Raw genomic sequence first — 57,671 nt, 5'->3', positions numbered from 1 at the left:
ATCGGGATAAATAGCATGATTTATCAGCTATTTCGGCTGATATTTCAGATACCACATAGTATCCCTCCTATAGCTTTGCTACCTATTGCCCTAATCACGTTTCAAGAGAGCGACTCGGCTGCTATTGTAGTAGTTTTTCTGGGGACTCTCTGGACAATGATTATTAATACAGCAATAGGTATGCAGCATTTTAAGAGACAGAATAATAACTTTCGAGTAGCTATTTTTCATATATTTCATGCCTTGAAAGTTAGTATTTGGGTAGCCTGGTTTATCGTTATTGCCATAGAAATGTTAACAGGCCCAAAAGGACTTGGCTTTACCCTCTGGGATGCTTATAAAGCTGGCAATGCTGATTACATAATCCAGGTAATCTTATACATCGGTATCATTGGTTTTTTGCTGGATCAGTTACTAGATTTCGCAGCCTATATTCTCTCGCAAATGGTTTCAGATGGGAAAAAATCTTCTTAAACTTTATCTAGGCTTGCAGATTGCACCCTGCCAGCTAATAGTTTGCTTGGCAGAACGTATTCCCAAAGAACGAGTTGCTGCGACTTCAATATCAACGTTGACACCAGAGCGTAAAGCTTCCTCAGGAATTTTTAGTTTGCCCCAAGCTAGAGTAAAATGATTGTAGTCACGAGTCACAAGTTCGGTGGGAATATCCCCTTCATATTCAGTTTTGTAGCCAGAAAAACCGTGCAAGCTATCTTGGGCGCGAAATTTTACGCGAAACTGAGTATTAATAGCATTAGACTTGGCTGCTAAATCAACTATTTTTAAGTTGAGGTTTTGTCCGGCATCGGCAAACTCTGCCACAGCTAACCGGGTGACATCTTTTTTGGGAATCGCATGGTTAACGGTAAATATTGTGAAGTTAGCCTCACTTTTACTGTTACCTTCAACCCATAATTCCTTAGAAAAACTAATTTCTACTTGTTTGTTATCAGTTAAATTTAGTGTTACAGCTTGATTGCCAAAGCTAGTAATGGGTTGTCTTTCATGCCAAACTATTTGAAAAGTTTCTTCTCTTCGCTGTTCAAACTCTCGATAATCATCAGCGATCGCAGAACCAGGCGCAAGTAAAGAAGCTGCTCCCACGCGTTGATTCCACTTATTTTTCGAGAGGTGGGACTGTTTGTTTATCAGTTCCGAAATTGCTAGCTGCACAGTTGGAGTATCAGATGCCAAAGGTTCCTTGCTATTGACGATACTCAAAGTTCCTAAGCGCCCTTGGCTGCCATCTCGCCCATCGCTACCATCGCTACATCTATAAACCTTGTCAGTACACTTATAATTAGGGCTACCAGGAGTTCCCTTGCAGGTTTTTACTTCCTATCTCCGTCTGTGACAGTTACAACCCTCCGTACCATTGTCACCTCTACCGCCGCGTCCGCCTTCCCCACCAGTCGAGCGTTCCTGCTGGCAGAAATAGTAAACTACCAAAGATAGCAATGCTCCAAACAATTGCGATAAGTACCTTTAAAATAAACATCGCTGATTTACCTAATAACTAGGCTTTTACCTTCTATTTTTAGCAATCGGATTTGCGATCGCTACAGTCACCCACAAAAGCGATCGCCCATAAGAGTAACTGGCAACTTGGGTTAAACTTGTGCATCTTCAAGTGAGGTAGTGAGTGTCGAAGTGTGACACACTTATGAAAAAGGATTAGCTTCTGTTACCACTTCTGGGAGTGGAATAAACTCTGTTTCATCTGGCACGCTAGCAAAGCGAGAGTCGCGCCAATCAACTTTAGCTTGCTCTATTCGCTCTGGTCGGCTAGAGACAAAATTCCACCATTTGTAGCGTGTACCTAACGGCTCACCGCCAATAACAATACATTGAGCAGCAGCTGTAGCAGAAACCTCAATCTGATCACCTGGCTCTAGAATAGCGAGACGATATTGCTCCATCGGTTCATCATTAATCCTCAATCTCTCTGTGACACTGTATACTGCCCTTTGTGAATAATCTGTAGGGATAGTGAAGTGGGTATTTGCAGACAACACTGCATCTAAATAGAGGATAGGTGAGAGAACTTTCACAGGTGAGGTATAGCCAAATGCTTGTCCAGCAATAAGTTTGATGATAACGCCATTCTCTTCCCAGGTGGGAAGAATTTCAGCCGGATAGTGAATGAACGTTGGCTCGGTTTCTTCGTGTTCAACAGGTAGAACAACCCAGGTTTGAATGCCATGAATAGTAGTTTCTTGGTGACGGTCAAAGTCAGGTGAGCGTTCTGAATGGACAATCCCCTTTCCCGCTGTCATCCAGTTGACTGCACCTGGTTGGATTTCCTGCACAGTGCCCAAACTATCACGATGTATCAAAGCACCGTCAAATAAATAAGTTACCGTTGCCAGATTAATATGAGGATGTGGCCGGACATCAATGCCTTGATTGGCGGGCATAACGGACGGGCCAAGATGATCGAAAAAGATAAACGGTCCAACCATTTGGCGATTAGAATATGGCAAACTGCGGCGGGCAGAAAAACCACCCAGATTTTTAACTTCGGGTTCAATCAGTTGAAGAATTGCCATAAATCATCGCAGGTGATTAGTAAATGCTGTAATTATTATAAGTATATTTACTTGCAAATAAGCTAATCTTGATGAGTTATCTGTTTGTTTTGGAGAGTTGATGCCAATGTGATCGCCTGTTCTGTGATCGTTCTTTACTATTAGACATCAGACACAGCCCCCGTCAGTATTGTTTGCCAACCAGAGAGTCTTTTGACAAGTGCAATCACTCACGTTTAACTTTATTAAAGTTCTGATCAGATTTCAGTTTCCTACTGTTGAGGAAATTAATTGTAAGCAATTAGCTCAATTACTATCAGATTCTGCAAAGCCCCGTCCATTAGTGCTAGATGCACGAAGTCCAACTGAGTATGCAGTTAGTCATATCGAAACAGCAGTACGCATAGATCCTCTCACAGATGACTTAACAGCAATTTCAACAGTTTCCCAAGATAGACCAATTGTTGTGTACTGTGCTGTTGGCTACCGGAGCGCAAAATTAGCCCAACAGCTTGATAAAGCCGGGATGAAGTGCATTTATAACTTAAGTGGTGGAATTTTTCAGTGGGCGAACGAAGGCAGGCCGATCTTTCAGGAGGATCATCCGACACAGCTTGTACATCCTTACAATGCAATATGGGGAAAACTGCTAAAAGCTACTTACCATGCTCAAAAGTGTTGAGCTTTGGATTAAGAGCTTGTCAACATTGAGCAAGTAGAATAAAAGCAACGATAAAACTACTTAAGCTGCATGTCTCAAGTTTCGATTGTCATTCCTACTTTAAACGAAGCAGTTAGCTTAGAGCGTACATTGCGCCAATTAACTTTACTTAATCCGCCTGCTTTTGAAGTGATAGTAGTAGATGGTGGCAGCGATGATGAGACAGTGGCAGTTGCAAAGCAATGCTTTGAGTTATTCAATCAGTTGCTATGCGTACAAGTTCTCTCATCTGAACAGCGTGGGCGTTCTATTCAGATGAATTACGGAGCATCAGCTGCAACTGGAGATATTCTTTGCTTTCTTCATGCAGATACTTGGGTGCCAGATGACTTAATCACTGTAATCGAGCAAACCCTAGTAGAGCCAACCATTGCCTGTGGAGGGTTCATTTCTCTAATGAGTGGATCTCAAACGACTCGCTGGGGCATCTCTCTACATAACTATCTAAAAACCTACTACGCACCACTGCTATTTAAGCCTCACCTGTTTTTTCGAGGATTGCGCTTGTTGTTTGGAGATCAGGTAATGTTTTGTCGTCGCACTGATTTTTGGGATTGTGATGGATTTGATGAGGCATTGCCGATTATGGAAGATGGAGATTTATGCCTGAGATTGGTTAAAAAAGGACGTATTTATCTGGTGAACCGCATTGTTCACTCTTCAGATCGCCGTGTAGCAAAATGGGGTAGCTGCAAAGCAAACGCAATCTACCTTTATATCGGTTTTTTGTGGGGGATTGGCGTTGATGCAAATTATCTCAAACAATTTTATCAAGATATACGCTGATTCAGGCTCCAGTCATAGTGGAGATAGGAAATCGGCGTTGAGGCATTCATTGGCAAGTCTGTTTCTAGGTAAGAGCGGATATATTCTGGAATAGAGGATTTGACCTTAAGAAAGTCTTGACGATACCATTTAAAGATTTTGCTACAGTAGAGCGTTTTACTATCTGAGTCATAACGGACTTTTTCAGGATTGTTAATGAAGCGACGGGTATCTTCATCTAACTGCTGAGTAACTTGTTGAGGAAAATAAGCTCCAGCACGTAGTAACGGGCAACCAACCGAAGCGCAGACAATTGCAAAATGAATTCGTGGCTCCTGTAATTTATTCCGCAGAATTTGGTTTTCTATTTGGGCTAAACTGTAATGCTTGTCAAATATATAATAAGCACGACGTTGGAAGAACCACAAAAAAGCCAGCCAGTTGGGAATGCCTAAGATTCGCGGACGAATTGACTCAAGCGGGTATCTTTCCAAAATTACCGAAATGGTGAACGCATTGTAAAGGTTGATCCACAATGCCAATTGCTCAAAAGTATTGCTATTAGATGTAAAGTCCAGATTTTTTTGACTCGACAACCAATCTGCGATCGCTTGAGGTTGCTCAGTTTTCCAAGCAATATAGTTTACACGACCCTGTGGATCGACATACTGACGCAACAACCTGTCCCAAGGTTCAAAATCAATCATTATTGCTGTGTTTATATGTTGTCCGTTGTTTTTACTTATACATATCCTCAAAATAAAATGAAATAGCCCTGATTTAGAGCTAAGGGAATTCTTTGGTTTCGCGATCACAACGTAGAGTTGAATTTGTACAAGTATTTATTTAACGAATTATAACAATACTATCTTTGGCAACTTGAAATCAGCGATACACTGAGGAAAATTCCTTGAGGAAGCGTTGATGGCACGGTCAAATGGGGTTACAAGTGAAACGTCTGTAGAGGAATTGCCTACAGTTTCAGACAAAGATACGATCACAATTGAAAATCCGCCTGAGTCAGTGGAGGATGCCCAGGATATTGATGACATATTGAACTCACTAAAAACCTTACTGAGTTCTCTAGAAAAACTCCAAAAAGTCCGGCAGGAAGTGGGCGATATCAAACCGTTGATTGGGCGGATGCTTGATGGAGAACTAGTTGCTGGTGAAGAACTTGAGCAACTCAAGACAGGTGTGAGCAGTCTTTCTCGCCTTGTTCGTGCTTATAATGACCATCAAGTAGCGTTGGCTAAAGCACAACCTGCTAGAAACTTACTAGATCAAGTACTGAAAGAACGTAAAGCTAATTGAGTTGAGACTGGGGATTGGGGAAGAAATTCTTTCGAGATTTGGTTGGAGTCCCAATCTCCAATTTAACAAGTGATCGCACTTTTTTAAGAGAATGCGATCGCCTCTCCATCACTTCAAATCAAAGCTTCTTGGCGTTGACAATCAAAAACCACCACAAAACAAGCATCAAGTAAGTATCAGCTAACTTAACACTAGCAAATCACCCTCTACATCATATAGACTGCCTAATCGTGCGACAATCACCTGTTGCAGGCAAGTTAACGCCCTATAGCTCAATGCACAGAAGAAGAACTAGTGCAAGCAGTCAAAAGGTCTATGCTAATTTAAGAAACAAAGTCTTAACCTCAATTTTTAATGGACTTCTACCCTAGAATATTAATCAATAATAAATATTCAAATGAATCAACAATTAGAGTTGCCATTTCATAAATTTACTTCTAGCATTTCTAAATCTTTTGACAGTTCGTCTACATTCATCGATAACATGAAATTGCCAGTTCATCGATGGTTTAGATTTAGTGCAGGTTTCTCTGCACAATGGGTCGAAACTATAATTACTCAATTCCAAGAAAGAGGAGAAATTACTGTCTTAGATCCATTCGCTGGTTCTGGTACAACCTTACTTGCATCTGAAAAACTTGGAGTTGAATGTTTTGGAATTGAAGCTCATCCTTTTGTTGCGCGTATAGCAAGAGCTAAACTTTTATATCATACTAACTCTGACGCCTATCTTGAACATATAAAAAAGGTTATAAAATATGCTGAAGATTTGCAACCATGTGTAGATACATACCCAAAACTGATTCATGAATGCTTTAGTATATCTTCACTTGAATCTCTAGATAGATTGCGTCAAGCTTGGGAAAAACTTGCTGATGATTCATCTCAATCTCAGTTAGTTTGGTTAACACTTGTATCAATTCTTCGCCATGTTTCTCATGCCGGAACTGCACCTTGGCAATACATTTTACCAAATAAAAAGAAACAATCTTTCTTAGAGCCAATATCTGCTTTTGAGCTAATGGCAGAGAATATGGCTACAGATATGAGAATTGCAGTAAAAACAGCAGCTTCTAGTTCGACACTCATTCAATCTGATGCTCGGACTTGCCAGGGTATACCTGATAATTTTACCAACTTGGTAATCACCTCACCGCCATACGCTAACAACTATGATTATGCCGATGCTACACGTCTCGAAATGTGTTTCATGAAAGAAATTTCCGGTTGGACTGATTTGCAAACTGCGGTGAGGCAATACTTAATTCGTTCATGTTCACAGCACGTCACAAATAAGAATGTAAACATCGACGAAGTTCTAGGATCTCATGAATTATATCCAATTAAAGCTAGTATTATTGAAATCTGTTATCAATTGTCCCAAGAGCGACATTTGCATGGAGGTAAAAAGAATTATCATTTGATGATTGCCTGCTATTTTCTTGACATGGCTAGAGTTTGGATAGCACTTCGTAGAGTATGTAAAAGTCCTGCAATAGTTTGCTTTCTGATTGGTGATTCTGCTCCCTATGGAATTTATATTCCGGTAATTGAATGGATGGGTTTATTAGCACAAGCAGCAGGATTTGAATCTTTTAAGTTTGAAAAAATTCGCGATCGTAATGTCAAATGGAAAAATCGCAAGCACAGAGTTCCTCTTTGCGAAGGGTGTTTGTGGGTTTATGGATAGGTTAATCACAACAAAAATTATTTTGTACAACTGTAATGGCAGAGTCATTGTCACATAAATGGGGTCAGATTTTAGGGAATCTCATCCAAGAATTTATTTGTGAAACACTTCAGCAACTGGCCGATGAGCATGGTTTTTACTTAGACTATCAGAAGAAGCGCAAGGCACGAATTAGTAAAAAGGTATCATGGCAGGATCGTTATGGTAATTATCATGACCTTGACTATGTGCTGGAGCGGGGAGGTACAGAAGACACTCTTGGTCTTCCTGTGGCATTTATTGAGACTGCATGGCGGCGTTACACCAAACATTCCAGAAATAAAGTTCAAGAAATTGAAGGAGCGCTTATTCCTCTGGCAGACACCTATAGTCAACTTAATCCATTTTTAGGTGCTATTCTCGCAGGTGTATTTACCCAAGGAGCGCTTAACCAATTAGAATCTAAGGGCTTTAAAATTCTGTATCTTAAGTATGAAAATATCGTAAAATCATTTACATCAGTTGGGATAAATGCATCTTTCAATGAAAGTACATTAGAATCAGAGTTTCAAAATAAAATTGAACAATGGAAAAATTTATCAACGCCAGATATTAATAATATAAAAAATCAAATACTCAGTCTAGAGAAATATCAAATAGATAAATTTATCAATATTTTAGAGCAATCGTTTGCTAGACTAGTCCAACAGGTGAATATCATTGTCCTACACGGTCTATCTCAGCAAGCAGAAACTATTAATAATGCTATTGAATATATTCAGAATTATTCAGAAAATCAACCTAAGTTTGCTCCAGCAATAAAGTACGAGATTGACATTCGTTATAATAACGGCGATATAATTCACGCGATGTTTAAAAATAAAACTGAAGCACTCAAATTTTTGAGAACATTTGTTTAAAGGCTAATTAAATAATTCGTAATTAAGTAATGATTAACATTGCACCTGCCATTGTAATACTGGGTCAAAATAGCGTGACAGTAGCACGTAAAATAATCAGCGTCTTACCAGGGGCAACGCTATACGGTTTAGAGGGTCGCACATCGGGAGTTGATGTCAGCTTTACGAATTTTGGCGAGACGCTGCGCGAGTTATTTATGCAGGGAAAGCCGCTGATTGGCATTTGTGCCGCCGGCATTTTAATTAGGACGTTAGCTCCGGTAATCTCGGATAAACGACAGGAACCACCAGTGCTAGCTGTGGCTGAAGATGGTAGTGCTGTTGTCCCTCTCTTGGGTGGACTTGGTGGAGTAAACGATTTGGCTCGCCGCATTGCTGAAGCCCTTGATGTCAAAGCTGCAATTACGACTACAGGCGATTTACGTTTGGGCACAACGCTGTTATCTCCTCCCCCTGGATACCATTTAGCCAACCCAGATGATGCGAAAAAATTTATCTCAGATTTGCTAGCTGGGGCGCAAGTCAAGCTAGAAGGAATAGCGCCTTGGTTGAGTGATAGTAAATTACTGATAGATCCAAAGGGAGATTTGACCATCCAAGTTACGGAACGTTTGGTAACTCCCACAGCTAATTGTCTTATTTATCACCCAGCAACGATCGCGATCGCAATTAGTGGCATGATTGATGATGCAGTAGCTTTAGTACAACAGTTACTAGCTGATGCCAAACTAGAAAAAGCATCAGTCGCCGGGATATTTGCACCGATCGCCGCCGCAGCCGATCCCGCAATCCACGCGCTAGCTAGCGCTTTGAAAGTGCCTGCCCGCTTTTTTACCCAAAATCAGTTAGAAAGTCTACTTTCACAAGGTTATAGCCCTGCCCAAGCAGCAGCGATCGCCGCCACAGGCACATCCCCCATTACTTCTTCAACTCCCCAGATTGCGATCGCTATTGCCCCTAAAGTAATTGACCCCAACACCATCGGTCAGCCACGCGGACGGTTAGCGATTATTGGGACAGGGCCTGGTGGTTCGCTGTGGATGTCTCCCGAAGTGAAAGAGATACTCAAGTCGGCAACTGACCTAGTGGGTTATAAAACTTATTTAGATTTAGTTGGTTCTCTGGCTGATGGCAAGCAACGGCATGAGTCTGACAACCGCGAAGAAGAGGCACGGGCAAAGATGGCCCTGGATTTGGCTGCATCTGGGCGATATGTAGCTGTAGTTTCATCTGGCGACCCTGGTATCTATGCAATGGCAACAGCAGTTTTTGAGGTATGCGATCGCTATGCTAAACCTGAATGGGATAGTATCGATATTCATGTGGCCCCAGGCATCTCTGCAATGCAGGCAGCAGCAGCAGCCATTGGTGCGCCCCTTGGACATGATTTCTGTGCTATTTCCCTCTCTGATATCTTGAAACCTTGGTCTGCGATCGCCCAACGAATTGCTGCTGCTGCTGAGGCTGATTTTGTCATTGCTTTCTACAATCCTGTTTCCAAAGAGCGTACCTGGCAACTGGCAGAAGCGAGAAATATTTTGCTGCGACATCGAACACCAGATACACCAGTAGTATTGGCCCGGAATCTCGGTCGGCCAGGACAAACGGTGAAAGCGATCGCACTTGACCAGTTAACACCAGCAAGCGCTGATATGCGGACAATTATTCTCGTTGGTTCTACAAAAACCCGAACCATCAAACGCAGCGATGGTAATCTCTGGGTTTATACGCCGCGCCGCTATACCGATGTGTAATAAGTGCCAGAGCATCGTGATATTAGACTTCTTCCAAAAGTTGGGAAAAGGGGAAAAGGTTTTGTATTTTTCCCTTTCCCATAAGAGTACAAAAAGCACTTTTGCAAGAGGTCTAATAACCACTGTCAGGTTGGGAATGGCATCTTATGGGTACTAAGAACCGGGGCAGGTGGCGGGATCTACCAGAACGTTACCGAAAGTGGGAAAGCGTAGCAACAGGTTTTATCGGTGGCAAAAAGCCGCAGTCTGGAACAAACTCTTAGAACACCTGCAAGCGATCGCCTCAAGCTTGCGGGCGCGTAACGCCTACAGCGCCACAGAGCCATACTACATATATATGAATGCGTGTTTACCACGTTGCCGCCCATTTTTACGAATGTTAAGTTAATGCACATCTTGGACATTTCATACAGTGTGCCCAACTGCGGTGTAGGTCAAACAGCACTCCCGCTACATCAAAGGTGGGATAGCACTTGTATTTTTAACAAAAATTCCATACTTGCTACAACTGGTCAAAATTTAAATTGATTGCTCAAAAATTTGAAGACAGATGCTCCTAAGATGACTTTATAATATCAGCTAAAAATATCATTTGTTCATAAAGAATTTAAGCAGAATTTAGGAATTCTTTTTAAATCTCATACTAGACTGGTTGTTAATTATTTGAGATTATTAAAAATGGTGTCACAACCCCAAAAATCCTTAGAAAAAGCTAGTTCCCCGTCTGTAGAACTATTACAAATAGAAGCACGAGTCAAAGCAGCGGAATCCCACAAAATTGTCGCTATCACCGTCGAGAAAATTCGTCAATCTCTTGACTTAGAATATATTTTCCAGACAACCACTCAAGAAATCAAGCAATTGTTAAACTCTGACCGCGTGGTTTTATATCGTTTCAATCCCGATTGGAGCGGAACATTTGTGGCTGAATCCTTAGCACAAGGGTGGTTACCTCTGATTCAGCAGCAGGTGCATCAACCAGAATTAGTAGAAAATGTCAGTGAATGTAGCTTGAAAAATTTATCTATTCCTCCAATTGTGGATACTTACTTACAAGATACACAGGGAGGACGCTTTTCTAAAAATGAAACGTATCGCGTTTGTTACGATATTTATAGTGCTGGCTTCAGTAAGTGCTACCTCAAAATTCTAGAGCAATGTCAGGCAAGAGCTTATGTAATTACCGCTATTTATCAAAGTCAACAACTTTGGGGACTGCTGGCGGTTTACCAGAACGATGGCCCTCGAGAATGGCAAACAGATGAAGTATATATACTGACCCAAATTGCTTCTCAGCTAGGTGTAGGATTACAGCAGGCAGAATTACTCAAACAAACTCGAAGTCAAAAGGAAGAACTCGCCACAACTCTCAAAGACTTACAGCAGGCTCAAGCTCAGTTAGTTCAAAGTGAGAAAATGGCTAGTTTGGGGCAACTAGTAGCTGGAATTGCCCATGAAATTAACAACCCAGTTAGCTTTATTTATGGCAACCTGAAACCGGCTGATGAATACACCCAAAATTTATTTTCACTGTTAGATCTCTACCAAAAACATTATCCCCAATCAGTCAAGGCAATTGAGGAGTTTGCAAATCTAATTGAACTAGATTTCTTAAGGTCAGACTTTCCCAAATTATTCAAATCAATGATGATGGGAGCGGAACGGATTCGAGAGATTGTACTTTCCCTGCGAACCTTCTCGCGCTTAGACGAAGCTGAAATGAAAGCGGTTGATATCCATGAGGGAATTGATAGTACGATGATGATCATCCAAAACCGCCTCAAGGCTACTGACCAGCGCCCGCAAATTGAGGTGATCAAAGAATACGACAATCTCCCCTTGATTGAATGTTATGCTGGGCAGTTAAACCAAGTATTTCTGAATATTTTAGTAAATGCGATCGATGCTTTAGAAGATTCAGTAGTTAGAGGTCGATGGGCAACAAAAAAACAAATAAAAATAGATAATCCCCGAATTTATATTCGCACCCAACTACTAGCGCCAAATCAAGTCACAATTCGCATTGCCGACAACGGACTGGGAATACCAGAAGATGCGTTAAAGCAAGTATTTAATCCCTTTTTTACAACCAAGCCCGTTGGACAAGGTACGGGGATGGGACTGGCTATTAGTTACCAAATTATCACACAAAGACATAGCGGTTCTTTAGAATGCATTTCGCAACCAGGAGTTGGTGCTGAGTTTATTATTTGCATTCCCCTGATTCAACAAGGTATTGATGCACCACACTCTCTTTCCATTCTTGAGAACAATACTTAATTTAGATGACTTTCAGCCTTAACCCAAGCGTATTGGCTTTTCAAGGGCATTCCATAATTTCAGCTTAGAATTACCACAGGGCAATACGACTGTATAAATCTTCTCATGCATTGCAGCGATCGCCTAAATGGCACTGTGCCCTGAGTACGTTTCCCTTTGGGGTTGCATGACGGCATCACGCTCCACTCCCGTCCCCAAGAAGCAATCTACACCCAGACAAACAGCAAAATGTCTTAGATTTCTCTACAAATTTGCTCTATCTTGGGAGATCCTAACCTTTATCTCCCCCTAAACTTCTTATGGATATGCGCTGAATCATCAAAAAAACTGAAAAGCTCCTAATCAAGAAAACAGACGCAACCCCAATAGAAGAATCTACTGTTGGCTTCTCTAACTTTTCATAAAATTTATCAATCCCGGCTAAACCACATCACTATTGACAACTTCATGTAGTTCTCTTGGTTCGATCGCCATGCAGTTAAGAGGAAGCAACGGGTATTTTGTACCATCAATATGAATTACTCCCGAACCAGCTTCTACAAAGAATACTTCGCATATATCTTGATGTGCGTGTGCTGGTGCGGTTTGTCCAGGAGCAAAACGTGCTTGAGAAAAGTTAGTTAGGTGAGGTAAATCGCCGAAGCGTAACATCACCTTTTTCTTAATTTCGGCATTGTGAGAAACCGACTCTTCAAGCAAGTCTTTCAGGGAAGTGGTAATCATTCGGGTCTTAAATCGTTAGATAATTCCACAATACCCCTAGACCCATCAATCCTGACTCGTTGACCATCTTGCAGGAGCCATGTAGCACCTCGAACATCCATCACTGCGGGAATTCCATACTCACGAGCAACGATCGCACCGTGAGAAAGCCTTCCACCAGCTTCGGCAATTAATCCTCCAGCCCTTAATAACAAAGGGGCCCAGCCGGAATCTGTATAAGGCACTACCAGAATCGTATCTCGATTAATTTCTGGCACGTCTTGTAAATTTCGCAACACCTTCACCCTACCTTCGGCTTGCCCATGACTGGCTCCAATACCTTGTAAAATTTGGTCAGAGTAGAGTTCAGAGGGAGCTAACGGGTGAGGAGGTGTATGGCCGTAGACTAAAAGAGGTATTTGAATAATCTCGCTATCTTGCAGAAATTGCGATCGCCTAAATTCTACTAACTCATCTAACTGCTCTATTAAGCTGGAATTTTCATCCCCAACTAGACGCCGCACTTCATCAAAGTTGAGAAAAAAGATATCGCCTGTTTGCCTCAGTAAACCAGACTCTAACCAAATCTTCTCTAAAGCCACAAAACTCCAACGCAATTCAGCCAAAAGTCGTGAATAAACTTCGGTGACTCGTCCTTTGATATCCACGCGCCGTTGCACAAAAGAGCGTTTGCGCTTACCAGCAAAGATACTATTAATTGCGTCTTTAGCACCTGCTTGTGGTTCATTCCCTTGCATTAACTGCACAAACATCTGCTTAATCATCTGGGGATTTTCCCGCCAAGTGGGAACGGAGATGTCGGTTCCTACTTCACTTAAGTAGCCGTAATCTTGAAGCAATTCGTTAAATTCTTGAAGGATCTTCTCTCCTTCGGGGGTTTGCTTTAATTGTTCAAATACTTGCTGTGGCTCAAACTCAACCAATACCTGCTTGGCATCTGTAGCGATTGCACTGAGCGATCGCAATGCCGCTACCTCTGGGGTGACACTATGATCGATTTGTCTATCCTTTACCCGAAAAATTGCCTGTCTCAGGGCGGCACTCAAGGGAGCTAAAATGCTGTAATACGTCCCATGACGCAGCAACTCCAGAATAAAATCAATTCTTACCAACAGCTTCGCTGGTTCAAAGTTATCTATATCTTCTGGCGCCAACTGCGACAACCCAGGAATGAACCGTTTGTGATAATCTTCCTTGAAGTCCTTTTCTAAATTTAATTCCCGCTTCAGCAACTTCCCTAGTCCTGGCAAATTTTCCCAAGTTGACTGCAAGGACGGCTTACTTAATTTAGCTCCTCTGGTTAAAAATTCCAGACTTTCGGGCGGCAGTCCCATACGGAGAAAAATGTCTCCTAAGAGGGACGCATTAAAGTAGGCTCTGGAATAATGCAGAGTTGCTGTTTTGGTGAAATCCAACCCCAAGGCGCGTTCACCTAAAACTAAAGTAAAAAATTCTCCCCAAACTCCACAAGTTAAGGGACGATTAATTGACCATGTTAAGGGATGAATTACTCCGGGAATCACTTCAGCAGCGATTTTGCGTGTCCAGATGGGCAACAGAGTGGTGATTGGTCGAGATTGCAACACCCAAAGCGTTTGACCATCGTAACTCCACTCGATATCTTGAGGAGTGCCATGATAACGTTTTTCGAGTCGGTAAGCTAAGTATGCAACTTGTTTGATTAATGATTGTGGTACTCGTCCTTGACCCTCTAATTGTATAGAGTAAGAATTTTCTGTTTCAACGACAAAAGCGCGATATTGCTCTGGTGTGACTTTTCCCGAAACGACTTGCGTCGGGCTGCCTGGAAGGGCTTCAATGATGATCGCATCGCCTTGTTGAGTAATGGGATCGCGGCTGAAAGCAACGCCAGAATATACACTCTGGACTTGTTGTTGAATCAACACAGCCATTGCTGTATCATTTAAGCCGCGATCGCGCCGATATTGGACAGCAGATGGATGATTGTAGGAAGCTTGAACTTGGGCGATCGCTGACTGTAATGCCTCTGGACTAGTAACATTTACAACTGTTTCATACTGTCCAGCAGCAGAAGCGTGTTCTGAGTCTTCTCCAATAGCAGAGGAACGCACTACCAACGGGGATAATTCTGATGGCTGGAGAAATTCTGTCAACCCTTCAGGATTGTCGATGGGGGCTAGTACCCATCCCTTCGGCACTGGATAGCCCCAGCGTTTAATTTGAGATAATGTCGCCGCCTTTTCTCCGACTATGGCAGCATTCAACTCCTCATCTAGAGAAACCATTGTGCGTTGGCGTAGCCCGTCGTAGACATCGCCGCGTAAAAATTCCAACATCGCTTGCGATTCTGTTTGTGCCTCTTGGGCTGGCAGTTTCATATCATCAGGAATTTTGGTATAAATCCAGCCCATTAAACCAGCTAAGGCCACAGCAGCAAATATTCTGGGAATATCGCTTATGTGCAGAAGTGCCACAAACAAAGGAAAAAGCAGTAAAACCCCAAATTTGACTACCTTTCTTGATTGCAGAATTGTAAAAGTAATACCTGCAAAGAAAGATACAAATATCGCTACCAGTGGATCGTGTACGACAAATCCCCAGACAACATTTGTCGTACCTGCTCCTCTGCCTATCCAGTATCTACCGATTACCAGAGCAATCAGGGCAACCAATTCCCAAAACGATCCTTCTGGGAAGAAAATGCGGGTGATTAAGACTGCCACAACTCCTTTTAAAGCTTCTGACAAGACTGCCAGAATTCCGACAATTTTACCGCCATGATAAAACGCAGCCGATACACTAATGTTTCCTGTACCAACTTGTGATAACTGCTTCCGCTTCAGGGCGTAAGTTATCCATGCAATCAGGGGTAATCCGCCCAAAAGGGGGCAGATAATTAAAATAACGAAAACACCCCAAGGTTCAAACATTCTGGATTTTGGATTTTAGATTTAAATTTTCCATCTAAAACCTCAAATCTCAAATCTAAAGTTTTTCTGAAATTTTTGATGGTTATAAAAGGGGCTTTTATCAAAGAGAATTCAAGACTCAGGAGTCAGAATGATGGCTAGAAGATGAACACGAGGTTTAAAAACAACAATCCAAATTATAGATTTTAGAGGTCTACAATCAGCTAGTGGTTTGAATCCCCCAAGGAAAAGCATTCTGGATTCTGGATTCTGTATTCTTCTTCAATTACTAGTTGCTAAATGGACACTTGGCTAAGACGGAAACCGTTTAAGACAAGTGTCCTTCTAGACTACTAATGGTTTTAGTTTAGCGCATAGGCAGCTTGTAGCGCCCAGATGACGAGAGCAGCGATCGATCCCAGAAGCAACACGGTAGAGATAGTGACTACTTTTGGGGAATCTGCTCCCTTAAATTTCATAATTCCGCGATTTAAGTCGGACACAGCTTTGTAATCCTCTGTTGTTGGAGCATGAAATATTTGTCCGTTTTGATTGTAGTCCTTCTCTTTGCGGATGATGTTAAATTCACTTTAAAAATTTAGGAGTGGGAATAAGGGGACAAGGGGACAATGAAAATAACCTTGCCCAATCCCCACTTGCCCTGAGGTTCGCATAGCGTCTCGTAGAGAAGCCGTTCGCGTAGCGTCCCGCAGGGAAGGGATGCCCAATGCCCAATCCCCCAGTATCATTGAAAAGCAACTCAGTATAAGAGGGTGTGAGTAGGTGAAAATAGCACTGAGCGTAATTTTGGCGGTGGTTGTGGGATTGTTTGTGGTAATCGAGATCGGACTGCGATCGCTGTTTGGTTTTGGTAATCCCCTGATTTATATTGGCGATGAGCAGATTGGTTATTTGTTGGCTCCTAACCAACGTACCCGTCGTTTTGGTAATCGCATTGAAATTAATGAATATTCTATGCGAGGTAGTCCGATCAAAAAGCTACCTGCACCTACTGGGCTGCGAATTCTCCTCTTAGGTGATTCTATTGCTAATGGTGGCTGGTGGACAGATCAGACTAATACAATATCTAGTTTGATGATGCGTTCTCTACCATCATCTACTAATAGTAATTATCAGGAAGTAGAAGTGCTAAATGCTTCAGCTAACTCTTGGGGGCCAAGGAATGAATTAGCTTATTTAGAGAAGTTTGGCAATTTTAACGCGCAAGTAGTGGTGTTATTAATTAATACCGATGATTTGTTTGCAACTCCTCCTACTTCTTTGCCAGTCGGACGCGATCGCAATTATCCCGATCGTAAACCTCCCCTGGCATTAGTGGAAGTGTGGCAGCGTTATATCGTCAAGCAAAAGCCAATTCCTGAACTGCAAGCAGTGCAAAATGAGCCAGGCGATCGCGTGGGGATTAATCTGGAGGCGATCGCTAAAATTCAAGCCTTGACTCGCCAAACCAACAGCAAATTTCTGCTGGTGATGACTCCCTTATTACGAGAAATTGGTGAACCAGGCCCCCGCGATTACGAAATCAAAGCACGTCAGCGCTTGAGCGATTTTACCAAAGTACAGCAAATTCACTATATAGATTTTTTACCGAGTTTCAATTCAACTACCAACCCGCAAGGTTTGTTTCACGACCACATTCACCTCAACTTGCAAGGTAATAAATTTGTCAGTGAAGTTATGGAGCGATCGCTTTTGGAAATACTAGGGGAGGCGTCACTTCATCACTAATATTCGTGTTTTAGCTAGATTTCTGAGTATCTCTAACCAAATTATTTAACTCTTCCTGCATTTGACTCTGAACTATTTCATAACAAGCATTCACATAGTTGCGATCTCTAGCTGCATCTCGACCATATCTTTCAAAAGTAATTGGATGACAGACGCGAGTGTGAATCTGCACAGGTAGAGGAATATTTGGCAGAGGGCCAATAGACAAGCCCCAAGGCAAACCTAAGTAAATTGGGAAAACTCCAGGGTCTATTTGATATAACCACGGCAATCCCCACTGATGCAATTGTTTGACGAAATCATAGCAATCACATAAAACTATCAAGCTATCATGAGCGCCTACAGAGATTACAGGAATAATCGGAACTTCTTGTTTTAAAGCCAGTTTGACAAAGCCCTGATGACCAGCAAAATGTATTTTATGGCGTTGGCTATGAGGACGAAACATATCATATTGTCCTCCAGGATATACCAGAACGCTAGCACCTCGATCAAAAGCCGCACTAGCCATTTTGGGATGTGCAACAATTGCTCCGAATTTCTGGGCTAATCCGGCTATTTCTGGACTGACTTTCCAAGCGTAAGGGTGCATTAGACCATACACCAAACGCTCGGTTCCAAATCTAGAAAACCAATCGTACATCATCATTATTAAATCTGGAGAAGCCATGCCCCCATTATGAGAGCCAACCAGTAGTACTTTCCCTGTTGTTGGTATATGATGCCATCCATCAGTTTTTACTTGAAAGTAATAACGGTAAAACCATTCCCATACAGGCATCAGTAATTCAATAAACTGAGCATCTCGCTGTGTTAATGAATGATGAATCTTTTTCGATAATTCTGATGTTAAGCAATTGCCAGCGCTGACAGAAATTTTCTCTATCTGTTTTGGAAATTCCATAATTAGTCGTCCATCTTCCGTCACTCTTGCAAGTATCTCTGCAACTGCTCTAAATTTCAATGCCCCAAAAATTTCTTCACTTTCTCAACAAGATTGATACTAGTCTTGGTGGTTTATTTTTATCTTGTTCATGCCACCATTCTTTGAAGTCCTCAAGTAGGAAGCCATGAACTTTCGCTGTGTTAAAAAAGTCTGATAAATGATGTACAAATGCAGTAATTTCAATGAACTCTTGCTGTCTTTGAAAATTAGCTTTTATTCCTTGATATTGCTTAAATGGATGAAGCTCACAGATAAAAAAGTATCCTCCTTTGACTAATACACGAAATGCTTCTGAAAATATCAAGCTGAGGTCTTCGATATGTTCTAGAACAAGATTACAAGTGACCAAATCGGCAGACTGATTGCGACAAGTCCATTGCTTGGTAATGTCTTCTGTAATAAACACCACATTAGCTGACCTCACTTTCTCTTTCGCCTTTTCGATCATCTGTGTTGAAAAATCGATCGCATAAACTTTCAGAGCAATTTGTGAAAGCAAAAGCGTATTTTTACCTGTGCCACAGCCAATTTCCACGACTGATTTACACCTCAAACCCATCAAGGTTTCTCTGGTGACGGTTTGATCGAGATCGCGCGTCAGATTTTCGTCAGCATCGTATGTGGCTGACCAATTATCGTATGCTGCTTGAATACTCATATAGCTTCATTTTACCGAGCAAAGGGGTATCATACATATTCATCATTTCTATCTCACCGTGCGATCGCACAGTGCAAGCGTCAGTGCTGCTGCAAGTGCCGCTATTGTCCGAACGTGGTTCCAAAACGTCCAATTAGTCAGGTATTTAGCCCATAGGTTCGCGCCTTCAGTGCTATCCGGTTTAGCGATCGCTAACGCATCATTTAGCGGCACATTGAATGCGATCGTCACTAGAACGGTGCCAATGAGATAAAGCAGGCTACCGATAAGCAAGTAGGCAGCACCAGGTTGATGCCACTTTAACACCGAGGAAACCGCTAGAAAAATGCAAGCCACAGCCGTTCCAAAGAGTGCCAACATGAACAACGGATTGATCGCGGTGATATTGATAGATTGCATGGCGATAATGCCCTCCTTTGGCTGGAGTCGTGCAAGGGCATTCATCACGAAAGTCGAGAAGGCAAAGAAGACACCAGCCACCAGCCCGCAGCCTAGTGCTGTAAAAAGCGTCAAAGGGAAGCGCAAATTTTCAATAATTACCATAAAGCCTCCTGTTAATTACTGCCCAACGCCTTATTCGCAGATAGTGTTATGTCACAATACGCTTGGGTTAAGGGTTATTGGTGTAGATGATTGGTTTTTCAAGACGCGATAAATCGCGTCTCTACATCTGGGTTTTGGGCTTATCCGATCGGACATGATATTATTTTATTTGCTATTGCTCCCACAACCACTCTTATTACTTTGTTGCGACGCAAGCAGTTTGTTTTACAAGTGATGGCTGCGCCAACACCTCCGGTGAACGCACTACCTCAACAATGTATTTACAAACTTTTGACACCTACGATCCACAGACTACATTGCTGTAAATCTGCTAGACAACTAGCGAGATAATTACTGCAAAACAAATATTTTAGCTGTATAGCTTGGCAAGTCAGTGACTAAACTATCCTCTCCAGATTTCACTTCTTGATTACTAACCCAATCTCGCCAATACTCAGCAGTTGGGAAGTCTGAAATTTTATATTGATTTAGATTTTGATCGGAAAAATTTACCACGACGACGACATGAGAATTATGCTCATCCCAACGGGTGTAAGCCAGCACTTTCTCAGTTGCATTTTCGTAGAAAAACTTAATATTGTCACTTTGCAAAGCTGGAGTTTGCTGGCGTAGAGCAATCAGCTTTTGATAATATTCAAATAAATCATGATTTTGGTCGCTTGACAATAAAGACCAATTAATCTTGCACGGCTTAGTCACATCTTCGCTTTTTTGCTGATATTCGCCAAACTCTTCTCCCATCCACAACATCGGTATACCCATCGCTGTCATTAACAGAGCAGCTGCTAACTTAGCTCGTTCAAATGCGGCTGCGTCAAAGATGCCGCAATTGCCTAATTCTCGTAATACACGTTCGCGATCGTGGGTTGCCAAATAATTAATTACATTGGTAGCAATCGCATAACCCTGCTGTTTAGGATCTAAAATCTGCTTGAGTTGTTCTAATTCAAATGATTTTCCACAAATATATGGAATTAGAAAGTACCGAAAACTCTCATGCCAACAAGCATCTAATGGGCCATCTGGCTGGACTACAGTGTTTGTATCGGGAATGTGTTCAGCAATGTTATAAAACTGTTTGGGTGCAGCATAGTTTTTCGCTTGTTTAGTCAGCCAGTTGAGAAATTCAAAGTTAGCCAATTGCCGCACTGCATCAAAGCGAATTCCATCAATGTGATACTCCTGAATCCAAAATTTTACCACATCGCCGATGTATTCCCATGCAGGCTTAATATTTAAGTTTTTGTCGTAATTATCATAGTTAAACTCTGGCCCCCAGTAATTATCTGGGTCTTCAGGATAATGCTTGTGTTCGTAATACCAGTAATTTCGGTCAATTAGTATTAAAGGGCATTCCTCATCTGTGTGATTATAAATTCCATCCATCAAGACGCGAATGCCTCTACCATGACACTCGTCAATCAACCGCTTTAAATCTTCTGTTGAACCGTAACTAGATTCTGTAGCAAAGAAGTGGCGAACTTTATAGCCCCAGTTATAATCACCAGGGTACTCATTAACTGGCATTAATTCAATTGCATTAATTCCCAATTCGCAAAGATAATCTAACTTAGCAATTATTCCTAAATATTTGCCTCGTTTGTCAGACTCAACTTCATCACCAGTAAAATCGGCAACGTGCATTTCATATATGACTAATTCCCGGTTATCAGGCAACGGCATTTCGTCGTGTTGCCAAAGGTAAGTATCAACAATGCGTTGCCCATCTTGAATGCGTACTATGCCGTATTTTTCTATTTCATTAACATCTGTTGCTTTGGGATCAATGATATCTATCCATTCATCAGGTGCAAAATTTGAACTTTTGGTTTGAATGCGAAATTTATATTGATAAACGCCGTCTTCCAGTTTGATTTTGGTGCGAAAATACCCATCTTCACCTTTTGACATTGGAATTTCTTTCCAATCAGAAAAAGACCCAATTAAAGCTGCTCCTTTGTTGTGAGGAGCAAATAATGTAAATTCAGTTAATTTTGCCATTTTCACACGTTTAAATTTTAGCTAGTTACAGTCACTAAAATTATTGTGTAATATAAAAAAATTTGCAGCTTCTTTCTTAAGTATTATCAATATTTTCCTAATATGCTGGACTTCAACCAGATATTGCGATCGTTATGATGTTAGGGGTGCAATCACTATCTAAATCATAACTAATTATGCGGACATGATATGATAGTTTTGCTCAATTGTCTCTGGGGTTTCGTTCTCAAAAGCCATTCCATGCGTTCTGGGATTAAATGTCTATTCAAAGACAGTAAACGCAGTGACTTTTCCTAGCATCACATTACTCTATCTACTGGCTGATTTTAAAATACCTACCCTTGAAAGGTGAATAGTGGGGAGTAGGGGAGGATAATTAATGACAAATGACAAATGCCCAACCAATGACTATTTACCAATATCTTCATTCCAAAGTTCGGGGTTAGTTTCAATAAACTCACTCATCATTTGTTCGCATTGGTCAAGATTAAGATCAATTACGTCCACACCGTGAGATACCATAAATTCTTTAGCACCAGGAAAAGTTCTAGATTCTCCAGCGATGACTTTTTTAATGCCAAATTGTACCACTGCCCCAGCGCATAGGTAACACGGCATCAAAGTTGAATAGAGTGTTGTACCTCTATAACTGCCAACTCTTCCAGCATTGCGGAGACAATCAATTTCGGCGTGGGTAACAGGATCACCGTCTTGCACGCGTTTATTGTGTCCTCTGCCGAGAATTTTGCCATCCTTGACGAGAACCGAACCAATGGGAATTCCACCTTCTTGTCTGCCTTGTTTTGCTTCTTGAATTGCAACTTCCATAAACTCATCCATATAATTCTCCTTTTATGACAAAACAACTTGTATTAATGGATCACGATGGCGGTGTAGATGATTATCTAGCAACTATGCTGCTGTTGACGATGGATCATATTGAACTCCTTGGTATTGTCGTCACTCCAGCAGATTGTTACGTTCAACCGGCTGTTAGCGCCACACGTAAAATTATAGATTTGATGGGATTTTCTCATATCCCGGTAGCAGAAAGTACTGTGCGCGGGATCAATCCATTTCCTACTCTCTATCGCCGTGATTCGTTTATCGTTGACCATCTCCCCATTCTCAATCAAAGGGAAACCATCACTACGCCATTGGTTGCCGAAACAGGTCAAGATTTCATGATACAGGTGTTACGGGAGGCATCAAGCCCTGTAACGTTGATGGTAACTGGGCCATTGACCACGGTTGCAGTAGCTTTGGACAAAGCACCAGACATTGAAGCAAAGATTCACAAGATTGTGTGGATGGGGGGTGCGTTGAATGTTGGTGGCAATGTGGAAAAAAGCCTGGAAGCAGGACAAGATGGTTCCGCCGAATGGAATGTTTATTGGGATGCAGTTTCAGCAGCGCGGGTATGGCAAACCCAAATTGAAATTATTATGTGTCCTTTGGATTTAACTAACAATGTCCCAGTTACATCGGAGTTAATATACAAAATGGGACGACAACGGCACTATCCTATCTCTGATTTAGCCGGACAATGTTATGCACTGGTTGTCACTCAAGATTATTATTTTTGGGATGTCTTAGCAACAGCTTATCTGGGACATCCAGAATTTTATCAACTGCGCGAATGGGAAACAGAAGTTATCACCACTGGTCTTAGTCAGGGGCGTACTAAAGTAGTTACTGGTGGTCGAAAAATTTCTGCGATGGATAAAGTCGATAAAGAGGCTTTTTACGCTTATATCTTGCAGGAATGGGCAAGATAAAAAAACTGAAAAATTAGGTGGCGTGGATGCTCAAAGTTTTGCCTGCACAACAAAATCCTCAGCTTGTCTGATTCGCTCCCAATTAATGGCAGCAACCCATAACTTCTCCTCTTCGGAGAACTGCACCACTCCATCAACTTCCAAATCCTCGCTATATATCGTCAGTAACTGCCCATCTCGTAGCTCAATACTCTGATTTGCTAAGTCTTCGATTGTACCAATACAGTTCAAATGCAAACGCCCTTTAGCATTAGCATTATGGAAATCTGCAAAAACTCTAGGGGTAATCATTCTAGGCGATCCAAACTATAACTGCTATTTAAATGTCGCCATTAAGTAAAGAAGTTTGTCATTAAAATGAAGATCCTGTAATTCAGGAGGTGGAGGAACAAGCGGTGGCCCTTCTATGATTACAGGAATAATTTCGGGGGAACGCAATCCATCAGAACCTTGTCGCTCAAGAGCATACAATACTTCTTTAAGCACCCACGGCGATTCTTTAGCAGCAGTAGACCAAAATAGTAGGAAGAGATCACACTCATCAATGTTGCGATAAAGTTCTTGCTCCCAGCGATCGCCAGGTTCTAAATTAAGGATATCTTGAAAAACTGTAATACCACTTACAGCTAGTCCCTGCACCCTTTTAAGAACTTCTATCCGATCTTTAGAAGAGTAAGATACGAATGCTTTTCTATAATGTCGAGCAACTTCTCCTACTAGCTGAGAGTCTTTGGATGTAGAAGATACAGAAGGAATAATCGATAACTTGAATTTTAGATGACCAAGGGGAATTGTATTTTGGCTTACAGTAACAGTTCCAATGACTGTTTTCTGAGTGATATCAGCAGGAACCGAGACCCCAAATTGAATAGAATCTGCTCTACCATTCCAACTCAACTTTTGAATTGGATCATCTACTTCTAGTTTTGGAATGGACAGGTTAAAAGTTAGTTCACTTCCCCGTTTAATAGGTAATCCTAAACTTCTTGCTCCTAACTGTTTAGCATCAGGATCAAATTGTTGAGCATTCTGTTTGGCAAATTCAATTTGTTCAGGAAGATGAACAAAGACTTGGACGAGGAACATATCGTCTGGAGTTACAGAAGCAGGACTGAAAACACTACAATCGACCAAATCTTTCGTTATATCGACAGGTTGTAAAGATCGTTCTTGAATAGCTGGGGTTTCTTGTAGCTGCGCTTTTAACCGCTTAATAACTTCTTCAACCTCGATACCGCCAAAATCCGAACGAAAATCAGCATAAGACTCGATATTATCATTACCTACAAAAATAGAACCGATATTGGCATTCTCATAATAATAACTTAGATAATCAGATATCTCAATATACTCCTTACGGACAAACCATGTATCTTTGCCATTAATAGAGTTTTTCAAGATAATTCTGTAATATTCTTTCTCCTCAGTATAAGAAATAACCTTTAAGACACTTTTGACTGGAATGAGAAGTTTTTCATCTTCAGCTAGTTCCGCTAACTTACTTGGGCGAACTTTGAGGAAAGTATCAGAAGTTACTAGAAAAACAAACATAATTAACCCTTGGATTATTAATAAGTGAGAAATTTCAAACCTAAAAAAAGAGCCGCAACGGTTCCTGCAACAGAAATTTCTCCCTGAATAATTTTATCTAAAACTGATTCTACAGAAATAAATACAACTTCAATCTCTTCTGTAATATCTAGTTGTTGCTCTCCAACTTTACTCACATTTTCTGCTAAAAATAAATGTATTTGATTAGTATCTTTGCTTGGCTTATCGTATAGGGTTCCGATTTTTCTAAATTCTTGGGGAATATAACCAGTTTCTTCTGTAAATTCTCTAATTGCTGCTACTTCTGCACTCTCTGTTGTAGGATCGAAATTTCCTGCTGGCAGTTCTAAGAAAAATTCACCCACTGCGTGTCTATATTGCCGGACAAAAATAATTTCTCTATTACTCGTAACGGGTAAAACCATCGCAACGTCAGGCTTAATACTGACAAAATAATCATCTATAATTTTACCGTTGGGCAATTCTATTTCATCTTGCCTAATCTGACACCAGGGGTTATCTAAAACCATTTTTGATTTTAAAGTCTTCCACTTTTTTAAGTTGCTCATAAATCAAGTAAAAAATAAAATTATGTATAAAAAATTTAGTAACTAAGCAATGAATGTAAAAAAGTATAACAGATATATCCGATAATCTAAACTTTGAACTTACACTTGCTTTTGCAATAACATAATATGCAGAATTAGTATGCAAATAAATGTAAATTTATTTACAGTAAATAAAAGATTTCCATTGACCATTAGTAGAGGTACAACGGCACAGACAACGAATGTATGGGTGAGGATTTCATCCGATGGTATCGAAGGCTGGGGAGAAGCATCGCCATTCGGTGTGGGTAATCATCGGCAGTCAACTGATGCAATCAAGGGTGCTTTAGAGCAAGTTGTGTCACTGTTGCAAACATTCAGCCCCTTACAACGTCAGGAAATTGAACAAGTTTTAACACAAAACCAGGTTCCTTCTGCTGCAAGAGCTGCCTTGGATATGGCAATGCACGACTGGTTGGGTAAGCGCGTAGGTTTACCCTTGTGGCAACTTTGGGGACTCGATCGCAATCAAATAGTCCCGACTTCAGTCACAATTGGGATTAATTCACCTGAAGGTGCTAGAGCAAGAGCGCGAGACTGGTTACAATTTACAGATGTCCGCCTTTTTAAGGTAAAACTAGGTAGTCCAGATGGCATAGATGCAGATCAAAAAATGCTCTTAGCAGTGCGAGAAGAAGCACCATTACTAGAATTTTTTGTTGATGCCAACGGGGGTTGGAGTTTAGAAGATGCGATCGCTATGTGCAATTGGCTAGCAGATTTAGGTATAAAGTATGTAGAACAGCCATTGCCACGAGGACAGGAACCAAGTTTAGCAAAACTCAAAGAACGCTCTCCCCTCCCCATCTTTGTCGATGAAAGTTGTTTCACAAGCGCCGATATTCCCGATTTGGCAAATTACGTGGATGGCATTAATATCAAACTAATGAAATCAGGGGGGCTAACAGAGGCAATGCGAATGGTACATACAGCACGAGCATATCGGTTGCAAGTAATGTTCGGTTGCTATTCTGACAGTTCGCTAGCTAATACAGCAGCATTACAGCTGGCGTCACTAGCTGATTATTTAGATTTAGACAGTCACCTTAACTTAATTGATGACCCTTTTACGGGTGCATTGCTAAAAGAAGGAAAAGTTTTGCCAAACGATTTACCAGGTTTGGGAGTACAACACAGTGCGTCTATCACTTAATCAACGAGTAGCTATCTTGCTACATGAGGGAATTAGCGGGCATCATGGCAAAACAGGGCTAGCAATTTTACGTTACAGTGAAGCCCCAATTGTAGCCGTAATCGATCGCGAGTGTGCTGGTAAATCCCTACCAGAATTAACAGGTATCAAGCGGGATGTGCCGATTGTGGCATCGGTAGCCGCAGCCTTAGAGTACAAACCAGAAGTTTTAGTAATTGGTATTGCTCCAGGAGGTGGTGCTGTACCAGATGATTACTGGCTAGAAATCAAAGACGCTTTAGAAGCGGGAATGTCACTGGTGAATGGCTTACATACACCAATGGCAAGTATCCCAGAATTAAATGCACTGCTCAAACCAGGGCAACTAATTTGGGATGTACGAAAAGAACCATCTAATATTATTGTTGCTAGTGGAATGGCACGTACCCTTCCGTGTCGGCGGGTGTTGACAGTGGGAACCGATATGGCAATTGGTAAAATGTCAACTAGTCTAGAGTTACATTGGGCGTCAAAACTGCGGGGCTGGCGTTCTAAATTCCTCGCCACAGGGCAAACTGGGGTAATGTTAGAAGGAGACGGTGTGGCTTTAGATGCCGTGCGAGTAGATTTTGCCGCCGGTGCTGTGGAACAGATTGTTATGCGCTATGGCAAAAACTACGACATCTTGCATATTGAAGGACAAGGTTCGCTGCTACACCCTGGTTCAACGGCAACTCTACCCCTAATCCGTGGTTCGCAACCAACCCAACTGCTGCTAGTACATCGGGCGGGACAAGTCCATGTACGTAATCATCCCCATGTAATAATTCCACCTTTACCAGAGGTGATTCGGCTTTATGAAACTGTTGCTAATGCCGGTGGTGCTTTTGGAAGTATTTCTGTAGTGGGTATAGCGCTGAACACAGCCCATTTAGATGAATCTGCGGCTCAGGAAAGCATCGCTCAAACAATAGCAGAAACGGGGCTACCTTGTACCGATGTAGTCCGCTTTGATGCCAATGTGCTTTTAGATGCGGTGATGAATAATTAGTTGCTGTAGAATGCCTTAACCCTACACTCCTGAGAGAAAACTGGTTCTGACACCGGAAAAAGTGGCACAACAGGAGAAAGAACACAGCGATCGCTTGGCAGCAAAACTGTGAGAATTAAATATAGATCCAGATACCATTTAACTTCCACGCTGTCTTGCTTGTGCCTGTTAGCTCGAATGCTATGGATCTTCAGGAAAAACCCATTTTGGCGGTTCCGTCATTTTTTTCCGCAGACGTTCTTGTGCCAACTCTAGCATTTTGTCTAAGGGAGTCTCATCAATAAATTTTGCGGCTGACTCTCTAAACTCGATATTGGGGCATTTATTCCCTAAAACACACCTGTTAACACAGGCTACAGCGCAGTTAATCTTTTGCTCCACAGTAAATTCCTCTCTCTAAAAGTTATGAGTTATAAGTTGTGAGTTATGATTTTCATCTCTAACTCTTCGCTCTTAACTCTTTACTATCAGGCATGACCTACAAGTAAATTTTACCTTGCCAGTTGGTATTTCATTAGTCTAAATACTTACCATTTAGAAACTTATGAGTTATAAGTTATGATTTTTACTCCTTACTCTATAATAAAGGGCGCTCATGTCAGAACTCTTTGCTACTACTGGAACTATAGCCGCGATCGCCACTGCTGTTGTCCCCCAACAGGGTAGTGTTGGGATTGTGCGGGTGTCCGGTTCTCAAGCAATGGCAATCGCCCAAAGTCTTTTTCATGCACCAGGGCGACAAGTTTGGGAAAGTCACCGGATTCTCTACGGTTACATTCGCCATCCCCAGACGCAACAAATAGTGGATGAAGCTTTGTTGCTGATTATGAAAGCACCCCGTTCTTACACCCGTGAAGATGTAATAGAATTCCATTGCCACGGGGGAATTATGTCAGTGCAGCAGGTATTACAACTGTGTTTGGAAAATGGAAGCAGACTAGCGCAACCGGGAGAATTTACTCTCCGCGCCTTTTTGAATGGACGATTGGATTTAACTCAAGCCGAAGGTATTGCTGATTTAGTCGGAGCTAAATCGCCCCAAGCTGCTCAAAGTGCCTTAGCTGGTTTACAAGGAAAATTAGCTGATCCGATTCGGCAGTTACGCGCTAACTGTTTAGATATTTTGGCAGAAATCGAAGCTCAAATTGATTTTGAGGAAGACCTCCTGCCACTGGATGATAAAGCAATCATATCAGAAATTGATAAAATTGCCGCAGAAATAACTAGGTTATTGGAAACCAAAGATCAAGGTGAATTGCTACGCACTGGTTTAAAAGTGGCAATTGTTGGGCGTCCGAACGTGGGTAAGTCGAGTTTATTGAACGCTTGGAGCCGGAGCGATCGCGCCATTGTGACTGATTTACCCGGTACAACCCGCGATGTAGTCGAATCTCAGTTAGTTGTTGGGGGAATTCCCGTACAAGTACTAGATACAGCGGGGATTCGGGAAACAACAGACCAAGTAGAAAAAATTGGCGTCGAGCGATCGCGTCGTGCTGCCAATGCAGCTGATTTAGTCTTGCTTACCATTGATGCTTCCGCAGGTTGGACAGAAGGTGATGAAGAAATTTATGAAAAGGTGCAACACCGTCCATTGATTATAGTTATTAACAAAATCGATTTAGTAGAAGAAAGCGATTGGGAAAACCTTCCATCCAAAATCTCAGTTGCCCTAGAAGCGCACCAAATGTGCGAACCAAAATCTACAATTGTCACAGCCGCTGCCCAAAATCAAGGTATTGATGCTTTAGAAACAGCAATTTTAGAGATAGTTCAATCTGGAAAAGTGCAAGCGGCTGATATGGATTTAGCTATTAACCAAAGGCAGGCAGCAGCCTTGACTCAAGCTAAAATATCTTTGGAACAAGTACAAGCAACAATTGTTCAGCAGTTACCTCTTGATTTTTGGACAATTGACTTACGAGGTGCGATTCAAGCTTTAGGAGAAATTACTGGAGAAGAAGTAACAGAATCAGTTTTAGAGAGGATTTTTAGTAAGTTCTGTATTGGGAAATAAACAGCAAAATTGCCAAATTTAAAAGGAAGTAGCAACCTGGAATATGTAGAATTTCTGAAGGGTGACAAAGATGAAACAGGTTTTTTCTCTCACTTTCACCCAGTAATCCCCCTACATAGTGTCTAAATTCTCTTTTTTGAGCCTTATGAGTAAACACATCATCAAATCGTTGACACCATCTTTCAAAGCATGGCGGCATGGCTGCGGGGGTGGTTTCTTTCATGAGCTTTTTTCAACGTGAAAGCTATGCTAGTTAAACATTATACCCTTTTTTCATTTCTAGTTTTGTTTAAGTCCCGTTAGTAGTTAAGCCTCAAACTTCAAAGCGATAGTCACGACTGCTGCCCCAATCGATAGAACGCAGTCAATATACTGACATAACGAGATAAAATAAGTTTACTTTTGTAGAGAAGTGGACATTTATGGAAGCTCTGGATACTCATTTACCCCATTTAGAAGCAATAGTAGCCAAGCTAGAGGGCTTAGGGCGTGTTTTCTCACTTTAAATTGTAAGTCGGAAACTTTTATGAAACTCTACTATGTAACTTTAAACAATACAGATGAAGCACGTCAAGTTGGTCGGGCATTACTGGAATGTAAGTTAGCAGTTTGTGTCAATTGGTTCCCGATTACTTGTGCTTATAGTTGGCAAGGAGAAATTACTGAAGAACCAGAAGTTGTTTTAATTGTCAAAACTCAAGATGGTTATGCTTTAGAAATAGAAAAACTTATTCAAGAGCATATTACTTATACTAATTTTATCGCCGAAATTTCTCCAACAGCAGTTAATCAGGGTTTTGTCAATTGGTTGAATGCAGAAGTTTCACCGCGTTAACAATAGAAATTACCTAAGAAGACGGCACAAATAGAGATATACAAGATATCAAGGCAGAGAAAATGGTTTGGAGCAAGATATGAACCTGCCACAGGTGTGATTAACGCTCCTGCAAAATATGAAATAATACTTTTTCAATAGTTTATTTGCTCCTACAAGTTATGCCTTGAAAGCCTTATTTTAACTATTATACTGGAGGTCAAAAATGGCAGTTCTCAAACTAGAAAATGGAACTCTCCACACCGATTTAATTCACATTGCCCAGGAATTAGCCCCCCTGAATATTCAAATTAATCGCCTGACTATAGCAGATAACCCCAAACTCCAACATTTGTTGGCACAGGATAGTCTCAACGAAGATGAAAAAGAACAAGTACTCAAAGCAATAGATAGTTACTTTGAGCAACTACAACAGACAGCCGACTATAAATCTCATGATTTGATTGTCCTTCATCAAGGGATTCCTAACCTTGATGAGTTAATGGCAAAGTTTGACCAAATTCATACCCATGCAGATGATGAAGTCCGCTACATCATGGATGGAGAAGCGATTTTTGGTTTTGTACTTTCTGATGGTAGTCAAGTAGAACTTACAGTACAACCAGAAGAATATATCAACATCCCAGCCGGAACCGAACATTGGTTTTATCTCACCCCAGCAAGGCGGGTGAAAGCAGTACGCTATTTCATTACCACAGAAGGTTGGATACCTCAATATACAGGCAGAGAAATTCGCGCCCGCCAACCCCTGGTGAGGTAAATTCTAATTTATCAAACATTACAAATTACGACGAATTAGTATGAAGCGGATTGTTTTTTGTGACTTTGATGGCACTATTACAGTTGACGAAACTTTTGTTGCGGTTCTGAGAAAGTTTGCACCAGTACTTTCTGCAAAACTACTGCCTGAAATGTATGCAAAAAGGCTGACATTGCGAGAGGGAGTCAAGGAAATTCTGCAATCAATTCCATCTGCAAGTTATCCAGAAATTCTGGAATTTACTAAACCTCAATTGATACGTCCTGGGTTTATAGAATTGTTAGATTTTCTGGAGTGTCAGGGAGTTTCATTAATAGTAATTTCTGGAGGACTACGGGGAATGGTGGAGGTTGTTTTGGATAGGATAGTGCATAGAATAGAGAGAATTTATGCTGTAGATGTCGATATTAGCAGTGCTTATTTAAAAGTAAATTCTCAATACGAAGGAGATACAGAACTGATGGCTAAGGCGCAAGTTATGGATCAGTACCCAGCCGATGAAAAGATTGCTATTGGTGACTCCATTACCGACTTAAATATGGGATTGCAAGCTTCTGTTGTCTTTGCACGCTCTCCTTTAGCACAATATTTAGATGAATACCAAAAACCCTATATTTTCTGGAATGATTTTTTACAAATCCGCGATTCTTTAGCAAAATCATGGAGTTAAACCCAACAATAGCAGATCCTCGTTTGCAACTAATTGCCACTGCTCGGTATTTTTACCAACAAGGTTGGATGGTAGGAACTGCCGGCAACCTCTCTACTCGATTAGCTGATGGTAGTTTTTGGATTACAGCTAGTGGTAAATCTAAGGGTGAGTTATTACTCAACGATTTTGTTCTCATCGCTCCAGATGGCAAAATAGAAGCATCAGCCAGCCAGGGGCTACCTTCAGCTGAAACAGCTATTCATCAACTACTTTACCGCCTGTTTCCAGAATCACTTGCTTGTTATCATATACATTCTATTGAGAGCAATTTGGTTTCTCGCTTGGTTGAAGGTGATACTTTACCTTTACCGCTGCTAGAAATGCTCAAAGGTTTGGGAGTTTGGCAAGAAAATCCCTGTTGTGTAATACCAATTTTTGCTAATCATCTCCAGGTTGCCCAGATTGCTGGTGATATTGAACAACGCTTTGCCGTCACTCCACCGCAAATAGCCGCATTACTAATTCGGGATCATGGTTTGACAGTTTGGGCTTGTTCTCTTGAAGCTGCTCGTAATTATATTGAGTTATTAGACTACATCTTTCGCTATATGGTTGCTGCCATTCGGTTAGGCATAAATATCTGAATCAGACTAACTATTGACTATGGACTTTTGATTATGAACTAATAGCTAATAATGCTGAAGTGCCAAAATAAGATATTGTTTTGGGTTTTCATGCTCCCTACAAGCGGAAGTTTACTGAGTTTGCAGCAGGTTAGGCAAAATAACTGTAGAAGTTATCAGTTATGAGTGATGAGTTATAAATTTTTAACTTATCACTTATAACTCATAATTCATAACTCATTTTCTGTAGCGATCGCTCTTGGGATATTACCAACAGTTGCCAGTTGCACTGTAAAGGTAGAACCTTCAGATAATTTACTTTTTACAGAAACAGATCCACCACAGCGCAGCAGCAATTGCTGTACTATCGTTAACCCTAACCCAGCACCACCATAATCTTCAGTTGCTGCTGTACGCACGCGATAAAACCGATCAAAGATTTTGGGAATTTCGTTTTCGGCAATACCAATACCTGTGTCGCGGAATTCTAATTGGACATAATCGCCTTGATTACGGGTACGCACCCATACTTGACCTCCATTAGGAGTAAACTTAAGACTGTTGTGCAACAGATTAATCACAATTTGCCTCAGCTTACCACTCATGCACCAAACTGATGGGAGTTCAGTCGGTACAGTGTAGGCTAGCATAATTCCTTTTTCTTGGGCTACAGGTTGGTAGGTACTGACTACTCCAGGTACTATATCTGATAGACGCACCAACTCCAAAGTTGTCCCCTCTAAATTCTGTTCTAGCTGCACCAATTCCAAAAAACCAGTAATCAGGGAGTTTTGCTGATCGCACTGGGTATTTAACATCTGTAAATAACGTTGTCGTTGTGGGGGTTTAAGATTGGGGGAATTTAATAATGAAAGTGCTGTCTTCATGTGCGTCAAGGGTATACGCAGTTCCTGACAGACATTTTTCAGGTATTCATCTTTGAGTTGCTCTTTGTTGTGCAGTTCTTGATTTTGCTGCTCCAACTTATTAGTGCGTACTGTGATGATTTGACGATTAATTTCATCTTGTCGGAGGAGTTGTTTTGCCAACAGTTGATTCATCAGTGCGGGTTGGGGCACGGGTGGACAAATAAAGTTAGCAGGTAAAATTGAGGATGATTCTGGTGCAATCGCTTGTTGGATACTATTTAATACTTGCTGAATTACTCTCCCCTCAACAGTAGTTATAATTAGCAACGGCTGGTTTTTATGAGTATTTACCTTCCCTAATGTCTGATTTTTGCGTTTTTTAAGTGGTCGATGAGCCAAAATTAAACTGCAAAACTGGGGCGATAACACCATCAGAAAGTTTTCCCGTCGCATTTGGCTATCTGGTGGTAGGTGAACGGGGACATGATCAGAGGATGAGGATGAGGGAGATGAGGAGATATTTAATCTTTCCTCTCCCTTGTCTTCCCCTGCTTCCCCTGCTTCCCCTTTCCTGCTTTCCTCAATTTGGCAAGTATAAATGAGACTAGACGCACCTACCGAGGATTGATAACGCGCTAATTCTGATTGCCAAATTTTATCTGGTGGTAGCTTCACCCAGAGAGTGGCTGGAATTTGCTGCTCAATGAGTAAGTCAATTTGCGCTCTCACCAGTGATAGTAGAGTAGCAGGACTGAGGGACAATGGTTTAGGAGGCGCTTGCACTCCCATAACCAGTTGATAAACAGACAGATCCTTAGCCAGAGAAACATTCATGAGTCAAGCACAAAAAGGATGAAGCAAGAAATAATTCTGTCTTCGATTTTCACCTTTATGTGTGCATTTTTTGCAAAATTACCACGGAAAGAAACATTAATACCAATTCAAAATTCAAAATGACGCTATCTACGAGACGCTAAAAGCGAACGCAGACTCGCTAACGCTGCGCTAACAAAATTCAAAATTAAGAAAGCCAGACAAAACAAAGGTTTGGAAGTATGTATCTGTCGCATTCTTTTTTCAAATTGGTATAACTATAAAAAACTCTACCTAGAGGGGGAATGGAGAATAGGGAATAGGGAATGGGGAAGAGTTTGTAATGCCCAATCCCAATACTTCGGCTTCTCTCCGAGACGCTACGCGTAGCTTGCTTCCCCGCAGGGGTACGCTCAGTACAAGTGCCCAATGCCCAAATTAAGCTTGTACGTTAAGTCTTTGCTGTAAAGCGTCGCGTGCGTGTTCTCGGTCGTCAAAATGGATTTTTTCGGTGCCGAGAATTTGGTAGTCTTCGTGACCTTTACCAGCAAGCAATACTCCATCACCGGGTTGTGCTTGTAAAATAGCGGTACGAATTGCGATCGCCCGATCGCAAATTACTGTTGGCTGCACTGTGTCAGCTATTCCCGCCAAAATATCTTGCAAAATCCTTTCTGGGTCTTCAGTTCGGGGATTATCTGATGTCACCACAGCTACATCAGCTAACTGGGCGGCGATTTTACCCATTTTTGGGCGCTTAGTGCGATCGCGATCGCCTCCACAACCAAATACACAAATCACTTTACCAGGTATAAACGGACGCGCAGCTTTCAATAAATTTTCTAAGCTATCCGGCGTGTGGGCATAATCCACAATCACGCTAATATCTTGCTCAGTACTAATCTGTACCCGTTCCATCCGTCCAGGAACTCCGGGAAATTCAGGTATTACATTTGCCACTAACTGCAAATCTAGCCCTAAGTGCAAAACTGCTCCTACGGCTGCTAAAAGATTTTCTAAATTATATTGTCCGACTAGGGGCGATCGAAAAGCCACATCACCTTTTGGTGTATGTAATGTCCCACTAACACCATTTGGCTGGTAACTTAAATCACTCATCCATAAATCAGCGCTATTGTCGTTGACGCTGTAACTCCAAACTCGTTCGGAATCCAACGACGCAATTAACCGCTTCCCGTAAGAATCATCAGCATTAATTATTGCCCGTCCCTTGAGATAATTAGGACTAAATAATAACGCTTTGGCAGCAAAGTAATCTTCCATATTGCTGTGATAGTCGAGATGGTCTTGAGTAAGATTACTAAATACCGCCACCTCAAATTCACAACCCAACACTCTACCTTGGGACAAAGCGTGAGAACTGACTTCCATTACCCCGAACTCACTCCCAGCCTTTACAGCCTCTGCTAGTTGCTGTTGCAGTTCCACTGCAAAAGGGGTAGTGTGGGCAGCAGTTTGCTCAAAACCTGCCCAACGAGTGTAGAGAGTTCCCATCAAAGCTGTAGCTAAATTAGCTTTGTTGAGTAGAAATTCAATTAGATGAGTAGTTGTAGTTTTGCCATTTGTACCAGTTACGCCAACCAGCTTGAGTTTTCGCCCCGGATAACCGTAAAAAGCACTGGCTATCTGGGCACAAGCTTGAGTGATGTTACTTGCACTAATGACCACAGCCTGATTTGTGGGAGGATTTTTTTGTGCAGCTTCGGGAGAAACGATTGCAGCTACAGCCCCCGATGCGATCGCACTTTGCCAAAATTCCCCACCATCAACCCGCGTTCCTGGCATCCCAATAAACAAATCTCCCACACGACAAGCATGGGAATTCGTCTTTAAACCCCTAACTTCCACATCCTCCAAAGTTGGATAACTAGGCAATTGCTCAACACTGTCTACCGCTGTTAGTAATTCCCGCAATTTCATTTTGTGAACCTCGTCACATTCTTGATCTTGCGCTTATTCTGCATTATTTTTTTCTAATTGGCTAAATATTTACGCAACATTTGCTCCAACTGCTGCACACTAGCACGAGGAGAAGGACGCGGCAATGGTTTCTCACTTCCCTCTTTTTCCTCTGCGCCTCTGTAGTTCGATAAATAAAGTACCGGCACTTCATACTCATACGCAGCAAACCAATCTTCACGAGTCGTAATATCCCTAATTTCCAACTCGAAACTGAGATTTTGGATTTGTTCTAGCTTTTCTTGCAAGCCTTCACATAAATGACAACCAGATTTACTGTATAAAATTAATCGCATTCTTGATTTGAGTTGGGGCAAGTTGACTTTTCACGGGATGTAGAAAAATTTTCTGATGGAATCAGGCAGGTGTTTACCGTTTGAAGCGAATTATTTAAGATTTTGGTGTAGTAGCCAACCTTGGCACAGGGTTTCTAACTCCAACCAACCTCTCCATAAAACTTGTATACCAATGGCACTGTTTTTTCGATGTTCTAAGTATCCTCCCAAATGCGAGATAGCGCGGCTTGCCCAATCAACTTGGTAATTTGGATATATTTCAAGCGAACCAGCCGAAATGCTCACAGCCTCGCGACTCGATCGGCAGGTCAAGCTGGTGGCCGATCACCTCGGCGATCTCCTTGAACGGCACGCCCTCATCCGCGATCGCGTGGTAAACGGGTTCCGTCGCGCCCTGCTCGATCACGAGCCGATAGAGGCGTGTGGCATCCAATCGGTGTACGCCGAGCGGTTCAGACCCTCGCTGAGATAGGCTGACACGCCCTTCTCACGGGCCATGCCGATCGCTATGGGGAGAAAGCCATAGTCGCCGAGACCATGAACCGAGGGTGCGAACCGGACAAGTCGCAGTACACACGCCGCGCTCCGCCAGCGCTCTCGCGGCCACCTGTGACTTTTGGGGAAGGACTGGTTGGGCATGTCCGCCTCGGTCGCGACACGACCTTGCGCGAGCCGCATTGACAACAGAAATCAGGATCGAAACGGGTCGATTCCGTAGTTCTTTGCCCAGGCGTTCTCCTCGCCGGGAAGAATCTCCTCGACCTTGAAGTACCGATCCCAGAAAGGCGTTTCGCGGAGCTTCTCACAGAAAAGCTCGTAGCTCTGATGATCCCCGGCCTCTATCATCCAGACGTCAGTAATCTGTGCAGAGTAAAATTCGACGTCATACCACTTCAAGCTAACCCTGTTGTGGAACTTGTCAAGGAGCGGCTGCAGGCTGTGACGACCAATCCTGACCCGCTCCTCAATAGGAAAGGCAAGCCACTCCGGGGTTGTCTTGACCAGCATGAACACCGTCAGTGTCCGGTTGGGAGTATTCGTTTGAGACATGTTTGTTATCACCTCTTAAATTAGCAGCTAAATCTCTGGACGAACTCAACCTAATCGAGGCTGGCACGCCATTTACTTCGTTCGAGAAATACGATTAATTTGTCGCATTCACTAGTCGCGTTTCCAGGAACGTGCCTCGTGCGTCGCTCAAACTTGTGAACTTCCTCACGTAAGCAGCCCAAATGAGCGCCATCGACGCTACTCGGGGAGGACGTTCTTCAGACGGCTATTCAGGTCTTGTCGCGTGAAGGTGTGTGCAAGAAGCTGGAGAATTCAGATCAGGCGCATCGAGACTTCGACATCGCCACCGAACGGCGTCGAGAGATACCCCTGCTCGGTTGAACGCACTCGTGCCAAGTAGTCAGGATTCACGTCTGCATCGTCCGCCACGACGAAGGCGCCGGAGCGCAGCCGGTCCTCCAGCAGCGTAAGAACTTCTGGATAAAGGGCCTTGGCGCCGTCGAGAAGTAGAAGGTCGATTGTCTCAGGGAGGCCCGCCTTCAACGTCTGCAACGCGTCGCCCTCCCGGATTTCTACAAGGTCGATGAGACCGCCAGCAATCAGGTTCTCGCGCGCGCGGACGACCTTTGAGGACTCAAACTCTGTGGTAATAAGCCTGCCGCCACCATTGTCACGGAGCGCCGCAGCGAGGTGGAGCGTCGAAATGCCGAACGAGGTTCCGAACTCCACAATGTTTCGCACCTTTGCACCCCGCGCGAGCATATAGAGGAGCCTACCCGTCTCGCGAGAGACAGCGAGCGGAGCGTCTCTCAAGCGGCCATAGAAGTCGAGGTACTCGGTCTTGCTGGCCTTAAGGCGCGCCAGCTCCTCGGCGGGAATATCACTCATGGCTGTCCTGGTCGTCGCCGACGCCTCGTCTGCCTCTGCGAACAGTCGATCGAGCAGGGATGCCAGGGGCGTACTAGTCATTGTCGTCATGATGGTCTCCTATCAAGTTGAAAGCGTCACTGGAGAATTTAAAGGACATCGCCTCGACTATAAAAAGTTTGACGAGAAAATGTCGCCTAGATTCTTGCTGGCTTCAACAGATTCTTGCTACTGGTTGAGAAATGTTTTGGGAGTGACACCAACGATGCGCTTGAAGTGATGGCTTAGATGACTAGGATTGGCAAACCCGACTCGGAAAGCGACATCAGTAACGCTTAGCTCATGCTGTAACAGCAATTGTTTAGCACACTCTACCCGGCATTGAATCACATACTGGTGAACTGAAATTCCCATTGATTGCTTAAATAAGCGTGAGAAGTGGTATTGGCTCATGCTGACCTCGGCGGCAATTACGCTCAGGCTCAAGTTCTGGTCTAGATGCTCCTGAATGTAGGTAAGCGCTCGGCGTAGTTTGTAGTTTGGCAGTCCACCGTTATGAGTGCGAATTGAGCCTTTCCTGACCGAATAGTGTTGTAGAAGGTGTGCTGCAAGAAGGGTTGCGGCAGAATCAGCAGATAAGCGGCTGTAAACGCTATCAGTTTCTAACACTGATTTCAGTGCTGCCCCAACTTGACAGATTAATGGATCTAGTTGGGCAAAAATTGGTATCAGCTCGACCGTAACTGGCTCGATCGATTCGTAGGCAATGCGGCTCACAAAGCCAGGAGCAAGGGAGATTATGGTACATTCAGCGTCAAAATTCCAGGACAAGCTGTGAGAGACATGGGCTGGGATAATGGCAACCTCGCCCCTACCCATCTGCCTTTGCTGATAGCATCCGTCAATCGTCCACTGCATAGCTTGATTGCACTGAAAGTGAGGAATGTAAATTTCGTGTTCACCATCAAGATGCTCTGGCACTTCACTAGGAGGCTGGCAGTGATATTCCAGATGAATGTCTTGCCAACCAACAGATGTACTAGAAAGCAGCGGTTCACGAGAAAGGCGAAAAGCGTCTTCCCAAGCGCGAGCGCTCCCTTGCGCTCGCGCAGGCATCATCGAGTTAGTCTCTCTAGCATCCATCTCTGATTTGACCTAAAATTTGGGATACAAGCCTCGCCCTAGAAGGGCGACTTTCCTTGATATATACTACTTAATCTTTTCAATAAGCGCTCCTCCACAACTAATCGCAAAACAACATTGATAATAATTAGTGCTAGTAAACATCACATAAAGGTTAACCATCTATTAGCCTTTTACTGGATGCGCCTAATTGGCTTCTATGTCATCCTAGAAAACGAGAGTTAATTCGGTGAGTATTCTGTGACAATGATTAACAATCAGCCAGAATACTGTATCTAAGCTACTCATGAGCCAAAGTTCTCAAAACAGCCCTTTATCAGGTAAACCTGTTCAATCATATTTCCAGTGGTTATACGCCTTCTGGAAATTCTCTCGCCCTCACACTATTATCGGTACAAGTCTGAGTGTTTTGGGTTTATATTTAATTGCCATTGCCATAAGTAGAGACGCGATGAATCTCGTCTCTACGTATTCCCTACTCCCTGTCCTCGGTGCATGGATTGGTTGTCTATGTGGCAATGTCTACATTGTGGGACTGAATCAATTAGAAGATGTGGAAATTGACAAGATTAATAAGCCTCATTTACCCTTAGCGTCTGGTGAGTTTTCACAGCAGACTGGGCAATTAATTGTTGCTTTGACTGGGATTTTGGCGCTAGTTGTGGCGTGGCTAACTGGCCCGTTTTTATTGGGTATGGTAGCAATTAGTTTGGCCATTGGTACTGCTTATTCTTTACCGCCAATTCGCTTGAAACAGTTTCCCGTTTGGGCGGCGCTGTGTATTTTTTCGGTGCGCGGTACGATTGTTAACTTAGGGTTATATCTGCATTACAGTTGGGCGTTGCAACAAAGCCAAACGATTCCGCCTGTGGTGTGGGTGCTGACATTATTTATTTTGGTGTTTACCTTTGCGATCGCTATCTTTAAAGATATCCCCGATATGGAAGGCGATCGCCTCTACAATATTACTACTTTCACCATCAAACTTGGGCCCCAAGCTGTGTTCAATCTATCTCTTTGGGTAATAACTGCCTGCTATCTAGGAATAATTCTGGTTGGGGTGCTAAACGTCGCCTCAGTTAACGCCATATTCCTGGTAATTACTCATTTGGGACTGTTGGCTTGGCTGTGGTTGCGGAGTTTGACGGTAGACTTACAAGATAAAAGTGCGATCGCTCAATTCTACCAATTTATCTGGAAGCTCTTTTTTATGGAATATCTGATTTTTCCTATCGCCTGTCTTTTGGCTTAGACAATGCTAGAAACCTTCCCCACTAGTTCGATTATCGCTGCTGTTGTAGTTGTTCTGAGTCTGTCAATCCTTGGCTATTTCGCCTGGAAAACTTTGATTACTTCAGACTTATTTCAAAAAGGCATCAATCTTGCTCAAACAAAAGATTACCAAGGTGCAGAAGCAGCCTTTCGCAAAGTGATTTCCATCAACTCTACAAATGATGTAGTGCGCTTGTTTTTGGGAGATGTTTTAAACCAGCAAGGACAAGTAGAGGAAGCAACAGAATTATTACGGGAAGTAATTCGCCGCAGTCCGAAAAATCCTGATGCTTACTTGCGTCTGGCAAATATTCTCATGCAGCAAGAGCGAGAAGAAGAAGCTAAAACTAACCTGCTACAAGCTAAAGATTTATTACAAAAACAGCGCCAACCGGAAAAAGCGAAAAAAATCACTCAACTGTTAGATAAAATGAGTGCTAAGTCAAGCGAATCTTAACTTTAATGAGAATTGCAGAGATTAAATTTTCCTGTTGTGTCTCTTAATTTTTTTGCCATTCCCATCATTATGGTGAGAATGGTTTTTATTTTGTAAATTACTAGTGTACACCAGAATTATGTCCGCAATTTCCGCAAGTTTGACCACTCTATTCATAGCCATTAAAATTGCAATCGGATACGTGACAAGCTCCATAGCCACAATTAATTAATTTAGGCTTTATCAGAGAAAATATTGGTAATGTTTAAATAATTTATTTTTGTAAAACAGCGATGATACAAACTGCCTTTTTGTTTTGTAAACACATATTGTAGTCTGTTTAAGCAGTACAGAAATTAGACACACTGGAACACTAATATTTTAGTACTAGAATATTCTTAAGCAAGGGTAGAGATTTAGTAGTAGATTTTATAGATTAAACAATCCAGTATTTATGTTAAATATAATATCAGGATTGTGGACTAACTTTTTCACATCAGAATCATTTATTCCACATGGACACTGCTATCTATGGCAAACGAATTTAGTTTGGTTACACATATTATCTGACGCATTCATTGCACTAGCTTATTATTCAATTCCAACTACACTTTTCTACTTTGTCCGCAAGCGACAAGATTTGCCCTTTGATTGGATTTTTTTGCTGTTTAGTGGATTTATCATAGCTTGTGGCACCACTCATTTAATGGAAATTTGGACACTTTGATATCCAACCTATTGGGTGTCAGGGTTTCTCAAAGCAGTAACTGCAATAATATTAGGACTTACACAGAATAGATCCCCCAACCCCCTTAAAAAGTGGGCTTTTCAGATCCCCCCCTTTTTAAGGGGGGTTAGGGGGGATCGAGGTTTCAGGTTTTCACTGCGTAAGTCCTAAATATCTGTAATTACAGCATTAAAGCTTGTACCTTTAGTTTCACAAGCACTGATACTTCCTAGCCCTACTCAATTAGAATAAGCAAATCAAGAACTTCAAACACAAATAACCAAACGCTTATGGGTAGAGGAGGAACTGCGAAAATACCAGAATCATCTTGAAGAAATGGTTGCTGCAGAAAAATTAATTGCAGCCATTGTTAAACTTATGGAAACAAAAGTGTCAGCAATTACCTAAAAACAACTTTTTACTTTTAATAAATTACCATCTATTAGACTTTTTGCATGAATCAAAAACCCTCACCCTAAATCCCTCTCCCAAGGGTGGGAGAGGGACTTTGAAATCTCTCTTGTGTACAAATAGATATTTATATCAGAGAACACTTGTATCAAGTTAGCTTAATCACTTATAATTCCTGCTATAACCCCCCTAAGAGCAAGCAAGGAAGGGCTGAGATGGGATATTTTGACGATCGTAATTAGCCGAACTTGATATTATATGTAAACCAAGCAGATAAGGTAATAAAAATGCTGAGAAATAAGAATCTACTGGTAGCAGCTATTATCTGCTTGTGTTTGAGTAATGAGAATACTGCCTTTGGTAAAGATGTTGGCGTTATTTTAGCAAAAATTCAAAATACTCAGTCCGCAGTTATTCGGAACAAAAACGCAGTTGCTAACTTCGAGCAAGGAAGCAATCTCTATAAACAGGGAGATTTAAAAGGAGCAGAGGCGGCTTTTCGGAAGGCAATTGAACTAGAACCCAATTTTGCACAAGCTTATATTGCCTTGGGAAATACTCTCGACGATCAAGGTAAACCACAAGAAGCGATCGCTCAATATAATAAAGCCATTAGCCTTGATCCTCAAGACTCTAGAGCATATTTTAATCTCGGTTTGACTTTAGCAAGACTGAATCAGTTAGAACCTGCGATCACCCAATATCAGAAAGCCATCAGCCTTGAACCCAAGTATGCTGAAGCTCACTATAACTTAGGAAATGCTCTCTACGCTCAAGGCAAGCTCACAGAAGCAGTTACCGAATATACAGCAGCAATTCGCCTCAAACCAGATTATGCACCGACTTACACCCGTTTAGGAAATGCTCTGTACGATCGAGGTGAGCTAGCAGAAGCAGTTACTCAGTATAAAAAATCCATTAGCTTCGATCCTAACTATGCAGATGCTTACTATTACTTGGGAAACGCCTTGTACGCTCAAGGAAAGCCAGCAGAAGCAATCGCCAACTATACCGAAGCCATTCGCCTCGCTCCGAAAAATCCAGCAGGTTATAATGCCTTGGGAAATACTCTGTACGCTCAAGGCAAACTAGAAGAAGCGATCGCACATTACAAAAAAGCCATCAGCTTCGCTCCCAACTATGCAGACGCTCACTATAATTTAGCAAGTGTTTTTTACGCTCAAGGCAAGCTAACAGAAGCAATCGCTGGCTATACCGAAACGATTCGTCTCGATCCCAAACACGCACAAGCTTACACAGGTTTGGGAAATGCGATGGACGATCGAGGTAAACCTCAAGAAGCGATCGCACATTACAAAAAAGCCATTAGCCTCGTACCTAACGATGCATTCACTTACTATAATTTGGGAATCACTTTGGGAAGAGAACAACAACCAAAAGAAGCGATCGTTAATCTCAAAAAAGCCAGAGAATTATTCCAAGCTGAGAAAAACAAGGAGATGGTTGAGCAAGTCGATCGGCTAATCCAAAAAATTAATACCCAAACAAATTGAATAAAGGGTATGGGGCATTGGGCATTGGGCATGGGGAGCAGGGAGCAGAGAGTAGGGAAAGAAGAACTATTGATTATTACAAATGACAAATGTCCATGACTGAAGAAAGGGGTAAAGTCTACCTCGTAGGTGCTGGGCCTGGAGATGCAGCATACCTGACAGTAAAAGCTTACAATCTCTTAGCTACTGCTCAGGTATTAGTCTATGATGCTTTAGTAGATGCTCAATTATTGCAGTGCGTACCAGATGATTGCCTGAAGTTAGATGTCGGTAAACGCGGTGGCAAACCCAGTACAAGCCAAGCACAGATTAACAAGTTACTGGTAAAGCACTGTCTGCAAGGAAAACAAGTTATACGGCTCAAATCAGGTGATCCGTTGATTTTTGGGCGTTGCACTTCCGAAATTGAAGCGTTGAAAACATCCGGTTGTGATTTTGAACTAGTACCAGGAATTTCCTCAGCCCTTGCAGCACCTTTATTGGCAGGAATTCCCCTAACAGATCCGGTTTTAAGCCGCACTTTTGCAGTGCTTACAGCTCATGAACCAGAGGTTTTAGACTGGGAGGCACTCTCACGCTTAGAGACACTGGTAATTTTGATGGGAGGGCGACATCTAGCAGAGATTGTAGATCAACTGGTGCAGCATGGGCGATCGCACTTAACACCCATTGCCATCATCCGTTGGGCAGGAACTCCCGATCAACAAATTTGGACAGCGCAACTGGGCAATATTCTGGAACAAACCGCCGGATTACCCATTTCCCCAGCAGTAATTGTAATTGGGGAAGTTGTTGGGCTACGCAAGTACTTACAACCTGAGAAAATAGATTGTCAGGATTCGACTTCAGCCAAAACTTTAAGCCCCCCTGCTATGTCAAGCAATTTTCCCCTATCTCCCCTTACTGGTAAAATGATTTTGGTAACACGTTCAGTTAGCCAATCAAGTCAATTTAGCGATCGCCTCATTGCATCAGGTGCAATAGTCATCGAAATGCCTACCTTAGAAATCGGCCCGCCCTCCAGTTGGGAAGCTTTGGATCGTGCGATCGCTCATTTATCTGACTTCGACTGGTTAATTTTCACTTCTACCAATGGCATAGACTACTTTTTTGAAAGGCTAACTACCCAAGGGAAAGATAGCCGTGCCTTAGCTGGCATCAAAATTGCCGTCGTTGGTGAGAAAACAGCCCAAAGTCTCAAACAACGCTCTCTGCAAGCAGATTTTATTCCCCCCAACTTTGTTGCCGATTCTTTAGTGGAAAATTTCCCAGATAAATTAGACGGTAAAAAGGTGTTATTTCCCAGAGTTGAAAGCGGCGGCAGAGAAGTTTTAGTTAAGGAATTAACTCTCAAGAAAGCAAAGGTGATAGAAGTTGCGGCATATCAATCTTGTTGTCCTAGTAGTATTCCACCTGCGGCAAAGTTAGCTCTCCAAAACCGCAAGGTAGATGTGATTACCTTTGCCAGTTCTAAAACTGTACAATTTTTCTGTCAACTTACTAACAATATATTTCCCAACAACTTTGATGCTAGCCAAGTCTTAGAGGGAGTTTGTATTGCCTCTATCGGCCCCCAAACCTCCAAAACTTGCCATGATTTATTCGGACGTGTAGATGTAGAAGCCCAAGAATATACTTTAGATGGTTTAACCCAAGCACTGATCGTATGGGCGGCAAATTCTTAGATGAGGGAGCGGCAGGGGGAGCAGAGGAGAATGACAAATGACAAATGACAAATGACAAAACGTATAATCGGCTTAACTGGAGGTATTGCCACAGGCAAAACCACTGTCACCAATTATTTAGCTAGCACTTATAGCCTGCCGATTTTGGATGCAGATATTTATGCTAGAGAGGCAGTATCTTTAGGTTCGCCTATTTTGGGTGCGATCGCTCAACGTTATGGCGAACACACTTTACTACCAGATGGCAGCCTCAACCGCCAAAAGCTAGGTGAAGTTATCTTTAATCGTCAAGATGAACGCAACTGGATAGACAATTTGATTCATCCTGATGTGCGCGATCGCTTCCTCAAAGCAATTGCTCAGTCTTCGTCACAAATACTGGTGTTAGTAGTGCCTCTGTTATTTGAAGCTGGGATGACTGATTTGGTAACAGAAATCTGGGTAGTGCGTTGTTCCCAAGAGCAACAACTACAAAGATTGATACAACGAAACCATTTAAATACAGAACAGGCACGAGCCAGGATTAACAGCCAATTATCCATCGAAGAAAAAGTGGCTCATGCAGATGTCGTTTTAGATAACTCTTCTACCCTTGAAGTACTACTAAAACAGGTAGATGCAGCTCTAACCACTACAAGTAGTGACTAGATTATATTGATATTAAAATATATACATATATGACATTTTCAAGACATAAAAAGCTTATTAATTAATACTAGATAGTTAAGCAAAAAACTTATATCTCACCAAATCTCGTCCAACAATTAGGTGATTTTACAGTTGAATCTACGGTTAATGGTACTGTAAATTTAAAAGAATCAGCTTTTAAATGAATTATAAGTTCTATTTTTTAATTGCTTTTAAGTGCCTTCTCTTCGATCATAACAGGTATGAACTTAAGTTTTAGTTTTTTAAATAAATTAGCTCTGGTTATCTCTCCAGCAACAGAATTAAAACAAAAAAATAAAATCCATGATTACAGACAACAACTTTGGGGAGGTGACTATATATTTGAGCGCCTTAAGGAAGGAACAATCGGGTACATGACTGGAGTAGGGAAAGGCGTTAAAGCCTGCGATCGCATTATTTTACGAGAAGGTTGTGAATCTTATCAATATCAAGTTGAAGAAATTGATTACTACTCCGCTCCATCTGATATGTGGATAGCTTTTCTCAAGCAAATACCGAATGACTAAATATTAAAGTCAATCAGTTGCTTCAATTCTAGAGTTCAATACAGTTCAGAATGAGCAACAAAATCCTGATGTAGAGACACGATTTATCGCGTCTTGAAAGACCAATTATCTACACGATTCTCCTTCTCTTACTAAATAATAGTAAAAGTAAGGTATATCATAGTCGCCTCCTCACTTGTTACAGGGTTTTGCAAATACATAAGGTACACCCTTCCCCAACCCTCCCCCTATCCATTACCTGCATCTTTCTTAACAATCAAACAAGAGACTTAACATAAGAGTGAAAGGCTTGATAAGTATAGTGTTGAGAGAACAGAAGGGGGTAATAGCATCATGCAAAAGTGGGCGGTCAAAGAATTATCTCAGGCCAACTTAGGAGACGTTCGTAGAAACAAGCGGTTAACGGGACTTAAACATTTTTGATGCATAAACAAGACTCAAATCCGTACAAGGCAAGGAAAATACACCAAATGCTTAAGAATGCTTGAAACCCAGATACATCAAGAAACTAGGCAAAACGATGTCAAAGCCTTTCTGCATATAGATTTAAGGCTTTTTTATGGCTATTTTTTGTCTGAGTCCCATTAATACGCTATTTCAGGTAAATGAAGTACACGTGTAGGGGCACAACATGTTGTGCCCCTACGATTATCTGTACCTCAGCAAGTTGTAATCTGCTGTAGCTTAAGTTTTAGTCATGGTCTGAGCCTCGACTTTATCCATTTTTCCTTTATTGCAATACTTGCAGCAAACCGCTAAAGCGCCTATGCATAGGCCCAAACCTGAAACCTTTATTGATTAAGAAATTGGACTTTTTCAATTTCACCAGAATTAGTCACAATAGAAAAAGTTTCACGCCTCAAACCAAAACTTTTACCCAACAAAGTCGTTTACTTTCCTTAATTGGATAAAGTCGGACTAAGCTGTTGAAGAAACTCAATATTCAAATTTAGCTTTTCTCCTAACCATAAGGAATGAACTGTATGGTCTGCCACAGCATTCCCTGTCTCAGGATGGACGAGAATATCCAATCCCTCACGATTGAGCATTAACCAAGGAACGACTTTATCAAACTGATTCGGTAAGAAAGCAACTTGATACATCGCTTTTGGATGGGGCCCAATGGGCTTGTCAAACCAGCGTCCGAGTCGCACGTCAAACCTAGCACCTAATCCTTCACGTACACGCGCAGCTACATCCCGACTTGCAGGATCGAAGTAAACATGAGCATGAAAACCAACGATCTCGCTAGTATCTTCTTTCATAGATCCACTTTTCACTCTCAACTTTAATTTTGCATAGCGTCACGCCGAAGTATTACCCACTCTAATAATGCAAGTTAGATGTGGAATAGCTTAGTAGTTAGTTAACGCTGAAAGCACTTGTAGTTTCTTTGACAACTTCATCTATTTTAGGAGTAACTGAAAGATGCACAACATGTACTGAACAAGGAGCATGGTGAAGAACGTAGTTACTCACACTACCGAGAAATAGTTCCATCAACCGAGAATGACCCCGACGCCCCATAACAATTAGGTCAGCGCCACAACTATGGGCTAAATCACAAATAATGCGACCAGGATTACCAACATTTTGTGTAAATTCTGTAGTCACACCTGCTGTGTTTGCTTGGGCACAAAAAGATTGCAACATCTGGATTCCTAAATTTTTAAAGGTATCCCACTGTTGTTGGTATAACTCAAAGCTTTGACTGGTCAATTCTGGATAGTAGTCCATATTAGACAGCATAGGTACATAAGGACTACCCTCTTCTTCCGAAGATAGGACATGAAGTAACATTAAGCTAGCTTGTGTTAACTTTGCTAAATCCAATGCTTCCTTAAAAACCTGTTGCCCTATTTCCGAGCGATCTAATGCAACTAGAATCTTTTTAAACATCATATAGACCTCCGATTTCATTGGTAATTGGTCTTTACGGTTTCGGGTTTCCAGATGCTGGATTGTCAAAAATGACTAATCCCTCAACTATGTTTAGCGATTTTTGAATTTTAAATCTCTTAAAAGTTTTCGCCTTATATTTATATTTATAGCAAAACAATTTGAGGAACTTGTAAGGAAAGCCAGCATTTATCTTTGAGCATCAGGGAGCATCCCATTTTGGAAGAAATATCTTTGAACCCTGAGCCTAAATCCCTCTCTCCAGGTTGATATGCATTAGTCACATCTTTCTTAAGATTGCTGTAAATATGTATTGCATACCAACGCAAAGGGTAAAGCATTAAACAATCCTGTTAACAATTGTCCACACTTCTCCATCAGAGCGGACATAGGGAACAGAGATTGTCTTAAAGCCAGTAATAAAAGGCTTGTAATAAATCTGCCAATACATTGGACTCAGTTGATTGGCACAAGCCTTAAGAAAACGGACTTCTGCAGCCAGTTCACTTGCTAGTTGATTAATGCGTTGAGCATGAACCTGAGCCACTTCTTTGGCTTCCTCTAGCTGCTGCTGTTGGATAAGTTGTTTGGATTCACCTTGCCAACGCACTAACTTACCTTGTTTTTGTTTTATCTGGGCTTCCAAGGCGGCGATCGCTGCATCTATGCCTTGGAGTTCAACTGATAATTGGGCATTTTCCCTGGCTTGACGGCGGTAAGCTTCCACCATCGCCTGGGGTGAATCATTCTCGCCAGAGATGACATTATTAATAGTGAGTGCAGCGCGTTCTTCTAAAAGAACCTGAATTTGAGAGTTAAGCGCCGCTATTTCAGCCTGAGTTTGCTCCATAAATCGAGTTTTAAGTGCCGAGTAAAATATTAAAAGCTTTTTGCGCCTTGGGTATCTAGAGAAAGCGAGCGCACCTCGGCTGTAATTCCTTCTTTTTGCCAAGCAGCTAACATCGCCGCCTCCACAGCCTTTGAGTGTAACTTATCCGCCAAAGCTAACAGTGTCGGCCCCGCACCACTAATTACCATACCATAAGCACCAGCACTAACAGATGCAATGTTGAGAGCATCATAACCAGGAATCAAAGCTTTCCGATAGGGCTGATGCAATCTATCTTGCAAAGCCGTCTTTAACCATTGTCCGTTATTAGTTTCCAAGCCGCGCAACAATAAGCCCAAATGGGCTGTATTGAAAATCGCATCCGCACGACTCACTTCAGTGGGGAGAACACCCCGCGCCTTTGAAGTGGAAAGTTCAAAATTAGGAATAGCCACAACTGGTACAACATCTTTATGCCAGGGAACATCACAAATTTCCCAACCTGCGCCACTGGTAGCAGCAAGACGACATCCTCCCAACAAAGCTGGAACTACATTATCAGGATGTCCTTCCATTGCGATCGCTAACTCCATCACCTGCGACTGAGACAGAGTTGCACCTTCAAGTTGATTTGCCGCAACTAATCCACCAACAATTGCTGTCGCCGAACTACCCAAACCCCGCGCCAACGGTACACCCAACTTAATTTCTATTTTCACAGTCGGCGGTGTTTGTTCTATATGTTGATAGAACTTGACAAACGCTTGGTAAAGGAGATTGTTCTCATCGGTTTGAACTCGTTGGGCTTCCGTACCAGTGACATGAATAATTAGCCCACCCTCTTCCAGGCGAGTGAACTTGAACTTGTTGTACAGCTTTAAAGCTGCACCAATGCAATCAAAACCAGGCCCCAAATTAGCAGTTGTGGCAGGAACAGTAACAGTGACACCAGAAACAACAGACATTGGTAAAACTCAGTAATCATCAACTAGCATCCCATGTATTGGTAGCAGTTTGAGGCGAGTTTTTGAGCGTTGCTGGGATACTTTGATTTACTGTTTCTTAATCCATCCTCCGAGCCTTGAGTTTCAGTGCCTGTGGCTCTGGCAAAATTCTACTATGGAAATTTAAATGGTTGGATTGTGCGATCGCTTCGCTCCATATACTGCGATGAGATGATCGTGAGTTCTGTTATAGTACGTATACACTATAAAAATCATAGATCCTAAAAAGTATAATTTGCAGAATTTGTAATTTACAAGGTTATGTAATATGTCTAGTACGCACACAGGTATTGAGTGGACAGATAAAACTTGGAACCCAACTACTGGTTGTAACAAAGTTAGCCCAGGTTGTTTGCATTGCTATGCAGAAGCTCTTACTAAACGTTTTCCTAATAACTTCAAGAATGGATTTGATTTAACCTTACACCCGGAAAGGTTAGCAGAACCTTTAAAGTGGCGTATTCCAAGTAGAATATTTGTGAATTCAATGAGCGACCTTTTTCATGAAGATGTACCTCTTGATTTCATTCAAAAGGTCTTTAAAGTGATTCATGAAACGCCTTGGCACATATATCAAATATTAACCAAACGACCTGATCGATTACTTGAGTTGGCTTCTGATCTAAAATTTCATGAAAATATCTGGTTGGGTGTGTCAGTTGAAAATCAAAACTATGTTCATCGTGTTGACTTTCTTCGCCAAGTTCCGGCGACTGTCCGCTTTCTTTCATGTGAACCACTTTTAGGTGAATTGAATCTTGAGTTAACAGATATTCACTGGGTTATTGTTGGTGGAGAGTCTGGACAAAAACATCGCCCTCTAAAAACTGAGTGGGTAAAAGATATTTATGATCAGTGTCAAGCAGCAGAAGTTGCATTCTTTTTCAAGCAAATTGGCGGCAGAACTTCTAAAGCTGGAGGTAGGTTACTGGATGGGAAAATATGGGATGAAATGCCTGATGCTTGGAAGTTGCATCAAAAAAAATGGGGAAATACTTCACTTAAATTAGCAGCAAAAAAAGAGAATTTGGCAATTACTACTTAGGTGTAAATGTCACTTCTGCTGAATCGCGGAATGTAATTTCACCTTTGATCTTTTTTCGTTTATTAGCAGGTGGATGTACTGTAATCTTATCTTTAGCTTCAAGGTTATTAAGAGCATCTTTATAGTTCTTGCTAATATAATGCCTTCCAATATGATGCTGATTGTAAATTTCTAGCATGGTTATTGTTTGACCTGCAAATGTATCCAATAGCATTTCTTCTAAGTCATCAAGAGGACGATAAAATTCAAAAAGTAACGGTTGTCTATAGGTAGCTGGATTGTATTCAAAAGAAGGCACACCTTGATTTTGTTCAGAACTCTCTTTTGCCATTATGTCTTTCATGATTGCATAGCCTTTCACGTGCTTACTGACGAAGATTAAATGATGACTAGTTCGTTTCCCATTCTCATGTTTGAAGCGAAAAGGTAGAACATACTCTCCACCCATTTCTTTAAGAGCTTCGCAAATTGCCTCTACAACTGTTAACTCCCGTTCTTCTGGTTTAAGCATTTTTAGTTGTTCGCGTACTTGATCGGCTCGTATTTTTCCAAATAGCGCATTAATGTGTTCTTCAACAGCTGCGTTACCTAAACCCATATTGATGCGGTTGTAATTGAAAAAGAAGATGCAATCACACCCCCAGTTCTTTACAACTGAGTTAATCAGTTTTAGCGATAATTCCTTATATCCCCACGGATCTACAAAAAATAATGTAGGGACTAACTTTAGTTCGTTAAATGTCTTGACAATATTTTCCCCAACTTCATGATTGAATACTTTAGGCTTATATTTTAAATCTTCAATACCAGAAATTAAATTTATAGCTTCATCAAGAGAACTGACATTTTCTGCATCAACATCATTAAATACTGTCACTAGCCTATTTTGCATATCTGGGTTATAAATCCCAGTTTCTAAAACTTTTATTGGTGTTGATTTTGAATCATCTTTGTATCGACCTGGGCCTGCAAAAAGGTCTATGTAGGCAATTCTTGGATCAACTTCTCTACTTTCACTTTCAAGCTTTTTAATAGTTCCGATTATTACTTTTGCCCAAGCCCAAAAATATTTCTCAACAATTCTAGCTTTTATTAAAGATTGCTCTTTTTGTTCATCAAAGAAGGAAGTGGTAGCCATACGCAACCTACGTATATATAATCTAATACACTAATTGTAGGCTGCGTAAAGTGTTTGGTCAAAGTTATCTGCTAACAAAAGGGCTAGACAGGTATCGGTGAGCGGATAGCAGTATTCGCGGTTACCGTCGATTGCGTTAGCGAATCTTCGGGCATCACCCTCCAACCTGAAGGGCTGTCTTAGACATTGCTCTTTTCCATAAGTCTATTGGTCAAAAAGCTTACTTCAAAGTTCCCAAAACGGGCGCTACCTCAACCTCTGAAATTTGCGGAACCAAGAATCCTTTTGCATAAATCTGAGGATTAGTTTGCGAGACTATGGCATAAGACTGGCGAAGATTAGCATTGACTGCAACGGTCTTCACATCATACATCTGCATTGCCATCTTAGGATAGAAACCAATACCAATAATCATCAGCAGAAAACAGGCGGCGATAAATACCTCACGAGGTCTAGCATCCTCGTAGACTGCATCTTCTGGTACGAGACAGTCTGTACCAAAACAAACTGTTCCCTGATCTTCTTGATTTTCCAAGCCTGAATTATTAATGTCGCATAGCAGTGCTGCATCTTTACCATAAAACACCTCTCGCAGCATGGAAAGTAGATAAATCGGTGTGAGGATAACTCCAACTGCAGCGAGAAAAACCGTTACGGTGCAGAAAGTCGAACTGTAAACGTCACTGCTTGTCATTCCAACAAATACCGAGAGTTCGCCAGCAAAGCCGCTCATACCAGGAAGTGCCAGAGATGCCATTGCTCCGATTGTAAACAGGGCAAAGACTTTGGGCATGGCTTGACCAATACCGCCCATATCTTTCATTACCATTGTGTGGGTGCGATCGTAAGTAACACCTGCTAAGAAGAACAGCACTGATGCAATTAAACCATGCGAGATCATCTGCAACATCGCGCCGTTAATTCCCAAATCAGTGAAGGACGCAATCCCAAGCAGTACAAACCCCATGTGAGAAATCGACGAATAAGCTAAACGCCGCTTCATATTGGTCTGAGCAAAGGAGTTCAATGCACCATAGATAACGTTGACAACACCGAGAATGGCTAGAACCGGCGCAAAATAAATGTGTGCATCGGGAAGCAATTCAAGATTCAGGCGAATCAGTCCGTATCCGCCCATCTTCAGCAATACACCAGCCAAAATCATCGACACAGGAGAGGATGCTTCGCCGTGGGCATCAGGCAACCAAGTATGCATCGGGAAAACAGCAAGCTTGACACCAAATGCAATCAACAATCCTGCATAAAGTAGCAGTTGTAGACCAAGGGGATATTCCTTGCTGGCGAGAGCGGTGATGTCAAATGTCATATTACCGCCGCCATATAGACCCATTGCCAGGGCTGCCACTAAAATAAATATAGAAGCAGCTGCGGTATACAATAAAAATTTCGTAGCTGCATAACGACGCCTTTGCCCACCCCAAATGCAGACTAGTAGGTAGACGGGAATCAGTTCTACTTCCCACATGATGAAAAATAGCAGCAAGTCTTTAGCAACAAACACCCCTACCTGTGCCGAATACAGCACTAGCATCAAAAAATAGAAGAGGCGAGGTCGGTGATCAACTTGCCAAGCTGAAAATATCGAGAGTGTGGTGACAAATCCGGCTAAAAGCACAAGTGGCGCTGAAAGCCCATCGACTGATACCGCCCAGTTAAAACCTAACTGAGGCACCCAAGCATAATTTTCCACCATTTGAAAACTAGCACTGCTGGCATCGTAATGCTTCCAAAAGGCGTAGCACATCAAGGCAAAATCTGCAATACCTATACCCAGTGCATACCAACGCACGCGCTTACCATCTTTATCAGGCAACACAGGGATGAGCAGGGAAGCAACAAGTGGCAGTAAGACAATCGCGGTAAGCCAGGGAAATTGATCCGCTATCATGTATGTATATAAAAATACTTATTTAGTCAATTATGTCATTCTACTAAACTTTGTAACAATTTCTTCATAAATCTTTGTCCCAGTTAACCGCTTTTAGGGACTGGAGACTGGGGAAGAAATATTTTTATTTGTTAACTGTTCTTGTGTACGCAGTTGATAATAGCTATTTACTTACTCACGGTACTAATCCCGCCCGCAAAGCACGGACAGCAGCTTGTGTCCGGTCAGCAACACAGAGTTTATTGAGAATACCTCGAACATGAGTTTTGACAGTACCAACTGTTAAATAGAGCCTTTTAGCAATTTCTGCATTGTCACAGCCAGCGACAATCAACTCTAAAACATCCATCTCTCTGTGAGTTAAAGGATAGCTAACTATACTTTTCTCAACATCTGGGTCAATACCTTCAATCAAGACTCTTTTTCCAGATGCGCCTCTGTTGCCATCGGGGAAATCTTGACGTATTTGTTGTAGTACAAGGTCTGCGATCGCTGGATCGATCCATGAGCTACCTGCATAAGTCGTTTGCACAGCCTCTATTAGTTTCTCAGTTTCGATATCCTTCATGCAATAAGAATCTGCACCTGCTGCAAATGCTGCTAAAACTGCTTGTTCGCTATTTTGCATCGTTAAAATTAGCAGCTTTGTTGTGTAGTCCTCATTCTCTGCCTGATATTGCCTAAATGTGCGTGTTAGCTCAATACCATCCATGTCAGGCAGACCAATGTCAATAGTAGCAACATCCGGCTTGAGAGTTTTCAGAAGCTTGATACCGTCGGCTGCATTGGCTGCTTCACCAACAATGTTAAACTCTGGTTGGGTTTGTAAGGCTGACCGCAAGCCGATTCTTGTCAGGTTGTGATCTTCAATTACAAGGATCTTGATTTCACTCATAGTTGCTTAACTTTACTGTTATTTATCTAAAGTACAGATTAAAATAATCTCGTTCTTCTATTCGGGATCTTATACAAAAAGCAATACGTTTGGTATTATTCCCTGAACTTCATCTACCATTAGACATAAATAACCTTATCTTGTAAGCTTTTCTAAGGCAAGAGTTCCGATATGGACAATATAATTCAATCAAAAAATATTTTTATACATTAACTTGATGAGCGATGTTCTATGGTAAACAATTTTTCATTTGCTATCTCAATATTTATTTGAACCACATTTATCGTAGGGGCGCAGCATTGCTGTGCTCCTACTGCGTGGTCTATTTACCTAAAAATAGCTATAAGTATTAATTTATACACTAACTAATAAAGCAACAGTATAATTGCTTACAAAAGAGGATATTTAATTCAGGATACTTTAAAGGAAAATGTGAATACTTAATAATCTCAGCGCTGGTGAAGTAAGCTATTACTAGATTTGCTAGGGATAGCCAAGCACTTCTTTTTTATTTAGCCATGTCTTTAACTAAAACTGTCAAAAAAGATAAAATTCTCGTTGTCGATGATGTTTTTGACAATCTACTGGTCTTAGAAGCAGTCCTAGAAGATGAGGACTATGAAATTAGCTTGGTAGAAGATAGTAAGATTGCTCTGGCTATGGTTCAAGAGTCACCGCCAGACATAATTCTCTTAGATGTGATGATGCCGGAGCTAGATGGCTATGAATTTACTCGGCGCATCCGACAGAATCAGGCGTTGCCATTTATCCCGATTTTGCTGCTTACGGCTCACTATGAGTCTAGCGTTGTTGAAGGACTTGACGCTGGTGCAGATGACTTCATTCGCAAACCATTCGATCCTGATGAACTACATGCGAGGGTGCGATCGCTCCTGCGCCTCAAGCATAGTATCGACGAACGAGATCAGATGGCGAATCTTCGGGCAGATTTTGTCTCGCGTTTTACTCACGATTTACGTATACCATTGGTAGCCTCCAACCGCGTATTAAAATTATTGCTGCAAGGCAGATTTTGCGATGTTTCGCCACAATTGCAAGAGATAATTGATACCATGATTGGCAGCAATCAAGACCTGCTGGAAATGGTAAATACCTTGTTAGAAGTTTATCGTCATGAAGCGGGCTGTAAAACCTTAAGAATTTCTCTCTGCAATATTCAGGAATTAGTTAGTGAAGTTTCCCAAGAATTAACTCCTTTAGCTGAAGAAAAAGGATTAGCTGTAAACATTGATCGAGATGAAATTGCAAGCACCATTATGGGCGATCGCTTAGAACTGCGGCGAGTTTTGACAAATCTCATCGGCAATGCCATCAAGTTTACAGACAAAGGTTCTGTAGATATTCACTGCTATCTGACTCCGGTAGCTGTGAATATTGATATCCGAGATACAGGGCCAGGAATTTCTAAACCAGATCAGGCAATATTATTCGAGCGATTTCGTCAAGGGAAACACCAACGTTCTGGTAGTGGTTTGGGACTATATCTTTCTCGCTGTATTATCGAAGCACATCAAGGCACAATCGATGTAACATCTGAACCAGGTAAGGGTAGTACATTTACTATACATCTACCTTTAGCTGACGAAAACTAAAAGTAGGCAGACAAAAAATTATTACCGATCAATTTCTGGAACAATATCAGGACGCTCTTTATCTTCCCAACCTACAAGACGTTTGGAATTGTACCAGGCAATTGCTCCTATAGTCACAGCAGCAATAAATAAAGCCTAATCCTAATAACGTTGTCAGTACAATAGAATAAGTAGAGTTACCTTGTGATGTTAATGGGATGTCTGTTAAAAGATAGGTAAATAGAATATTAATCATGAATTAGCACCTTTGAAAAAATCAGTAATAGATTGATAAAATGTTTTGCGATCGCTATTGTGAAAATGCCTGAAAATCTTAGGTAAAAAACAGAGTTAATAAAGGGAGAAGGTTCAGTAAATAATTATTTAATTTAAACCTTCAGGGTAACTGAAAGTTTAGGTTTTAAAAGCATTCATTTATATGAAGGGGTTACATAAATTCCTTCTCCCCGAATGACTTTGAGAATTCCACTTTTTATTCCCGATCAATCTGACGCAAATATCTATCTAGTTCTCCGCTCATTACTTGGTCATAAGTCAATACTTCTCGGTTAAGAACAAAAACAAGGAAAAGTAATAATTGTTGACCAAGTAGTGCGCGAGAAAAAACTGGTGCTGCTAAAAGATTTCTC

Annotated in this window: 58 protein-coding genes and 5 pseudogenes (1 of these 63 running past the window's edge); 30 read left to right on the top strand and 33 right to left on the bottom strand. The window is 41.7% G+C overall.

All coding sequences use genetic code 11. The annotated features are described in order from the left end of the window. Nucleotides 1-474, top strand: the 3' portion of a protein-coding gene (locus tag V7K60_RS03105) for a nitrate transporter (protein ID WP_334815703.1). The gene continues 87 nt to the left of window position 1, outside the view; only the last 474 of its 561 coding nucleotides appear in the window; its start codon lies beyond the left edge, outside the window; the stop codon is at nt 472-474. 3 nt (nt 475-477) lie between these two features. Here the strand turns inward: V7K60_RS03105 and V7K60_RS03100 are convergent. Both V7K60_RS03100 and V7K60_RS03095 read right to left on the bottom strand, forming a co-directional pair. Further along, nucleotides 478-1,452: pseudogene (locus V7K60_RS03100) on the bottom strand (collagen-like protein); the annotation flags it as partial. A gap of 209 nt (nt 1,453-1,661) precedes the next feature. Beyond that, the gene (locus V7K60_RS03095; RefSeq protein WP_334922848.1) at nt 1,662-2,549 is read right to left on the bottom strand and encodes a pirin family protein; all 888 of its coding nucleotides are present in this window, start codon (nt 2,547-2,549) and stop codon (nt 1,662-1,664) included. Nucleotides 2,550-2,748: 199 nt separating this feature from the next. On the opposite strand from V7K60_RS03095, the gene V7K60_RS03090 reads away from it, so the two are divergent. Further along, on the top strand, nt 2,749-3,210 hold the full coding sequence (locus V7K60_RS03090; RefSeq protein ID WP_334922847.1) for a rhodanese-like domain-containing protein: 462 nt from the start codon (nt 2,749-2,751) through the stop codon (nt 3,208-3,210). A 69-nt stretch (nt 3,211-3,279) separates the two neighbouring features. After that, nucleotides 3,280-4,035: a TIGR04283 family arsenosugar biosynthesis glycosyltransferase gene (locus V7K60_RS03085; RefSeq protein WP_334922845.1), complete on the top strand. Its 756-nt coding sequence runs from the start codon at nt 3,280-3,282 to the stop codon at nt 4,033-4,035. Here V7K60_RS03085 and V7K60_RS03080 read toward each other — a convergent pair. Beyond that, entirely contained in the window at nt 4,020-4,721 is a 702-nt protein-coding gene (locus V7K60_RS03080) for a DUF547 domain-containing protein (protein WP_334922843.1), read from the bottom strand. The two genes, V7K60_RS03085 and V7K60_RS03080, sit on opposite strands and share 16 nt — an antisense overlap. A 217-nt stretch (nt 4,722-4,938) precedes the next feature. Here V7K60_RS03080 and V7K60_RS03075 point away from each other — a divergent pair, with 217 nt between their 5' ends. From V7K60_RS03075 to V7K60_RS03050, 6 genes are all read left to right on the top strand, one after another. Then, the gene (locus V7K60_RS03075) at nt 4,939-5,328 is read left to right on the top strand and encodes a hypothetical protein (protein WP_334922841.1); all 390 of its coding nucleotides are present in this window, start codon (nt 4,939-4,941) and stop codon (nt 5,326-5,328) included. Nucleotides 5,329-5,725: 397 nt separating this feature from the next. After that, the gene (locus tag V7K60_RS03070; RefSeq protein ID WP_334922839.1) at nt 5,726-7,018 is read left to right on the top strand and encodes a DNA methyltransferase; all 1,293 of its coding nucleotides are present in this window, start codon (nt 5,726-5,728) and stop codon (nt 7,016-7,018) included. A 35-nt stretch (nt 7,019-7,053) separates the two neighbouring features. Continuing rightward, the gene (locus V7K60_RS03065) at nt 7,054-7,917 is read left to right on the top strand and encodes a hypothetical protein (protein WP_334922837.1); all 864 of its coding nucleotides are present in this window, start codon (nt 7,054-7,056) and stop codon (nt 7,915-7,917) included. Nucleotides 7,918-7,946: 29 nt separating this feature from the next. After that, nucleotides 7,947-9,671, top strand: a complete 1,725-nt coding sequence (gene cobJ, locus V7K60_RS03060) for a precorrin-3B C(17)-methyltransferase (protein ID WP_334922835.1) — start codon at nt 7,947-7,949, stop codon at nt 9,669-9,671. A 169-nt stretch (nt 9,672-9,840) separates the two neighbouring features. Next, a complete protein-coding gene (locus V7K60_RS03055) occupies nt 9,841-10,059 on the top strand; it encodes a hypothetical protein (RefSeq protein ID WP_334922833.1) in 219 nt (72 codons plus the stop codon). A 290-nt stretch (nt 10,060-10,349) separates the two neighbouring features. Beyond that, the gene (locus V7K60_RS03050; RefSeq protein WP_334922831.1) at nt 10,350-11,951 is read left to right on the top strand and encodes a GAF domain-containing sensor histidine kinase; all 1,602 of its coding nucleotides are present in this window, start codon (nt 10,350-10,352) and stop codon (nt 11,949-11,951) included. A 420-nt stretch (nt 11,952-12,371) separates the two neighbouring features. Here V7K60_RS03050 and V7K60_RS03045 read toward each other — a convergent pair whose 3' ends face one another. From V7K60_RS03045 to V7K60_RS03035, 3 genes are all read right to left on the bottom strand, one after another. Next, on the bottom strand, nt 12,372-12,674 hold the full coding sequence (locus V7K60_RS03045) for a cupin domain-containing protein (protein WP_334922830.1): 303 nt from the start codon (nt 12,672-12,674) through the stop codon (nt 12,372-12,374). Beyond that, entirely contained in the window at nt 12,671-15,586 is a 2,916-nt protein-coding gene (locus V7K60_RS03040; RefSeq protein ID WP_334922828.1) for a glycerol-3-phosphate acyltransferase, read from the bottom strand. Before V7K60_RS03040 ends, V7K60_RS03045 begins: the two co-directional genes overlap by 4 nt. A 341-nt stretch (nt 15,587-15,927) precedes the next feature. Then, nucleotides 15,928-16,068 (bottom strand): hypothetical protein, encoded by a 141-nt coding sequence (locus V7K60_RS03035; protein WP_190240958.1) that lies wholly within the window; start codon nt 16,066-16,068, stop codon nt 15,928-15,930. 280 nt (nt 16,069-16,348) lie between these two features. Here V7K60_RS03035 and V7K60_RS03030 point away from each other — a divergent pair, with 280 nt between their 5' ends. After that, nucleotides 16,349-17,314: an SGNH/GDSL hydrolase family protein gene (locus V7K60_RS03030; RefSeq protein ID WP_334922826.1), complete on the top strand. Its 966-nt coding sequence runs from the start codon at nt 16,349-16,351 to the stop codon at nt 17,312-17,314. A gap of 10 nt (nt 17,315-17,324) precedes the next feature. Here V7K60_RS03030 and V7K60_RS03025 read toward each other — a convergent pair whose 3' ends face one another. The 3 genes from V7K60_RS03025 to V7K60_RS03015 form a co-directional block, all read right to left on the bottom strand. Next, a complete protein-coding gene (locus tag V7K60_RS03025; RefSeq protein ID WP_334922824.1) occupies nt 17,325-18,218 on the bottom strand; it encodes a lysophospholipid acyltransferase family protein in 894 nt (297 codons plus the stop codon). Nucleotides 18,219-18,294: 76 nt separating this feature from the next. Beyond that, nucleotides 18,295-18,918, bottom strand: a complete 624-nt coding sequence (locus V7K60_RS03020) for a class I SAM-dependent methyltransferase (protein ID WP_334922822.1) — start codon at nt 18,916-18,918, stop codon at nt 18,295-18,297. A gap of 48 nt (nt 18,919-18,966) precedes the next feature. Continuing rightward, nucleotides 18,967-19,461: an anthrone oxygenase family protein gene (locus tag V7K60_RS03015; RefSeq protein ID WP_334922821.1), complete on the bottom strand. Its 495-nt coding sequence runs from the start codon at nt 19,459-19,461 to the stop codon at nt 18,967-18,969. 90 nt (nt 19,462-19,551) lie between these two features. On the opposite strand from V7K60_RS03015, the gene V7K60_RS03010 reads away from it, so the two are divergent. Beyond that, nucleotides 19,552-19,812: a hypothetical protein gene (locus V7K60_RS03010; protein WP_334922819.1), complete on the top strand. Its 261-nt coding sequence runs from the start codon at nt 19,552-19,554 to the stop codon at nt 19,810-19,812. Here V7K60_RS03010 and V7K60_RS03005 read toward each other — a convergent pair whose 3' ends face one another. Both V7K60_RS03005 and V7K60_RS03000 read right to left on the bottom strand, forming a co-directional pair. Further along, on the bottom strand, nt 19,813-21,483 hold the full coding sequence (locus tag V7K60_RS03005; RefSeq protein WP_334922817.1) for an alpha-amylase family glycosyl hydrolase: 1,671 nt from the start codon (nt 21,481-21,483) through the stop codon (nt 19,813-19,815). It lies immediately after the preceding gene. A gap of 408 nt (nt 21,484-21,891) precedes the next feature. Beyond that, on the bottom strand, nt 21,892-22,323 hold the full coding sequence (locus tag V7K60_RS03000) for a nucleoside deaminase (protein ID WP_334818069.1): 432 nt from the start codon (nt 22,321-22,323) through the stop codon (nt 21,892-21,894). A 14-nt stretch (nt 22,324-22,337) separates the two neighbouring features. On the opposite strand from V7K60_RS03000, the gene V7K60_RS02995 reads away from it, so the two are divergent. Then, nucleotides 22,338-23,261, top strand: a complete 924-nt coding sequence (locus V7K60_RS02995) for a nucleoside hydrolase (protein ID WP_334922815.1) — start codon at nt 22,338-22,340, stop codon at nt 23,259-23,261. 30 nt (nt 23,262-23,291) lie between these two features. On the opposite strand, the gene V7K60_RS02990 is transcribed toward V7K60_RS02995, so the two are convergent. The 3 genes from V7K60_RS02990 to V7K60_RS02980 are packed head-to-tail and all read right to left on the bottom strand — an operon-like array spanning nt 23,292 to nt 25,381. Further along, nucleotides 23,292-23,552, bottom strand: coding sequence for a hypothetical protein (locus V7K60_RS02990; RefSeq protein WP_334922814.1), 261 nt, complete (start codon nt 23,550-23,552; stop codon nt 23,292-23,294). A 24-nt stretch (nt 23,553-23,576) separates the two neighbouring features. Then, a complete protein-coding gene (locus V7K60_RS02985) occupies nt 23,577-24,812 on the bottom strand; it encodes a TIR domain-containing protein (protein ID WP_334922812.1) in 1,236 nt (411 codons plus the stop codon). Between the two features lie 17 nt (nt 24,813-24,829). Next, entirely contained in the window at nt 24,830-25,381 is a 552-nt protein-coding gene (locus tag V7K60_RS02980) for an NUDIX hydrolase (RefSeq protein WP_334922810.1), read from the bottom strand. A 139-nt stretch (nt 25,382-25,520) separates the two neighbouring features. Between V7K60_RS02980 and V7K60_RS02975 the strand changes: the two genes are divergently transcribed. Together V7K60_RS02975 and V7K60_RS02970 are read left to right on the top strand one after the other, a co-directional pair. Then, entirely contained in the window at nt 25,521-26,573 is a 1,053-nt protein-coding gene (locus V7K60_RS02975) for a dipeptide epimerase (RefSeq protein ID WP_334922808.1), read from the top strand. Then, nucleotides 26,557-27,603: a DUF1611 domain-containing protein gene (locus tag V7K60_RS02970; RefSeq protein WP_334922806.1), complete on the top strand. Its 1,047-nt coding sequence runs from the start codon at nt 26,557-26,559 to the stop codon at nt 27,601-27,603. Before V7K60_RS02975 ends, V7K60_RS02970 begins: the two co-directional genes overlap by 17 nt. On the opposite strand, the gene V7K60_RS02965 is transcribed toward V7K60_RS02970, so the two are convergent. Then, nucleotides 27,600-27,752 carry a hypothetical protein gene (locus tag V7K60_RS02965; RefSeq protein ID WP_334922804.1) on the bottom strand — a complete coding sequence of 51 codons (153 nt, stop codon included), beginning with the start codon at nt 27,750-27,752 and terminating at the stop codon, nt 27,600-27,602. The two genes, V7K60_RS02970 and V7K60_RS02965, sit on opposite strands and share 4 nt — an antisense overlap. A 31-nt stretch (nt 27,753-27,783) precedes the next feature. Further along, nucleotides 27,784-27,984: a hypothetical protein gene (locus tag V7K60_RS02960; protein ID WP_334922802.1), complete on the bottom strand. Its 201-nt coding sequence runs from the start codon at nt 27,982-27,984 to the stop codon at nt 27,784-27,786. Nucleotides 27,985-28,198: 214 nt separating this feature from the next. On the opposite strand from V7K60_RS02960, the gene mnmE reads away from it, so the two are divergent. Next, nucleotides 28,199-29,620 (top strand): tRNA uridine-5-carboxymethylaminomethyl(34) synthesis GTPase MnmE, encoded by a 1,422-nt coding sequence (mnmE, locus tag V7K60_RS02955; RefSeq protein WP_334922800.1) that lies wholly within the window; start codon nt 28,199-28,201, stop codon nt 29,618-29,620. Between the two features lie 67 nt (nt 29,621-29,687). Here mnmE and V7K60_RS02950 read toward each other — a convergent pair. After that, a pseudogene (locus tag V7K60_RS02950) lies at nt 29,688-29,843 on the bottom strand (IS701 family transposase); the annotation flags it as partial. Nucleotides 29,844-30,146: 303 nt separating this feature from the next. On the opposite strand from V7K60_RS02950, the gene cutA reads away from it, so the two are divergent. The 4 genes from cutA to mtnB all read left to right on the top strand — a co-directional run bounded on the left by cutA (nt 30,147) and on the right by mtnB (nt 32,511). Continuing rightward, nucleotides 30,147-30,455, top strand: a complete 309-nt coding sequence (cutA, locus tag V7K60_RS02945) for a divalent-cation tolerance protein CutA (protein WP_334922798.1) — start codon at nt 30,147-30,149, stop codon at nt 30,453-30,455. A 205-nt stretch (nt 30,456-30,660) separates the two neighbouring features. Further along, nucleotides 30,661-31,215 (top strand): 1,2-dihydroxy-3-keto-5-methylthiopentene dioxygenase, encoded by a 555-nt coding sequence (locus V7K60_RS02940; RefSeq protein ID WP_334922797.1) that lies wholly within the window; start codon nt 30,661-30,663, stop codon nt 31,213-31,215. A gap of 40 nt (nt 31,216-31,255) precedes the next feature. After that, nucleotides 31,256-31,885, top strand: coding sequence for an HAD-IB family phosphatase (locus V7K60_RS02935; protein ID WP_334922796.1), 630 nt, complete (start codon nt 31,256-31,258; stop codon nt 31,883-31,885). After that, on the top strand, nt 31,876-32,511 hold the full coding sequence (mtnB, locus tag V7K60_RS02930; protein WP_334922794.1) for a methylthioribulose 1-phosphate dehydratase: 636 nt from the start codon (nt 31,876-31,878) through the stop codon (nt 32,509-32,511). Before V7K60_RS02935 ends, mtnB begins: the two co-directional genes overlap by 10 nt. Before the next feature lie 209 nt (nt 32,512-32,720). Here the strand turns inward: mtnB and V7K60_RS02925 are convergent, their stop codons facing one another. The 8 genes from V7K60_RS02925 to V7K60_RS02890 all read right to left on the bottom strand — a co-directional run bounded on the left by V7K60_RS02925 (nt 32,721) and on the right by V7K60_RS02890 (nt 39,469). Beyond that, on the bottom strand, nt 32,721-34,193 hold the full coding sequence (locus V7K60_RS02925) for a DICT sensory domain-containing protein (RefSeq protein ID WP_334922792.1): 1,473 nt from the start codon (nt 34,191-34,193) through the stop codon (nt 32,721-32,723). 417 nt (nt 34,194-34,610) lie between these two features. After that, nucleotides 34,611-36,113 carry a UDP-N-acetylmuramoyl-L-alanyl-D-glutamate--2,6-diaminopimelate ligase gene (locus tag V7K60_RS02920; protein ID WP_334922790.1) on the bottom strand — a complete coding sequence of 501 codons (1,503 nt, stop codon included), beginning with the start codon at nt 36,111-36,113 and terminating at the stop codon, nt 34,611-34,613. Nucleotides 36,114-36,166: 53 nt separating this feature from the next. Continuing rightward, entirely contained in the window at nt 36,167-36,448 is a 282-nt protein-coding gene (locus V7K60_RS02915; protein ID WP_334922788.1) for a glutaredoxin family protein, read from the bottom strand. 90 nt (nt 36,449-36,538) lie between these two features. Further along, nucleotides 36,539-36,733 (bottom strand): hypothetical protein, encoded by a 195-nt coding sequence (locus V7K60_RS02910; protein ID WP_334922786.1) that lies wholly within the window; start codon nt 36,731-36,733, stop codon nt 36,539-36,541. Next, on the bottom strand, nt 36,708-36,881 hold the full coding sequence (locus tag V7K60_RS02905; RefSeq protein WP_334922785.1) for a hypothetical protein: 174 nt from the start codon (nt 36,879-36,881) through the stop codon (nt 36,708-36,710). The genes V7K60_RS02910 and V7K60_RS02905 overlap by 26 nt, the downstream gene beginning before the upstream one ends. Nucleotides 36,882-37,138: 257 nt before the next feature. Beyond that, entirely contained in the window at nt 37,139-37,498 is a 360-nt protein-coding gene (locus V7K60_RS02900; RefSeq protein ID WP_334922783.1) for a darcynin family protein, read from the bottom strand. 273 nt (nt 37,499-37,771) lie between these two features. After that, the gene (locus V7K60_RS02895; protein ID WP_334922781.1) at nt 37,772-38,437 is read right to left on the bottom strand and encodes an O-methyltransferase; all 666 of its coding nucleotides are present in this window, start codon (nt 38,435-38,437) and stop codon (nt 37,772-37,774) included. Between the two features lie 117 nt (nt 38,438-38,554). Continuing rightward, nucleotides 38,555-39,469: an AraC family transcriptional regulator gene (locus V7K60_RS02890; RefSeq protein ID WP_334922780.1), complete on the bottom strand. Its 915-nt coding sequence runs from the start codon at nt 39,467-39,469 to the stop codon at nt 38,555-38,557. Nucleotides 39,470-39,755: 286 nt separating this feature from the next. On the opposite strand from V7K60_RS02890, the gene V7K60_RS02885 reads away from it, so the two are divergent. From V7K60_RS02885 to V7K60_RS35030, 9 genes and pseudogenes are all read left to right on the top strand, one after another. Beyond that, nucleotides 39,756-40,721: a homogentisate phytyltransferase gene (locus V7K60_RS02885; protein ID WP_334922778.1), complete on the top strand. Its 966-nt coding sequence runs from the start codon at nt 39,756-39,758 to the stop codon at nt 40,719-40,721. A 3-nt stretch (nt 40,722-40,724) separates the two neighbouring features. Then, entirely contained in the window at nt 40,725-41,198 is a 474-nt protein-coding gene (locus tag V7K60_RS02880) for a tetratricopeptide repeat protein (protein ID WP_334922777.1), read from the top strand. Between the two features lie 433 nt (nt 41,199-41,631). Further along, a pseudogene (locus tag V7K60_RS02875) lies at nt 41,632-41,901 on the top strand (hybrid sensor histidine kinase/response regulator); the annotation flags it as partial. Nucleotides 41,902-42,075: 174 nt separating this feature from the next. Further along, nucleotides 42,076-42,246 (top strand): annotated as a pseudogene (locus V7K60_RS35035) (histidine kinase); the annotation flags it as partial. Nucleotides 42,247-42,602: 356 nt separating this feature from the next. Further along, on the top strand, nt 42,603-43,829 hold the full coding sequence (locus V7K60_RS02870; protein ID WP_334922775.1) for a tetratricopeptide repeat protein: 1,227 nt from the start codon (nt 42,603-42,605) through the stop codon (nt 43,827-43,829). Between the two features lie 95 nt (nt 43,830-43,924). Beyond that, nucleotides 43,925-45,514 carry a uroporphyrinogen-III C-methyltransferase gene (gene cobA, locus V7K60_RS02865; protein ID WP_334923031.1) on the top strand — a complete coding sequence of 530 codons (1,590 nt, stop codon included), beginning with the start codon at nt 43,925-43,927 and terminating at the stop codon, nt 45,512-45,514. 51 nt (nt 45,515-45,565) lie between these two features. Continuing rightward, entirely contained in the window at nt 45,566-46,162 is a 597-nt protein-coding gene (gene coaE / locus V7K60_RS02860; RefSeq protein WP_334922773.1) for a dephospho-CoA kinase, read from the top strand. A 242-nt stretch (nt 46,163-46,404) separates the two neighbouring features. Beyond that, nucleotides 46,405-46,710 carry a hypothetical protein gene (locus V7K60_RS02855; RefSeq protein ID WP_334922771.1) on the top strand — a complete coding sequence of 102 codons (306 nt, stop codon included), beginning with the start codon at nt 46,405-46,407 and terminating at the stop codon, nt 46,708-46,710. A 333-nt stretch (nt 46,711-47,043) separates the two neighbouring features. Next, a complete protein-coding gene (locus V7K60_RS35030; RefSeq protein WP_442944328.1) occupies nt 47,044-47,133 on the top strand; it encodes a transposase DNA-binding-containing protein in 90 nt (29 codons plus the stop codon). Between the two features lie 476 nt (nt 47,134-47,609). Here the strand turns inward: V7K60_RS35030 and V7K60_RS02850 are convergent, their stop codons facing one another. From V7K60_RS02850 to thrB, 4 genes are all read right to left on the bottom strand, one after another. Then, nucleotides 47,610-47,975 carry a DOPA 4,5-dioxygenase family protein gene (locus tag V7K60_RS02850; RefSeq protein WP_334922769.1) on the bottom strand — a complete coding sequence of 122 codons (366 nt, stop codon included), beginning with the start codon at nt 47,973-47,975 and terminating at the stop codon, nt 47,610-47,612. A 97-nt stretch (nt 47,976-48,072) separates the two neighbouring features. Next, complete coding sequence (locus V7K60_RS02845) at nt 48,073-48,609, bottom strand: universal stress protein (protein ID WP_334923030.1); 537 nt, start codon at nt 48,607-48,609, stop codon at nt 48,073-48,075. 340 nt (nt 48,610-48,949) lie between these two features. Continuing rightward, nucleotides 48,950-49,459, bottom strand: coding sequence for a hypothetical protein (locus V7K60_RS02840; RefSeq protein ID WP_334922767.1), 510 nt, complete (start codon nt 49,457-49,459; stop codon nt 48,950-48,952). 29 nt (nt 49,460-49,488) lie between these two features. Next, on the bottom strand, nt 49,489-50,403 hold the full coding sequence (gene thrB, locus V7K60_RS02835) for a homoserine kinase (RefSeq protein WP_334922766.1): 915 nt from the start codon (nt 50,401-50,403) through the stop codon (nt 49,489-49,491). Between the two features lie 307 nt (nt 50,404-50,710). Here thrB and V7K60_RS02830 point away from each other — a divergent pair, with 307 nt between their 5' ends. Further along, on the top strand, nt 50,711-51,487 hold the full coding sequence (locus V7K60_RS02830) for a DUF5131 family protein (protein WP_334922764.1): 777 nt from the start codon (nt 50,711-50,713) through the stop codon (nt 51,485-51,487). Here V7K60_RS02830 and V7K60_RS02825 read toward each other — a convergent pair. From V7K60_RS02825 to V7K60_RS02815, 3 genes are all read right to left on the bottom strand, one after another. After that, entirely contained in the window at nt 51,480-52,625 is a 1,146-nt protein-coding gene (locus V7K60_RS02825) for a three-Cys-motif partner protein TcmP (protein WP_334922762.1), read from the bottom strand. The two genes, V7K60_RS02830 and V7K60_RS02825, sit on opposite strands and share 8 nt — an antisense overlap. A 220-nt stretch (nt 52,626-52,845) precedes the next feature. After that, nucleotides 52,846-54,534, bottom strand: a complete 1,689-nt coding sequence (locus V7K60_RS02820; RefSeq protein WP_334922761.1) for an NAD(P)H-quinone oxidoreductase subunit 4 — start codon at nt 54,532-54,534, stop codon at nt 52,846-52,848. Nucleotides 54,535-54,709: 175 nt separating this feature from the next. Next, nucleotides 54,710-55,429: a response regulator transcription factor gene (locus V7K60_RS02815; protein ID WP_334922759.1), complete on the bottom strand. Its 720-nt coding sequence runs from the start codon at nt 55,427-55,429 to the stop codon at nt 54,710-54,712. A gap of 518 nt (nt 55,430-55,947) precedes the next feature. On the opposite strand from V7K60_RS02815, the gene V7K60_RS02810 reads away from it, so the two are divergent. Then, nucleotides 55,948-57,042: a hybrid sensor histidine kinase/response regulator gene (locus V7K60_RS02810; protein ID WP_334922757.1), complete on the top strand. Its 1,095-nt coding sequence runs from the start codon at nt 55,948-55,950 to the stop codon at nt 57,040-57,042. 21 nt (nt 57,043-57,063) lie between these two features. On the opposite strand, the pseudogene psb35 reads toward V7K60_RS02810, so the two are convergent. Continuing rightward, a pseudogene (gene psb35 / locus V7K60_RS35025) lies at nt 57,064-57,171 on the bottom strand (photosystem II assembly protein Psb35); the annotation flags it as partial. Between the last annotated feature and the right edge of the window lie 500 nt (nt 57,172-57,671).

The organism is Nostoc sp., assembly GCF_036917555.1.
GTDB lineage: Bacteria > Cyanobacteriota > Cyanobacteriia > Cyanobacteriales > Nostocaceae > Nostoc.
Note: the sequence above shows the minus strand (reverse complement) of the source record. Positions and strands in the feature narration are given on the sequence as shown.

Bases quoted from the DNA above. Each gene is read 5' to 3' on its own strand.
- V7K60_RS03095 (WP_334922848.1), bottom strand. From the start codon at position 2,549: ATGGCAATTCTTCAACTGATTGAACCCGAAGTTAAAAATCTGGGTGGT.
- V7K60_RS03085 (WP_334922845.1), top strand. From the start codon at position 3,280: ATGTCTCAAGTTTCGATTGTCATTCCTACTTTAAACGAAGCAGTTAGC.
- V7K60_RS03080 (WP_334922843.1), bottom strand. From the start codon at position 4,721: ATGATTGATTTTGAACCTTGGGACAGGTTGTTGCGTCAGTATGTCGAT.
- V7K60_RS03075 (WP_334922841.1), top strand. From the start codon at position 4,939: ATGGCACGGTCAAATGGGGTTACAAGTGAAACGTCTGTAGAGGAATTG.
- V7K60_RS03070 (WP_334922839.1), top strand. From the start codon at position 5,726: ATGAATCAACAATTAGAGTTGCCATTTCATAAATTTACTTCTAGCATT.
- V7K60_RS03065 (WP_334922837.1), top strand. From the start codon at position 7,054: ATGGCAGAGTCATTGTCACATAAATGGGGTCAGATTTTAGGGAATCTC.
- cobJ (WP_334922835.1), top strand. From the start codon at position 7,947: ATGATTAACATTGCACCTGCCATTGTAATACTGGGTCAAAATAGCGTG.
- V7K60_RS03050 (WP_334922831.1), top strand. From the start codon at position 10,350: ATGGTGTCACAACCCCAAAAATCCTTAGAAAAAGCTAGTTCCCCGTCT.
- V7K60_RS03045 (WP_334922830.1), bottom strand. From the start codon at position 12,674: ATGATTACCACTTCCCTGAAAGACTTGCTTGAAGAGTCGGTTTCTCAC.
- V7K60_RS03040 (WP_334922828.1), bottom strand. From the start codon at position 15,586: ATGTTTGAACCTTGGGGTGTTTTCGTTATTTTAATTATCTGCCCCCTT.
- V7K60_RS03025 (WP_334922824.1), bottom strand. From the start codon at position 18,218: ATGGAATTTCCAAAACAGATAGAGAAAATTTCTGTCAGCGCTGGCAAT.
- V7K60_RS03020 (WP_334922822.1), bottom strand. From the start codon at position 18,918: ATGAGTATTCAAGCAGCATACGATAATTGGTCAGCCACATACGATGCT.
- V7K60_RS03015 (WP_334922821.1), bottom strand. From the start codon at position 19,461: ATGGTAATTATTGAAAATTTGCGCTTCCCTTTGACGCTTTTTACAGCA.
- V7K60_RS03005 (WP_334922817.1), bottom strand. From the start codon at position 21,483: ATGGCAAAATTAACTGAATTTACATTATTTGCTCCTCACAACAAAGGA.
- V7K60_RS03000 (WP_334818069.1), bottom strand. From the start codon at position 22,323: ATGGATGAGTTTATGGAAGTTGCAATTCAAGAAGCAAAACAAGGCAGA.
- V7K60_RS02995 (WP_334922815.1), top strand. From the start codon at position 22,338: ATGACAAAACAACTTGTATTAATGGATCACGATGGCGGTGTAGATGAT.
- V7K60_RS02990 (WP_334922814.1), bottom strand. From the start codon at position 23,552: ATGATTACCCCTAGAGTTTTTGCAGATTTCCATAATGCTAATGCTAAA.
- V7K60_RS02985 (WP_334922812.1), bottom strand. From the start codon at position 24,812: ATGTTTGTTTTTCTAGTAACTTCTGATACTTTCCTCAAAGTTCGCCCA.
- V7K60_RS02980 (WP_334922810.1), bottom strand. From the start codon at position 25,381: ATGAGCAACTTAAAAAAGTGGAAGACTTTAAAATCAAAAATGGTTTTA.
- V7K60_RS02975 (WP_334922808.1), top strand. From the start codon at position 25,521: ATGCAAATAAATGTAAATTTATTTACAGTAAATAAAAGATTTCCATTG.
- mnmE (WP_334922800.1), top strand. From the start codon at position 28,199: ATGTCAGAACTCTTTGCTACTACTGGAACTATAGCCGCGATCGCCACT.
- cutA (WP_334922798.1), top strand. From the start codon at position 30,147: ATGAAACTCTACTATGTAACTTTAAACAATACAGATGAAGCACGTCAA.
- V7K60_RS02940 (WP_334922797.1), top strand. From the start codon at position 30,661: ATGGCAGTTCTCAAACTAGAAAATGGAACTCTCCACACCGATTTAATT.
- V7K60_RS02935 (WP_334922796.1), top strand. From the start codon at position 31,256: ATGAAGCGGATTGTTTTTTGTGACTTTGATGGCACTATTACAGTTGAC.
- mtnB (WP_334922794.1), top strand. From the start codon at position 31,876: ATGGAGTTAAACCCAACAATAGCAGATCCTCGTTTGCAACTAATTGCC.
- V7K60_RS02925 (WP_334922792.1), bottom strand. From the start codon at position 34,193: ATGAATGTTTCTCTGGCTAAGGATCTGTCTGTTTATCAACTGGTTATG.
- V7K60_RS02920 (WP_334922790.1), bottom strand. From the start codon at position 36,113: ATGAAATTGCGGGAATTACTAACAGCGGTAGACAGTGTTGAGCAATTG.
- V7K60_RS02915 (WP_334922788.1), bottom strand. From the start codon at position 36,448: ATGCGATTAATTTTATACAGTAAATCTGGTTGTCATTTATGTGAAGGC.
- V7K60_RS02900 (WP_334922783.1), bottom strand. From the start codon at position 37,498: ATGTCTCAAACGAATACTCCCAACCGGACACTGACGGTGTTCATGCTG.
- V7K60_RS02895 (WP_334922781.1), bottom strand. From the start codon at position 38,437: ATGACGACAATGACTAGTACGCCCCTGGCATCCCTGCTCGATCGACTG.
- V7K60_RS02890 (WP_334922780.1), bottom strand. From the start codon at position 39,469: ATGGATGCTAGAGAGACTAACTCGATGATGCCTGCGCGAGCGCAAGGG.
- V7K60_RS02885 (WP_334922778.1), top strand. From the start codon at position 39,756: ATGAGCCAAAGTTCTCAAAACAGCCCTTTATCAGGTAAACCTGTTCAA.
- V7K60_RS02880 (WP_334922777.1), top strand. From the start codon at position 40,725: ATGCTAGAAACCTTCCCCACTAGTTCGATTATCGCTGCTGTTGTAGTT.
- V7K60_RS02870 (WP_334922775.1), top strand. From the start codon at position 42,603: ATGCTGAGAAATAAGAATCTACTGGTAGCAGCTATTATCTGCTTGTGT.
- cobA (WP_334923031.1), top strand. From the start codon at position 43,925: ATGACTGAAGAAAGGGGTAAAGTCTACCTCGTAGGTGCTGGGCCTGGA.
- coaE (WP_334922773.1), top strand. From the start codon at position 45,566: ATGACAAAACGTATAATCGGCTTAACTGGAGGTATTGCCACAGGCAAA.
- V7K60_RS02855 (WP_334922771.1), top strand. From the start codon at position 46,405: ATGAACTTAAGTTTTAGTTTTTTAAATAAATTAGCTCTGGTTATCTCT.
- V7K60_RS35030 (WP_442944328.1), top strand. From the start codon at position 47,044: ATGCAAAAGTGGGCGGTCAAAGAATTATCTCAGGCCAACTTAGGAGAC.
- V7K60_RS02850 (WP_334922769.1), bottom strand. From the start codon at position 47,975: ATGAAAGAAGATACTAGCGAGATCGTTGGTTTTCATGCTCATGTTTAC.
- V7K60_RS02845 (WP_334923030.1), bottom strand. From the start codon at position 48,609: ATGTTTAAAAAGATTCTAGTTGCATTAGATCGCTCGGAAATAGGGCAA.
- V7K60_RS02840 (WP_334922767.1), bottom strand. From the start codon at position 49,459: ATGGAGCAAACTCAGGCTGAAATAGCGGCGCTTAACTCTCAAATTCAG.
- thrB (WP_334922766.1), bottom strand. From the start codon at position 50,403: ATGTCTGTTGTTTCTGGTGTCACTGTTACTGTTCCTGCCACAACTGCT.
- V7K60_RS02830 (WP_334922764.1), top strand. From the start codon at position 50,711: ATGTCTAGTACGCACACAGGTATTGAGTGGACAGATAAAACTTGGAAC.
- V7K60_RS02825 (WP_334922762.1), bottom strand. From the start codon at position 52,625: ATGGCTACCACTTCCTTCTTTGATGAACAAAAAGAGCAATCTTTAATA.
- V7K60_RS02820 (WP_334922761.1), bottom strand. From the start codon at position 54,534: ATGATAGCGGATCAATTTCCCTGGCTTACCGCGATTGTCTTACTGCCA.
- V7K60_RS02815 (WP_334922759.1), bottom strand. From the start codon at position 55,429: ATGAGTGAAATCAAGATCCTTGTAATTGAAGATCACAACCTGACAAGA.
- V7K60_RS02810 (WP_334922757.1), top strand. From the start codon at position 55,948: ATGTCTTTAACTAAAACTGTCAAAAAAGATAAAATTCTCGTTGTCGAT.